Here is a 42,848-nt window from a genome sequence, read left to right as displayed (position 1 = left end):
AAATCATAATTGGCACTGGCTTTACAAGCACCCTGTTGAGTTCTCAAAGAACAACCACACACCGACCAGAAGCCCCACCACGTGGAACCCCAACCGGGGCTTTTCGTACCGCGTCCCCGCCGCTCTCGCGCCGGGCACTTTTACTACGTTACCTCACCGTCTTCGCCGTGTCAAACCGTGTGTCCCGGTCTGTCATGCTTCGTACGGGTCAGCGCCGGCGCACTCACGCAGCAGCGAACCGCTGCGTCAGGTCGTCGGATTCAGCAGACCGGCCGCTGCGGTTTCCCGCAGTCTCGCCCGGTTCCCTGCCGGTCGTGAACCTTACCCGGTCGGCTTCGCCGCACCAAATCCGCCTCTCGGCCGATCCGGCGAGCCCCGCCCGGACCGCGTCTCCCAGGAGCGAACCCCTGCTTGACCCGGTTGCCATCCCGTTTCGGTGCTCTAGGACCTTCGTCCCGTTTGCCCCGTTCCGCGCTGGCAGAGAGAAAGTTACGCGTCTGCGGGTTTGATCGTCAAATCCGTGGGTAGCGGCGCGCGTCACATTCGCTCGTCCGAACAGTTTCCCCAGGTCAGAACCGTTCGCCGGCAACGAGAGCGCGAAGACTGTCCACAGAAGGGGTACCTACCGGCCTGATCCGCAGCGGCGGCGTCGGCAATCAGGACGGCTGCCGCCGCCGGGTGGCGAGCCAGGCCCGGACGCCGAGGACGCCCGCCGTGGTGCCGATCGCCAGGGACGCGGCGATCAGCAGCGCGTGCACCCACAGGAAGCTGGTGGCCGCGCCGTCCGCCACAGTGCCGGACGCCCAGGACCGGGGGTCCTGCCAGATGGCCACCGCGAACCTCGGCCAGATCACCCAGGTCCAGACGCCGACTCCGACCAGGAAGAGACTCCACCCTCGCGACAGCACCATGGCAGCCGAGTATGCCAGCGCACCTGCTCACCGGGCCGGCGGCGCGGAATCGAACGCCCTGCCACACCTGGGCAGGAGCTTGTTTCCGGCGTCAGCGGGGTGGGCACTGCGAAGGGGGACAGCTGAGGACCGTCCCCTGGAGGTGCCCCATGCAACCCTCGATCTTCAACCCCTGGGCCTGGCGTGACCCATCCGCCCTGGCCGGTGGCTACACCCAGACCACCCCCTCGGTCACCCCTCCGGAGGGTCAGGAGGGTGGACACGACGGCCCGGATGCCCCCGGCCCCGGTACGCCCGTCGACCTGGTGGGTTATCAGGTGCAAGCGAGCGACGGGCGCATCGGCACCATCGACGAGACGAGCGATGAGGCGGACGCCGGGCACCTGGTGGTGGACCCCGGGCCGTGGATCTTCGGCCAGAAGGTGCTGCTGCCGGCCGGGACGGTCGACCGGGTGGATCACCAGGAACGCGTCGTGCACGTCGACCGGACCCGCCAGCAGATCAAGGACGCGCCACCGTTCGATCCGGTTGCGGCCGACCAGGAGTACCGGGAACGCGTCGGCGCCTACTACGCCGACAGCTACCTTCCCCCTCCGGGTGCCATCCCACGGGTAATCTGAGGCAGTGGTCCGGACGGGCAGCTGCGCATCCGAGGCGGTCGGCCTGGTCGACGGCCGCCTCCTCGGCGCCGTGCCCGAGATCCCGAGCAGCTCCGGCGATGGCCGTGAGCAACTTCTGAACCTCCTCCGTGCCGGTGGTCTGCGGTTTCGCGCCGGCGCGCGATGGCGGGCGACTCGCTGAGTCGATCCCGCTGACCGAGCAGGGCTGAGTCAGCCCTGCTCGCCGCGCGCCCACGCGTGACCCACCTTCTCCAGACGAGAGGCACCACCATGTCCGTCGCACGAATGCTCACCGGCGACCGGCCCACCGGCCGCCTGCACCTCGGCCACTACGTCGGCAGCATCGCCAACCGGGTACGGCTGCACCGCAGCTACGAGAGCTTCTTCATCATCGCCGACCTGCACATGCTCACCACCCGCAACCGCCGGGAGGACATCGACCAGGTCTCCGGCAACGCCTGCGAGATGGTGACCGACATTCTCGCCGCCGGGGTCGACCCGGACCGGGCCACCTTCTACCTCCAGTCGGCCATCCCCGAGGTCGGCGACCTCAACACCCTCCTCCAGAACCTGGTGACCGTCCCCCGGCTGGAACGGGTGCCCTCGCTCAAGGACATGGCCCGCGACGCCGGCAAGGAGGAGATGCCGTACGGGCTGCTGGGTTATCCGGTGCTCCAGGCCGCGGACATCCTCTGCGTCAAGGGGGAGGTGGTTCCGGTCGGCCGGGACAACGCCGCACACGTCGAGGTGACCAGGGAGATCGCCCGACGGTTCAACCACCTGTACGGCCCCGTCTTCCCGGTGCCCGAGTTGATCCCGGCGGACACACCGAGCCTGGTGGGGACCGACGGCGCCGCCAAGATGAGCAAGAGCCGGGGCAACTCGATAGCGCTCTCCGACGACGCGGCGACGGTGCGTCGCAAGGTGCTCGGCATGTACACCGATCCGAACCGGGTGCGGGCCGACGTGCCGGGCACTGTGGAAGGCAACCCGGTCTTCGCGTACCACGAGGTCTTCAATCCGGACCGCGGCGAGGTGGCCGACCTGGCCCGGCGGTACCGGGCCGGGCGGGTGGGTGACGTGGAGGTCAAGGAACGGCTGATCGTCGCGCTGGAGGGGTTCCTGGCGCCGATCCGGCAGCGCCGGGCCGAGATCGAAGCCGACCGGGGCCTGGTCGACCGGCTGATCGTCGAGGGTACGGAGCGGACCCGCCAGGAGGTACGGCAGACGGTGTCCGAGGTGCGCCGGGCGATGGGGCTGACCGGCGCGTACCAGCAGGTGCGGCGGCGGGCTGAGCGGAGCCGCCGCCGGACGGACGCGTCGGCCTGAGACCGGGCCGTCCGGCCGGCGGCGTGAGCGTGGCCCGTGGCCGGTCCGGCCAGCTCGACGTCACGATCGCCGGCACGGTGCGAGCGCTGCGGGACCTGATGTTCGGCGGCACACCGCCGGCCGAGATGCCGCAGAATGCGAGAATGGGGAGGATTTTTGGCATTCACCCGGTTCCGGCGGGGGTGACGCACCGGACCACGATGTTCGAGATCTTCTTCGATCTGGTCTTCGTCTTCGCACTCACCAGGGTCATCACGTTCATGGCGGGGTCGCCGAGCGCGGTCACCCTGGCGCAGGGGCTGCTCCTCCTGCTCCTCCTGCTCTACTCCTGGTCGCCGTACATCTGGGTCGGAAACCTGGTCCGGCCGGATGTCGGCCCGGTCCGCGCGGTCACCCTGGTCGCGATGGCGGCGATCTTCGTGGCCGCGCTGGTGTTGCCGGACGCCTGGCAGCAGAGCCCGGAGTTGTTCGATGCGCCGTTGACTCTCGCCCTGGCCTACGTGGTCGGCCGGGCCGTACAGCTCGTGATCTTGTTCTGGGCGAGCGCGACGAACCCTCCGCTGCGGTCGACGCTGCGGTTCTTCGCCGTGCCGGTGGTGTTGGGCTGGGTCCCGCTGATCATCGGTGCCCTGCTCGGCGGTGCAGCCCAGACGGCGCTCTGGACTGTGGCGTTTCTGCTGAACATCGGCGGCGCGCGGATCGCGTCGACCTTCCGGCCGTGGCAGTTACGCAGCGTGGACCACTTCAGCGAGCGGTTCGGCCTGGTGCTCATCATCGCGCTGGGTGAGTCCCTGATCTCTGCCGGCGCAGGTCCGAGGGCGATGGCACCTGTCGGCTCCGCCCTGGTGGCCGCACTGCTCGGCCTCACCTGCACGGTCTGCCTGTGGTGGCTCTACTTCGATCGGCTGGCGTCCGCCGCCCGGGAGGCGGTCAGCAACGTGCCGGGTGAGCGACGGGCCCGCGTGGCCGGCGACGCGTACGGCCTCGCGCACGCCACCCTGATCATCGGCGCCATCTACGTCGCGCTCGGCATCGAGGAGGTGATCGCCCAGCTCACCGAGGAGTCGGCGCACCCGGGTCGGCTGGGCTGGGAGGCCGCTACCGCGCTCTACGGCGGTGCCGCCCTCTACCTGCTCAGCAGGTTGGTCTTCCGCCGGCTGACGGTTGGCGCGGTGTACCCGACGCAGATCGTCGCCGGGCTGCTGCCGCTGGCGGTGCTGCCCATCGGCCGATCCGTTCCGCCACTGACTGCGCTCACAGTGCTGACCGCCCTCCTGGTCGGAGTGACCTGGTTCGAGCGACGGCTGGACGGACGCGCCGAACGACCCGACCCGGCGCAACCGCGGCTGTCCTGAGCACAGCCGACACGGCCCGGCCAAAAGATCTGCCGCGCCGTGTCGATATCACCGACCCGAGTTCGTCGTCATGCTGTACGGCGACCCGCCGCACCGAGAGGAGCCGAAACGTGAAGTACATGCTGCTGTTCATGAGCCCGATGGTTGACGGGGAGGTCGTCGACAACGGGTGCAGCTTCGAGGACTGGATCCGCTACGACCGGGAGATGAAGGACGCCGGGGTCTGGGTCTCCGGGCATCCCTTGCAGGACCTGACCACCTGCACCACCGTGCAGGTCAACCCGGACGGCGAGCGCACCATCACCGACGGGCCGTTCGCCGAGACCCGTGAGCTGCTCGGCGGGTACGACGTCATCGACGTGCCGGACCTCGACGCCGCGCTGGACTGGGCGGCCCGCAGTCCCGGAGCCGTCGGTACCGGATCGGTTCAGGTCCGTCCGATCTTCGAGATCGACGTGCAGGTCTGACGGTGCAGGGCGAGGGGGCAGCCGTCGGCTCGTCGGTGGAGGCGGTGTTCCGCGAGGAACGCGGCCGACTGCTCGCCTCGCTCGTGCGCCGCTTCGGCGACCTCGACCTGGCCGAGGAGGTCACCTCCGAGGCCATCGAGGCGGCGCTGACGCACTGGCCGACCGACGGCGTCCCGAGCCGGCCGGGCGCCTGGCTGCTCACCACGGCTCGGCGTCGGGCCGTGGACCGGCTGCGGCGGGACCGGGTGCTGGCGACCCGGCTCGCCGTACTGCGGGCGGAGGCCGAGCGGGCCGATCATGCGCCACCCGCCGACGCGGACCGCGACCTGCCCGATGACCGGTTGGCGCTCTTCTTCACCTGCGCGCACCCGGCGCTGGCCGCGCAGGATCGCGGCGCGCTCACCCTGCGGTTCCTGGCCGGCCTCACGACCACCGAGGTCGCGCGGGCCTTCCTGGTGCCGCCCGCCACCATGGCCCAACGACTCGTCCGCGCCAAACGGAGGATCCGCGACGCGCGTATCCCGTTCCGGGTGCCGGGACCCGACGAGCTGCCCGGTCGGCTGCCCACCGTGCTCCAGGCCGTCTACTCGGTCTTCACCGAGGGGTACGCGGCCAGCTCCGGCCCGGATCTGCAACGGATCGACCTGGCCGAGGAGGCCATCCGGCTGGGCCGGATCCTGCGCCGGCTGCTGCCGGCCGAGCGGGAGGTCGCCGGGCTGCTCGGTCTGATGCTGCTGGTCCACGCCCGACGGGACGCGCGTACCGGGCCGGACGGCGCCATGATCCTTCTCGACGACCAGGATCGGAACCGCTGGGACCGTCAGATGATCGAGGAGGGGCGCGGGCTGGTGGTGGTCGCGCTGACCGGCCGAGCGCCCGGCCCGTACGGCGTGCAGGCCGCCATCGCCGCGCTCCACGACGAGGCCGCCGACGTGGCCAGCACCGACTGGCCTCAGGTGGTGGCCCTCTACGACGTGCTGCTCGGTCTGGTGCCCTCACCGATCGTGGCGCTCAACCGGGCCGCCGCGGTCGCCATGCGGGACGAGCCGGCGGCGGGGCTCGCGCTCCTCGACGAGCTGGCCGACGAGCCCCGGCTGCGCGGCTACCACCCCTATCCGGCGGCGCGGGCCGACCTGCTGCGCCGGCTCGGCCGGTACGACGAGGCCGCCGCCGCGTACCGCAGCGCGTTGACGCTGGTCGGCACCGAACCGGAGCGCGCGTACCTGCTCAGCCAGCTGAGAGCCGTCACCGCCGAGTGAGCTGTACCCTTCCCGGGTGAGTCTGCCGCTGCCTCCCGGGCCGTTCGCCGCGTACCTGTTCGACTGCGACGGCACCATCGTCGACTCGATGCCGCTGCACTACCTGGCCTGGCAGCGGGCCCTGGCGGAGTGGGACTGCGAGTTCCCCGAGGACCTCTTCTACGCCTGGGGTGGACGGCCCACCGCCGACATCATCGTCGCGCTGAACGAGCAGCAGGGTCTTGCCATGCCGGTGGCGGCCGTCGTCGAGCGCCGGGAGAGCTACTACCAGGAGTTGCTGCCGCAGCTCGCCGCCGTGCCCGAGGTGCTGGCGCACATCCACGACGCGCACCGACGGGTCCCGTTCGCCGTCGTCTCGGGCAGCACCCGCGCGTCGGTCACCGCCTCCCTGGAGGCGCTCGGCCTGCTGGACCGGTTCGACGTGCTGGTCTGCGCCGACGACTACACCCGGGCCAAGCCCGACCCGCAGGCGTTCCTGCTCGCTGCGGAGCAGCTCGGCGTACCCCCGGAGTCCTGCCTGGTCTTCGAGGACACCGACCTGGGCATCCAGGCCGCGACGGCGGCCGGCATGGCCTCGGTACGCGTGCCGCAACAGCGCACGCCCTGACGTCTCAGGCGACAGTCAGCAGGAGCTTGCCGGAGTAGGACGTCTGTAGGCGCTGGTGCGCGTCCCGCACCTTGCCCAGTGGGAACTTCTCCGCGACGTGCACGACGAACGGCCCCGCCTCGATGAGTTCGTTGAGGCGCTGCAACTGTCGAGGGCTCGACTCGCCGTCGTACGCCCGGACCATGACGCCCGGCCGTTCCTGCGGCTCCGGCCGCACCCCGTGGGCGAACGCGACAACCCCTCCGTCGGCCAGCGCCTCGGTGAGCCGGTCCAGCGTCGCGCCGCCGGCCATCGCCAGGATGGCGTTCACCCCGCCCGGCGCGGCGTCCCGGATCCGGGTCAGCACGTCGGTCATGTCGCCGTGGCCGTCGAGGGACACGTCGGCGCCGAGCCGGGTCACCAGCGCGACGCCGTCCGCCCCGGACGCCACGGCGATCACGTTCAGCCCCTGCCGCTTCGCCAACTGCACGGCCAGGTGGCCCTGACCGCCGCTCGCTCCGAAGATCAGCAGCCAGTCGCCGGCCGACAGGCTGATCGCGTCGAGTCCGGCCAGCGCGGTCAGCGCATCGGTGGGCATGGCACCGGCGTGTTCGGGGGGCACGCCGTCGGGGACCTTCGCCGCGTACTCCGCCTTGACCGACGCGTACTCGGCGTAGAAGCCGCCCTTCGGGCGGGCGGTGGCGGAGACGTAGACCAGGTCACCCACCACCAGGCCGGTCACCTTGCTGCCGGCCGCGATGACCGTTCCGGCGCCGTCGGAGCCGGGCACGATCGGGAGCGCCGAGCCCTCCGGCACCAGCACACCCTCGCGTTCGTACGCGTCCCACACCCCGACGCCGGCGCTCAAGACCTTGATCAACACTTCGTCGTCGGCGACCTGCGGGATCGGCAGCTTCCGCAGGGTGATCACCTCCGGCCCGCCGAACTCGTCCAAGGCCGCGGCCTGCATCCGCTCTGGCACATCCCCGTCAACCATGTGGATTCCCTCTCCGTGCCGGCGTCACCGTCGCAGCATGCCGGCTCGGGAACGGGCGTGGCCCGGGGCCGAGCGCCGTTCACCCACAAGGACGAACGCCCGCGTCCGGCGGGCCTGGCCGGGCGTAACCGGGGCGGGCACGGGAATCTCCGGGTACCCGCCGGGCGCGAGCGCCAGCCGTTCGACGTTGAGGCCGGGCGCGTCGCGCTGGTCGCAGGACCGACGGAAGGGGCATCGTGCACGCTCCGTCGACGCGGGCCACGGCCTGGCTCCTGGTGGCACTCGCCACGGCCTCCGGCTGCCTCGACGTGATCTGTCTGACCAAGCTCAACGGCTACTTCGCCAGCGTGATCACCGGCAACCTCGTGCACTTCGGCCACGCGCTCGCCACCGCCGACACCAGGTCGCTCGCCGGGGCGGTGGTGGCGGTTGGCGGGTACGCGGCGGGCGTGGCCGCTGCCACCGTGCCGTTGCGCCACACTCCACCGGGTTGGAACCGCAGTACCGCTGTGGTGACGTCTGCCGAGGCGGTGCTGCTGCTCGGCTTCACTGTGGGCTGGTTCGCCTGCTCGGCACGTCCCGGGTACGGCTTCGGGCTCGTGCTGCTGGCGATGGCGGCCGTGTCGAGCGGCATCCAGAGCGTGATCACCGTGGCCGCCGGCGTACGGGGTGCGTCGACCACCTACCTGACCGGCTCGCTGACCGAGTTGGTCCGGCGTCGCGTCGTCGACCCGCACCGGTTCGCCGACGTGGGTGGCGTCGGCCGGCTGGCGGGGCTGGTGGTCGGCGCCGTGCTCGGCACCGTGGTGCTGCGTACGGCCCCGACCTGGGCATCCGTGCCGGCGGCGGTGCTGGTGATCGCCGTGATCGCGCTCGCGATCGGCCTGACCCAGCGGGCCGGAGCCGCCGCCGGCCGAAGCCAGCCGAGGTGACCGGAGCCGCGATCAGGAGGTCTGCGGCTCCGGGCCACGAAGCGCCTGCTCGACGGCGTCGCGTACGCGGGCGTCCTCACGCGCCTTGCTCTGCGCCCGGTCGCGGCGTCGGTACAGGTACCCCCCGACGAGCACGGCGATCAGCACGACGAGCACCAGCACCAGCATCCAGGGCAGCGCCCAGCCGTGCGCGGTGACCTCGACCGGCTTGAGCGAGGTGGTGGAGCCCGAGGCGTCGGTGAGCAGGGGTGTCACTGTCGCCGTCGCGGCCAGCGAGATGGTGGGAGCCACCTTGTGTACGGGCACCGTCACGTCCCAGCTCTCACCCGGAAGCAGTTCCGGCGGCGCGGCGACGTCCTCGGCCCGCACCCGCAGCAGGCCGAACGGGCCCGAGACGGTGACCGCCTGCTTGCCGGACAGAGCCGCGTTGCCGACGTTGTGGACCTTGTAGGTGATGGTGGCGTCACCCTTGCTGAACGGGTTGGTCGGCCCGGCGTACGTGACGTGGAGGTTCTCGATCGCGAGGTTGGGCTTCAGCTCGCCGCCCACCCGCAACTTGATCCGGATACCGAGGCGCCGGTCGACGTTGATCCCCTCAGCCTGGTCGGCCTGCGTCAGTGTGGTGAGGATGCCACCGACGTAATCCCCGGGCGTGGCGTTCTCCGGAACGTTGACGGCGAAGGGGACCTGGGCGGTCTTTCCGGGCTGGATCACCACACTGCCGGCGTTCGGCTTCACCCAGGCGCCGATCGCGATCGACTTCTTGTCCTTGGTGAGCAGGTCGAGCTGGCCGGCGTCGGTGGTGAAGCCGTCGGCCGCGTACACGGAGAGGGTCAGCGGCGCCGGGCCGCGGTTGGCCACCACCATGGCGTCCTCGACGGCAGCGCCCGGGTTGACGTTGTAGCTGTAGCTGGACCGGGCCTCGCCGTAGCCGTTGGAGGCCGTCCGGACCGTCCAGGCGACGTTACCGTCCGCCGCCGGAGCGGGACCGGCGCCGACGCCGACGGCCGCGACGACGGCGAGCAGGGACAGTGCGGTGGTACGAAGGGCTGTCTTCCAGCACGTTACGGACGGTTGCATCTCAAGTCCTTGTGGTGATCTTGGTAGTGGGTGAACCGGTGGCGGGGTAGGCCCCGAAGGTGCCTACCCCGCCGAATAGAACAGTCCGGTCAGCTGCTCAAGGCAGTGATCGTGAGGGTGGTGCGGTAGCTGCCCTTCGCGATGCTGTCCGGGATCTTCAGGTCCAGGTCAGCGCCGAGCTTGGCGCCACCACGCGGGTGACCCTGCGCGGCCGCGGCGAGCGCGCTGGAGACCGAGAGGCCCTTGCCCTGGTCGTCGAGGGACGACAGGACCGGGGCGCCGGCCTCGGCGCCCGCGCCGGCGTCGAGCACGTACGGGTTCCAACCGAGGTAGGAGCCGGAGAACTTCTTGTCGGCGTCGGAGAAGTCGCCGACGTTGGCCGAGATCGACCACGGGGCGAGCGACCGGCGGCTGTCCGACACGAGGATCGGGTTGATCTTGCCGTTGGCCTGGAAGTAGGTGCCGTTGCGCTCCTGCGCGGTACCCAGGTCGACAAGGCCGTTGTAGCCGTCGATCGTCCAGCCGAACTCGCCCGGAGCCGGGTTCGGCACGTTCACCTGGATGGCCTGGCCGTCACCGTGGAACGGGTGCACCGTCACGTTGTCGACGATCGAGCCGACCGGCTGGCCGTCAGGGGTGTTGACGCAGGAGAGGCCCTTCTCGACGGCCGCGTTCGGCGCCGCGCAGGTGCCGCTGCGAACGTTCGCGAGAACCAGCTTGTCACCGCGGACCTGCACCTTGACGTAGCTGCGCACGTGCTCCTGGTTCTGCACGGAGTTGTACCAGTACTTGTTCGGGTCCAGCGGGTCCGGACCGTTGCCACGGATGCCGGTGCCGGTGGTGTCCGGCTTCTTGATGTCGTAGTACTTCGAGCCGGAGGCCGAGTTGGCCGTCACGTAGATGACGCCGCCCGGGCCGGGGAAGACGTCGGCGGCACCCGGCTGCTCGGCCGGGTTCTCCTTCTGGCCGTTCTTGATGGAGTAGCTGCGGGTGTAGCTGTGGTCGTGGCCCTGCAGGACCATGTCGACGCCGAGGTTGGAGAACGCGGTGGTGAAGTCTTCCCGCCGCTGCTTGTTGTCGGTGTCGGTCGCGTGGCTGGCCGGCGAGTAGATGGAGTGGTGGTAGACCAGCACCTTCCACTTGGCCTCGGAGCCGTGCTTGTTGATGACGTCGGTGACGTACGCGACGTGCGCCGCGTCGCCGCCGGCCGAACCGTCCGCCGGGTTGACGTAGCTGTTGCTGTTCAGGTCGATGAACAGCACATCCTTGTGGATGAACCAGTAGTCGCCGCCGGACCGGGTCGCCTGGTCCCCGTTGTAGTACGCAGACGAACGGTCGGTGTTCGGGGTGAAGTGGTGCTGCTCGTAGGACTTGCCGCCGACGTCGTGGTTGCCGATGGTCGCGACGAGGGGAATCTGACGCAGCTGCTCGGGGGCCAGGAACGAGGTCCACTGACCCTCGTCGTTGGCGCTCTCGACGTGGTCGCCGGCGGAGACCAGCAGCTCGGCGTTCGGGTTGGCCGCGGTGGCGACCTTCAGGGTGTCCTCCCAGCCGGCCTGGTCCTTCAGCCGGTCCCCGGAGGAGCCGATCTGCGGGTCGCCGAAGAACAGGAAGTCGTAGTCGCCCTCGAAGTCCTGCGTCTTGAAGGCGTACGCCGGGGACCAGCTGCCCTCGGCGCCGACCCGGTACGAGTACGCCGTCTTCTCACGCAGGTTGCTGATCGTGGCGTGCCTGTTGAAGCCGGTGGTCGAGGTGTTCGCGGCACCGACGGCGTCGAAGCTGACCGCGCCGGCCGGGAACTCGCCGTTGACGATCTCGGCGGTCGGGGCGAGCTGGATCTTCTGCGCGGTGTCGGCGGAGGAGTACCAGCTCACGATGCGCTGGGTCTCGTTGGCACCGACGCCGAGGACCACACCGGTGATCGTGGTGGACTCGGCCGCGCTCGCGGTGGCCATCAGGCCACTGCCGAGGGCCGCGCCCAAACCGAGGAAACCGGCTGCGACCCCGGCGACCAGGCGCCGCCGCACGAGCGCGGAGGCCCGTGTCGAGGTGCTCAATGTCATCGACATTGTTCCCTTTTCAAATAGAGACATGGATTGTGCCTTCACCCGACGCTGGGGAAGCAGTTCCACGGTTTCGCCGCCCGATGAACCGATCATGAACGTGATCTTGCGAAAGACTGCACTTCACGAACTACTTAGCCCTGCTCATGATCCAGAAATGCGCTGCACAAACCAGATCATCCCCATAATGGACACGGCTGCGGAAACAGCCCCGGTCGCCCAGAGGCCGGCTTTCGGCGCATGACGGCGCAGCACGAACAGCAGCGGAAAGACCAGAGCGATAATCGTCAACTGAACGACCTCGATGCCGACGTTGAACACCAGCAAGGACCACAGCAGGGTCCACGACCACGCCTCGTCGATACCCAACGCGCCCGCGAATCCGAGGCCGTGCACGAGGCCGAAGCAGAACACCACGCCGAGGCGGATCCAGCCGGCCCGATCCAGGCCGAAGTGGCCGCGCCCGGCCGTCTCCAGGTCGGCCGCGTGCTCACCGCGCCGCCAGATCCCCCACAGGTGCCAACCGGCGACGACGGCGATCGACAACGCGATGATCGGCTCCACGATCACCCCCGGCACCTCGACCAGGCCGAGCGCGGCGAGCAGGAACGTCACCGAGTGCGCCAGTGTGAAGCTGGTGGCCGCGAGCACGATCTCCCGAAGCCGCCGAGACCCGGCGATGAGCGCCAACAGGAACAGGATGTGGTCGATCCCGGTCAGCAGATGCTCGGCACCCAGGAGGAAGAACTCGCCGAACCGCTGGTACCAGGCCTGTGCGGTCGAGAAGGACGGGTTGGCGGCGTCCAGCGCCGCACTGCCCGAACGGCCGTCGATCTCGTAGGTGACGATCGTCTTCGTGCCCTTGACGTAGCCCTCGCCATCAGGGAAGAGGCCACTGCGCACCACGTGCTCGTCGACCCGCTCCGGGCAGGTCCAGTCGAGCAGCAGGTTCGCGTACGGCACGCCCTCGCGCTCACCGATCGTCGCGTCACCCACCTGGCTCGGCAGGCAGGACGCACCCCGGGAACCCACCGCGAACCGGTCGGAGACGTACCGGAGAACCGCCGACGCGTGACCCTTCAGTGCGGCGGCCTGGGCGGCGGTGTCGCCCGCCTCGAACGCGGCGGTTCCCGCCCGGAAGAGCGGGTCGTCGTCGCCGGCATCCGCGGCGGATACGACGAGGAGGTCGTATTCGAGCTCCACGCCGGTCCGAATGTGACCCTCATCTCCCGCCGCAATTTTGGCGTACACAGTCGACGAGAAGCCGTGCGCGGAGGCCGGTGTGATGCCCAGAAACGGAACCACCGCTGCGGCGAACCCGACAGCGGCGACGATAACGGTACGGCGGATGCGGCCTGACATTCGACTCCCTCGGTTGGCCAGTGCACGTTGCATGTCGTGGGTGAACATCAACCCGCGCACCGACGAACCGCCGGAGAACAACTTCCCCGAACGACCGCCCACCGATTACCGGTGACCGGAATTGAGATAGGAATACGAAGAAGTACGCGCTCTTTCCGCCACCACCCGGAGGACGATCACCTTGCGCCCCCCGCTTCGGGCCGTTGCCATGCTGGCCGCGACCGCCGCGCTGGTCACCGCCTGCAACTCCAGCGACGACTGGTCCGAGCCACGTCCGGCGCCCAGCGCCATCGGCGCTCTCGGCAGCGGGTTCGTCGACCCCTCGACGAAGCCCGCGCCGGAGGCGACCATCACCCCGCAGCCCGGCTCGTGGGCCGACGTCCACCCGCCGAGGGACTACCGGGTCGTCCTGTTGACCAGCGGTGCGGACAACCCGACCAAGGCCCTCGTGACGGCGGTGAAGGAGTGGGCCGACGACGAGCACGTCGATCTGAGGACCATCGTCGTCGGCAATGCCCACGACGCCGTTCCCAGCATCGCCAAGGCGATGGAGATGGGCCCGGACCTCATCGTCAGCGCGGGCAACGACCTCATCGACGGGCTCGCACTGGTCACCCCGAACCACCTGGACGAGAAGTTCCTCGTGGTCGGCGCGGAACTCGCCGAGCCCACCCACAACGTCACAGCTGTCGACTGGGACGGCGCGTCGTTCCGTGGCGAGGGGCTCGGAATGTCCTCGACGTACGACCCGAACTCGTTCACAGCGGACCGGTGCGCGGCGGCCATCCGGGCGGGCGTCGCCGCGGTCCTCAACGATCTGACCGGGCTCGTGGTCTGGCTCTGACGCTCGGGCTCCGCCGCACGGCCGCGCGGCCCGGTGCGGAGGCTGCGCACCTCCGCACCGGGCCTGCGGGTCACCCTGTCGAACAGGTGGGAGTCATCCCCGCACCGGTGCCGTTGCCCTGGTAACCGAACTCGGTCGACTGCCCGGCCGCGATCGAGCCGTTGTAGTCGACATTGGTGAACTGAACGGTCCCGGTGCTGCCGCTCCGGTTGGCGCTCCAGATGCTGGTGATGCTGGCACCCGACGGCAGAGTCATGGTGACCGTCCAACCGTTCACCGGCGCGGTGCCGGCGCTCACCCGCACCGTGGCGACGAAACCGCCAGTCCACTGGTTGACCGACACCGTCGCCGCACAGCCACCACCGGTCGGCGGCGGCGTGGTCGGCGGCGGGGTGGTCGGTGGGGTGGTCGGCGGCGGGGTGGTCGGTGGGGTGGTCGGCGGCGGGGTGGTCGGGCCGTCCGCCAGGACCGGGGTCGACCAGTCCCGCCAGTCGGCCAACCGGCCGAGCGCCCTGCTGGAAATCCGGATCGCACCCGGCTCGTTGCCCGTCTTCAGCAGGAACTTGCGGATGTTGTTCTGCAACGGGGTACGCCACTCGGGGCGGTTGGCGCAGTGGCTGCCGTCCTGCACGTCGGACCAGTAGGTGATGTTGTCACCGGCGCCGAGCGCCTTGTAGACCTCGGCGCCGCCCAGGGCCGCGACACTCGCCGACCGGGGGCCGAGGTTGGCGATGTGCGGGTTGTCCATGATGAACAGTCCGCGCGGCGCCACCATGGCGACCATCTCGTGGGTGTCCACCGGGAGCCGGTTCGGACTGCCGGTGAAGGAGCCGAACGCGTCACCCAGCCAGGGTTGCTCCCCGTACGCGCTGCTCAGGCTCTGCGCGCCCTCACCCGGGATACCCCGGAAGATGGGGACGCCAGCGCTGCCCGACTCGATCGGCATGGTCAGGGCGATGCGCTGGTCGAACACACCGATAGCGAAGGCGCCCTTGCCGTAACGGGAGCACCCGGTGACGCCCATCGCGTCCGCCTTGAGGATTCTGCCGTCGGACTGCTCGATGACGTCGATGATCCGGCTCACGCCCCACCCCCAGGCGGCGAGCAGCCCGGTGCTGCTCGATGAGCCGTAGATGCTGTAGAACGCGCCCTGCTTGTTGTTCCGGGGAGTGCCCTCGCGGCCAACTGCCAGTGGGTCGTAGCTGATCACGGCAGCGCCGGCGGCCTTGATGGTGGCCGTGTCGGCACCGAACCCGCCGACCACCACGACGGCCGGGAACGGACCGGTGCCGCTCGGCAGCTCGACCCGCGCGGAGAAGCTGCTGCTCCTGCCGTTGTGTGCCACGTTGACCGTGACGGTGCTGTTGGACACCGTCCCGGTGACCGTCGCGGGTTTGGCGGGCTTCTCGCCGAAGACGAACTTCTCGGCAAGCTCCTTGATCTCCGCCCGCCGGCAGCGCCAGTCGGATCTGCTGGTGATGGTCGTCCCGTTCAGCTTCTTGAAGGGATCGGGAAGCTTGGCGTTGGTGGGCAGCGAGCCCAGGTCAGGCAGACCGGACACGGCGCAGTCGACGCCCTCGTCCTCCACCGCCGCGGCCAGCGGGCCTACTGCGGCCTGAGCATTTGTCGTTCGTGTCACTACCGATACCGATCCGGCGACAGTGAGCGCTGCCAGCGCCAGCACGACGACCAGGAACCGGTTTCTGGAACGGCCCCAGGGGATGGTCACTAGAGGTCTCCTTCCGAGGTGATGGTTACGGAAAGGGACGAAGCGAGATCGATGATCACGATTGCCAGCCACGTCAAGCCTGAATCGACTCATCGCCGGGTGTCAATGCTTTTCCGAAAGTTTCGGCTCGCTGCATCGAAACTTTTCGACGCCGGCATCCGGCTCGACGGCCGGCATCAGGTTCGCCGCGCACCGACGGCACCATCATGGCCCGCTGGCGGGGCCGCTCACCTCGGCCCGCGGTCCAGGAACTCGTACGTGGTGGTCAGGCCCTCGGGCAGGTCGGGGACCAGCGCGTTGGTGCCGTCGACCACCTGGACGTAACGCTTGCCCTGGAAGATCGAGTAACTGCCGTCCGGAACCTGATCGATCCGGAAGAGCTGCGTCGAGGCGGCGGCATCACACGCCCGGCCGCGCACGCTGCCCGGCGCGGCATCGTGCACGACTGTCATGCAGATCGCGTCGGCACTGGACGCCAGGAGGATCCGGTACCTGTCGCCCTCGGGGCGCAGCACCCACAGCGCCCGATCGTCGATGCCCTGTTCGGTGGTGGCCCGCACCTGATCGCCGTCGCTGTCGATCGCCAACGCTGCCCCACGCATGCCGGGCAGCACGATCTGGACCTGCCGCCGTCCGCCGAGGATCTCCTGCGGTCCCGCCGAAGCGGTCGCGGAAGGGACCACTGGCGGTGCGACCTGGGAGGCCGGACCACTACCAGGCGTCTCGACGGTGTCGCGCACCTGCACCACAGCGGTGCCGGCGGCGAGCGCCACCACGGCCAGTCCAACTGCACCGACGGCCGCCCGACGCCGCCGCCGCCTGTCGCTGCGGTGCCGCAACGCCTGTGCCCCCGGCAGCGTGGCGACTCGCCGGACCTCGTCCACGATCGCGGTGAGATCGTCGCGCGGATCAGCCATGGGAGGTCTCCTCCTGGTGCGCATCGGTCAGCAACCCGGCCATCGCTCTCCGACCACGGGCGAGGTACGTCTTCACGGTTCCTACGGGGGCCTGCATCTCGGCTGCCACCTCCGCGACGCTGAGGTCGTTGAGATGGTGCAGCACGACAGCCCGCCGCTCGTTGGCGCTCAGCCGTTGCAGCGCCTGCAACAGCGCGACGTGGTCCTCGTTCAGCCCGGGCACGCCCTGGTCGACCGCTGCCCGGCGGTGCGCGCGTACCCGGTTGAACGCCTTGCGCCAGCTGCTCACAGCGATCCGGGAGGCCACCCGACGGACCCACGCCTCCGGACTGTCCGTCTCCCGCACCGTCGCCCATCGCTGCCAGGCCCGCATGAACGCCTCGGCGACGGCGTCCTCCGCCTCGGCGCGGTTGCCCGTGAGCGCGTACACGTGACCCACGACCCGACCCGCACAGGCCGCGTAGAGGGCGTCGAACTCTTCGGCGTCACGCATCCGACCGGTGCCCTCCCATGCCTCGTCCCCTGGTCACCGCCGCATGGAACTCGCCAGGGTGGACCGGTCACGTCGGCGCGGGGCGCGATTGTGGCCTCTGTCACACCACTGTGATCAACCTGACGACCCGGTCGGGCGTCATCGTGCCGACCCGGGAGACGCCCGTGGCGGAGAGGACGATGTGCGACGACGGCAACGACGCGCCCTGACAGCCGGCGTACTCGCGACAGCGCTGGTTGCGGCGGGCCTGATCGCCCAACCGGCGAACGCGCAGGAAACGCCGACGCCCACGGCCCCTGGCACCCACGGAACATTCACCCTGATCACCGGTGACCGGGTTTCGCTCGACGCGGCGGGGCGACCACAGATCCAGCGCGGGCCGGGTCGGGCCGGCATGCGGTTCGTGAGCAGCCGGGAGGACGGTCACCAGTACGTCATCCCGGTGGACGCGATGCCGCTGGTGCGGGACGGACGGCTCGATCGACGCCTGTTCGACCTCAGCACGCTCGGCAAGTTCGGCTACGACGACCGGGCAGCCGAATTGCCGCTGCTGGTCGCGTACCCCGAGAACATGGCGGCGCGGGCACGGACCGCGACCACCGGGGGTGCCGGGCGGGTGCGGGCCGACCTCCCGGCCGCGCACGCGCTCGCGGTCCGGGCGGACCGGGACGACCGGGTGACCCTCTGGACGTCGCTCACCCGAGGTACGCCGTCCGCGCGCACCCTCACCGCGGGGGTAACCCACATCTGGCTGGACGGTAAGCGCACTGTCTCCCTCGATCGCAGCGTGCCGCAGATCGGTGCCCCGGCGGCGTGGCAGGCCGGTTTCGACGGCACCGGCGTCACCGTCGGAGTGCTGGACACCGGGATCGACGCCAGCCACCCCGACTTCGCCGGCCACCTCGCCGAGGTCCGGGACTTCACCGGCGGCAACGACCCCGCCGACTCGGTCGGCCACGGCACCCACGTGGCGTCGACGATCGTCGGCAGCGGCGCCGCCTCCGAAGGCAGGTATCGCGGGGTCGCGCCGGGGGCGAAGCTGCTCGTCGGCAAGGTCTGCGCCACCACCGAGTGCCAGGACTCGGACATCATCACCGGCATGCAGTGGCTCGCGCCACAGACCCGGGTTGTCAACCTGAGCGTGGGCGGCGACGACGCACCCGGCCTCGACCCGCTGGAGACCGCGGTCCAGCAGCTGAGCCACCGGTACGGCACCCTCTTCGTGGTCGCCGCCGGTAACGAGGGGAAGCCGAAGTCGGTCTCCTCGCCGGCCTCCGCCGACGACGCTCTCGCCGTCGCCGCCGTGGACGCCAACGACCAGCGGGCCTACTTCTCCAGCCGGGGTCCGCGCGTCGGCGACAACCACATCAAGCCCGAGATCAGCGCGCCGGGCGTCGACATCGTGGCCGCCGCCCCCGGCGGCGACTACGCCACCATGTCGGGTACGTCGATGGCGACCCCGCATGTGGCCGGCACCGCAGCGATTCTCGCCGGGCAGCATCCGGACTGGACCGGCCCGCAGCTCAAGGCCGCCCTGATGGACTCGGCAAAGCCGACCGGCGAGAACACCATCTACGAGCAGGGTGCCGGCCGGGTGGACATCGCCCGCGCTGTCGCCCAGCCGGTCGCCGCCGACGTCGCCGCCATCGACTTTCCAGTGCAGCGTTGGCCGCACGCCGACGACACCCCGATCACCCAGGTCGTCGGCTACCGCAACACGGGGACCGCGCCGGTCACACTGACGCTGGCCATCGCTCCGGCCCCGGCCGGCATGCTCACCGTCAGCCCGACCACGCTCGTGGTGCCGGCCGGCGGCCGCGCCGAGGCGACGATCACGGTGGACACCAGGGTGGACGCCCCGGACGGCGTCTACCAGGGCGCGCTGACCGCGACCGCCGCCGGCGACCTTCGGGTACGGACGCCATTCGTGCTGAACCGTGAGATCGAGAGCTACGACGTGCGGCTCAACCACACCGGACGCGACGGCAAGCCGGCCACCGAGTACACGACAGTGGCGGCGAACCTGACCACCGGCGAGTTCAGCACCCTCCCCACCACACCGGGCGGTGGCGTCCTGCGGCTGCCCAAGGGGCGGTACGCGTTGTACAGCACCATCCACGAGGGCGCCGTGTCGACCCTGCTCGCGCAGCCGGTCCTCGACGTACGCGGCCCGGTCACCGAGGCGGTCGACGCCCGCAACGCCAAGCCTGTCGCGGTGACAGTGCCGCAAAGCGACGCCGCGCCGACCTCGATCAACGTGAGCGCCAACTGGGACGACGGCATGCGCTACCCGGGCGTCCAGCTCAGCGGAGTCTCCTTCACCGACGTCTTCTTCGGCCGACTCGGGCCCGCCGTCACGGCACCCGAGTTCACCGCGACGCTGGGCGTCGGGCTCGCCCGACCGGGCAGGGACGGCACCTTCCGCAACAGCCCCTACACCTACGACCTGGCGTACGTCGCCAAGGGCGACATGTTCACCGGCCTGACCAGGAAGCTGTCGTCGAAGAACCTCGCCACGGTCAGGACGACCTACCGCAGCCAGTCCACGACGACGACGGGAACCCGGTTCCACCGCGCGTCGGCGCCCGGCGGCGCGGGCCCGATCGGGTCGAACACGCCTGTCGACCTGCCGTTCAGGGGCACCGAGTACTACAACACCGACGGCGGCATCGTCTGGACGTCCACGTTCGTCGAGGGGGACAACCTCACGACGCAGGATTCGACCTTCAGGTCGGGGCGTACGTACACCCAGACCTGGAACGCGGCGCCCTTCGGGCCCTCAGTGACCCAGGCGCCGACCCTGTCACCCCTGGGGTACGCGGGCCGCGACGGCGACACCATCTCGATCGCGTCGGTGCCCCTGTTCGGCGACGCGACCGGTCGCCCCGCGAGCCGCGACGACCAGCCGGTGCGGTTCCGGCTGCTGCGCGACGGTAAGGAGATCGGCACCTCGGACAGCCCGTGGGCCGAGTTCGCGGTGCCCGCCGGGAAGGCCACCTACCGGCTGGAGGCCACCGCCACCCGCGGTGCACCTGACACCCTGTCGACGTCGGTCTCGGTGGCCTGGACCTTCACCTCGGCGCACACCACGTCGCCGGAGCGGTTGCCGCTGAGCACGGCTCGCGCGACGCCAGTGCTCGACGACAGCAACACGGCACGGGCCGGCCGGGTCATGACGATCCCGGTGGCGCTGGACCGGCAGGCTGGCTCGAAGGCCGCACCCAACCGGATGCTCGCCGTGTCCGCGTCGTTCGACGACGGCCGGACGTGGGTCGCCTTGCCGGTGATCCGGAACGTCGCGCTGATCAGCCATCCGCGACGGGCCGGATTCGTCTCGCTGCGACTGACCGCCACCGACACCGCCGGCAACGCTGTCACGCAGACGATCCAGCAGGCCTACCGGATCGCCTGACGCATTGCCCGGTCCGGGGTGGCGGCTGCTGGAGCCGCCACCCCGGACCGAACCTCGGTGCCTCGACACCTCGGTGCCTCGACGCCTCAGGCGGTGAGCGCGCCGTCGACGGCGATGGACGCGCCGCTGATGAAGGTGGCCTCGTCGCTGAGCAGGAACGCGGTGAGCGCGGCGACCTCGTCGGAGGTGCCGGCTCGTCCGGTCGGCTGCGCCGACAGGTGGCGCTCGGCGATCTCCGGGGCCTGGCTGACCACGCCCTGCCAGAGTGGGGTGTCGATCAGGCCGGTGACCAGGGCGTTGACCCGCACACCGGAGCGCGCCACGTCCAGAGCCGCCGAGCGCGTCAGACCGATGACCCCGTGCTTCGCCGCGTTGTAGGCGGCCTGGGTCCCGTCGCCCCTCACGCCGGAGACCGAGGCGTTGTTGACGACCGCGCCACCGCCCGAGGCGATGATCGCCGGCAGCTCGTACTTGAGGCCGTAGAAGACGCTTGTCAGGTTGAGGGCGACCGACCGGTGCCAGTTGTCGCTGTCGGTCTCGCGCACGCTGGCCATCGGGCCCCCGCCGGCGTTGTTGAACGCGCCGTCCAGCCGCCCGTACTCCGTCACAGCGGAGTCGACGAGGCGCGCCATGTCCGCTTCGACAGTCACGTCGGTGGGCACGAAGAGGGCGCTGCCGCCCGCGTTCCTGATCCGCGCGACGACCTCCTCGCCCCGGTCCTTGTCCCGGGCGCCGATGACGACGCGGGCCCCTTCCGTGGTGGCCCGCTGGGCGAACGCCAGGCCCATGCCCTGCGTGCCACCGGTCACGATCAGCACCTTTGCTTCCAACCGTCCAGACATCTCGTCTCACATCCACTTCGACTGGTGAGCCGCCACAGGGGGCCCGTGGGGCTCTTCGTGAGACGGAACGCTAGCCTTTTCTGGAACGTTCGACAAAGTAACGGCACTCACATGCGATGCCTCTGCCGACCCTGTTTCCTCCCGATTTGTCGGCCCTCGGTGCCAAGCCCGGCCGCAAGGGCCGGTGGATCACCTCGTGACAGCCCTGTAATCGCCGGCACATTCTTTGGCGGTCGTTCCACAACGTGGTTAACGTTAGGCGAGTCGCTCGAATCACCCCAAACCTCTCTTAAGGATCACTCATGCCCACAGGTCGCACCGCCCCGGAGTCCCAGCGGTGGAAGGCTCTGTTGTTCATCTCCATCGCTCAACTGATGGTGGTGCTCGACGGGGCAGTCATGAACATCGCGCTCCCCTCGGCGCAACAGGCGCTGCACTTCACCGACGGGAGCAGGCAGTGGGTGGTGACCGCGTACGGTCTGGCCTTCGGCGGTCTGCTGCTTGTCGGTGGCCGGATCGGCGACATGGTCGGGCGCAAGCGCACCTTCCTGATCGCGCTGGCCGGCTTCGCGATCGCCTCGGCAATCGGCGGCCTGGCCGTCAACGCCGCGATGCTGCTGCTCGCCCGAGCACTCCAGGGTGTGTTCGCGGCTCTGCTCGCGCCGGCCGCGCTCTCGTTGCTGTCCCTGTCCTTCACCCAGCCGAGGGAACGCGCGAAGGCGTTCGGCGTGTTCAGCGCGGTCTCGATCGCCGGCGGCGCTGTCGGCCTGATCGTGGGAGGGCTGCTCACCCAGTACCTGAACTGGCGCTTCGCGATGTTCGTCCTCGTGCCGATCGCGGTCATCGGGATACTGGGCGCCAGTCGCACCGTCCACGACGACGGCGAGCGGCACCGCGCCCGACTCGACCTGCCCGGCGTGCTGCTGGCCAGCTCCGGACTCGTCGGCCTGGTCTACGGGTTCGGTGTCGCCGAGAGCCACGGATGGTCGGCCGGGGTGACCATCGGGTCGTTCACCGCCGGGGTGCTGCTGCTGGCGACCTTCGTCGTGGTGCAGGCGCGGGTCAAGTCCCCGCTGTTGCCACTGCGCGTCCTGACCGAACGCAACCGGGCCGCCGCGTACCTCTCGGTTGGACTTGCGATCGTCAGCATGTTCGGGATGTTCCTCCTGCTCAGCTACTACTTCCAGCAGGTCAAGGGATGGTCGCCGGTGCTGGCCGGTCTGGCGTTCATGCCGATGGCAGTGCCGCAGGCGATCGGGGCCACGCAGATCGGCGCTCGACTCGCGCACCGGATCGCCCCCCGGCCGATCATGGTCAGTGGGTATCTCGTCACAGCGGTGGGTCTGGTGCTGCTGGCAGTGCTCGACGCGGACAGCGGCTTCCTGGAGATCGCGTTCGCCGAAGCCGTGATCGGGCTCGGCATCGGCACCGCCTTCATGCCCGCGATGAGCATCTCCACCCACGGCGTCGAGCCCAAGGACGCCGGTGTCGCCTCCGCGATGATCAGCTCATCGCAGCAGGTCGGCGGGTCGATCGGCACCGCCCTGCTGAACACCATCGCGACCAGTTCGGCAGCCACCTACCTGGTTTCACACGGTGGCCCGGCGGCGCAGGCCCAGCAGCGGAACGAGGCGCTGATGCACGGCTACTCGGTCGCGTACTGGGTCGCCGTCGGCTTCGTGCTCGCGGCGGCCCTCGTCTCCGTGGCCATGGTGAACGCCGACGCCCCGAAGCACGTCCCGGCCCCGACGGACGCCCTCGGGGACGTCAGCCCGGTGCCCGTGCACTGACACCTGTCGCACGTGTCGATCCGGTCCGGTGACCGAGGACACGGTGCACTGACTCCGCCGACAGGGTGGAATCAGTGATGTGAGCAGAGAAGGCACCGGCGAGTGACGTCGTGAGGTCCACTCTTTCGACCCGCGATCCGGGTTCGTCCAGCGGTGACGCGACGCCGGCGGCGAACGAATCGATCCGGGTGACGCCCGCCCACCGGCAGCGCTGGGCGGTGCAGATTATGGCTGTCACGCCCGACGACCAGGTGCTGGAGATCGGCTGCGGTCGGGGAGCCGCCGTCTCCCTGGTCGCCGACCAACTCACCACCGGTCGGATCGTCGCCATCGACCGCGCCGCGACGATGGTGCGGCTCGCGACCGAACGGAACCTGAGCCACATCGACGCCGGCAGGGCCGAGATCCGGCGAGCAGGGTTCGAGTCGGCCGACCTGCCTACCGACCACTTCACCAAGATCTTCGCGGTGAACGTCAGCCTCTTCTGGTTGGGCGACGCGGCGCAGCAGATCGCTCGGGTGCGCAGCCTGCTGGCGCCGGGAGGACGGCTCTACGTCGTTGGCGAGCGCCCTACCGAAGCGCACGCCACCGCGAACCTCGCCGCGACCGAACTACTGCTCGAAAGCCACGGTTTCGCCACGTCCACGTCGAGCGCCACCCGTGGTCAGGGCCAGGTGCTGACCTGTGTCACCGGCACGCTGATCCGGTGAGCCTGGGCCTGTCGCAGCGTTGACATGAGCCGGGCGGGCTCGGCGTGACGCCGAGCCCGCCCGTTCCGGGTCAGTCGAGCTTGTTCAAATCGGTCAGCGTTGCAGGGTCAGCAGGCCCGGCCGGTACGGCAGCAGGCCGTAGTCGACGCCGTCGGAGCTGGGGGAACGACCCTGGTAGAGCAGTTGCAGGTTGCAGGCGTCGACGGTCATCGTCTGGTCGGCGTTGGTGCGCAGCAGCTCACCGTGGCTGATGTCGTTGGTCCAGGTCGCACCGCTGTTGACCTTGCCCGCGAACGGGTTGCTCTGGGACGCCGCCTGCGGCGTCCACGAACCGTTCAGGCTGGTCGCCGTGAACGAACGGAAGTAGCGGCCCGTCGAGCCGATCGCCTCGACGATCATGAGGTACTTGTTCAGACCCTGCAGCTTGTAGACCTGAACGGCCTCGAACAGGTTGTTGGTGGTGTCGCTCATGATGGTCGTGTAGCTACTGCCGAAGTTGCCCGGGAAGTTCCCGATCGGCATGCTCGCCCGGTAGATCTTGCCGTTGTCACCGGCGAAGAACAGGTACATGTTCGTACCGTCACCGATGATCGTCTGATCGATCGGACCGGTACCGGAGCCGGTGATGCTTCCGGTGAACAGCGGCTGCGCCGCGGACCAACCGTTCGCGTTGGTGGGGTTGGTCGAGGTCCGGTAGGAGAACGCCGTGCCACCCCACTGGTAGGTGAGCACCCAGATGTTCTTCGGCGCGAAGTAGAAGAGCGACGGCGCGACAGTTCCGGAGTTCATCGTGTTCTGGGTGGCCGAGGCCATCTGTGAGTAGTTCGAGAAGAGGCTGAAGTTCATCGAGCCCCAGCTACTACCGAAGTCGTGCGTGGTGGCGTAGACCAACTGCTGGCCGTTGTACGGGGCGACTGTGAAGTCCTTCAGCGACACCCAACCCGACTTCGGGTTCGCCAACACCCCGGTGGAGGACCACCGGTACGTCGACGGGAGGTCGCACGTGCCGCCCGGCGGCGGGGTCGTCGGCGGCGGCGTGGTGGGGTCGGTCCCACCGCCGACGCGGACGAACTGCCACTGCTGGTTGGCGCCGTTCCAGTCGTCGTACTGCACGATGTTGCCACCGTCGGCGGTCGAGGCGCCCTGCACCTCCATCACCTTGTTGCTGTTCCGGTTGATCAACCGGACGTAGCCGCTGTCCGAGTCGGCCAGCCGGAACTGCTGGTTGGTGCCGTTGAGATCACTCCACTGCACGATGCTGCCACCGTTGGCGGTCGAGAAGCCCGAGACGTCCAGCACCTTGCCGGACAGCCGCGACTTCACCCGGTAGTAGCCACCACCGGAGTCGACGAACTGCCACTGCTGCTGGTTGCCGTTGTTGCGGGCCCACTGGGTGATCCGGGCACCGTCATTCGTGGCCAGGTTGTAGACGTCCAGGGCCTTGCCGCTGTTGCGGTTGACCAACACGTACCACGCGTTCGTGTCGACCGTCGCCGCGGCGGCGGGTGACGACACCACAGTTACGGCGGCACCACCGACCATCAACGCCGCAGCGCTGGCGGCGAGGATGCGGGGCAACCACCACCGTCGCCGCCGTGACGGCGTTGCGATCGATGGAGACCTATCGAGGGCAGACATGATCCTCCTCCAGTGACCAAGAGCCGAACGGCCTGCCCGAGGATGGGCGTACCGCGACGCGTGGCCGAGCGCGCAGACGTCAGATAGTTAGCGTTAACAAGACGCCGGCGAGCTGTGGCGCACGCCTGATTCGAGATCGACGAAGCAGGGCTTGCCCGGAAAGCCGAGGTCTCGTCGTCCTTAGGCATCGACTGTGAGCGATAACATGCCGTTCGTCAAGACGTAATGCGCTGGGAACATCTGCTGCTGCCGGGCTGCGGACCTTGGGGTGAAACGACTTGAACCGCATTCCCGCAGGCATCGACCCAGATCCCCCGCATGGAGCACCGCCGAGCCCTTGAGGAGGCCCCACGAGCGCGTTAACATCGACGGCTGCCCATCGCCCGCGGCTTGCTGGCGGTGCCGATGAACGCAGCCTGACGGGTCGACCAGGAGCGCTGGCGCGGCGACGGTGAGAAAGCGATCACCTGCGAATCAGAGCCGGCCGGTGGCTGGTCGGGGTACGTCCGACTCAGACAGCGCCTCGATCCACAACCCTGAACGTGGTGTTCAGCGGCGCGTCGCCGAGAAACTCGACGACGATCTCTCTTGGCCGGGCTCCACTGCACCGGGCCGTACTCGTCGCTGATGATGGCGTGGGCGGGGGCCCGGAACTCCTCGTCTTGAGAGAGTTCGGCACGGACGACCTTGACCGCCACCCGCCGACCCTGCGGCGAACGGGCCAGGAAGACACTGCCCATGCCCCCGTCACCGAGCCGGTCGAGCACCTCGTACCCACCGAGGCGTGCCGGGTCACCGAGACGCGACCCGTCGCTCACGCCAGATGCCCGCAGAGCGCGACCACCGCGCGAGCCGTTCCGCCCATCACCCGCACCCCTCAGGTCACTCCGATGCCGGCCGCAGCCCATCGTCCGCCCACCGAACCCGGTCGATGCCGTCCGGAGAGTGGACAGGCAGGGGACGACGGTGGTCGGACCATCAGCGATCCGACCACCCGACGCCGCCGCAGAGGTTATCGGCGGCTCCACTGCTGGTTGGCCTGACCGGTGCAGGTCCAGAGGACGAGCTTCGTGCCGTTGCCGGTACCCACGTTGTACGGGTCCAGGCAGAGGCCGGACTGCACCCCTGTGATCGTGCCGTTGGCGTTGACGTTCCACTGCTGGTTCGTTCCGCCGTGGCAGTCGTAGATGGTGACCAGGGTGCCCGGCGAGGTGCCGTAGCCGGCCGCATCGAGGCACTTGTTGCCGTACACGGTCAGCGTCTTGCTGCTCGTGTACGTCCACTGCTGGTTGGTGCGGCCGTGACAGTCCCACAACTGCACCTGGGTGCCGTTGGTGGTCGAAGAGCCGGGGACGTCGACGCAGCGACCGGACAAGGTACCCACGATCGCGGTGGTCTGCCCGGTGCCGCTGCCCGGGTTGCCGATGCTGCCGGGCACCGACTGCAACGCGCTGTACCAGCGGGCGGCCATCTTGTCGTAACCGCCGGAGGTGGGGTGGACGCCGTCGATCAGATCGGCGGTGGTGAGTGCGCTGTGCATGTCGACCAGGCGTACCTTCTTGCCGGCGTTCACCTTGCTCTGCACGATGCCGGGGATCGCCGCGTTGAACGTGCGTGCGGCCGCGTCCTGGTTGCTGTTGGAGAGCGGGATGATCTGCGCGACGAACACCTCTGCGGTGGGAGCCGTTGTGGTGATCCGGTCGATCAGGGTGGAGAGCCGGTTCGGCGCGGTGCTCACGTTGTAGTTCTGCAGGATGTCGTTGGTGCCGATGTGCAGCAGAACGGTCTGCGGCCGCTGGGTGTTCAGCCAGCTGACGATGTTCGCGTCGATCTGGTCGATGCGCCAGCCGGGATGTCCCTGGTGGTCGTGGTCACCCAGGCTGGCAGGCCCGTTGAACTGCGACCCGACGAAGTCCACCGTGTACCGACCGTTGACGAGCCGCTGCCAGAGCCCGATGCGGTACCCGCCCGGCACCTGGGTGCCCTCGGTGATGGAGTCGCCGAGGGGCATCACCCGCACCCCGCCGTTGGATTCCGCGTTGGCCGGTCCGGTCGAGGTCAGCACCCCGGCGAGGACAACACCGAGTGCGGCAGTCGCCGCGAGCCATCTTGCCCTCGTTCGCATAGATTTCTCCCCTGCAGTGGTAGTGCTGACCGAGGAATCAGGCCGTCGCGACCGTCGCGACATCGGCATGACGATGCCGTCGCAGCACTGGGACGGATTGTTAACGCTAACAGCGATTCCTGTAAATTCTTGTCGCTGACCTCGCCCACGTCAAGCGGGCCAGCAACCCGGGTCGCGACGCGGACCCAGCTCGATGCCCGCCGTGCTGGTCCGAGCGACTGATCCACTCCGTTTCGCGACGTCGGGCGTGTCCCGACGCCAGGGACGCCCCGGCTTCACGAAAGAGGAGTGGATCACGCACCTGTTGGAGGCGGTGATGCGCGCCGAGCGCGCCGGCCTCGACGCCGGTGGGGCAGGTGAAAGCGCGTGGGGCCATCGGATCGCCTGTGGCGGTTACGTCGAATGTAGGTCTTTTTCGCATAAGACCGATTGATGTGAGCTTCGCTCGACTACCTTCGCCTTGGTGGCGATAACCGATTTGTCGCCTTCTGCACCGACTGCGACGTGCGGAAAACATGGTGTACGGAGAAGGGCTGGGTAGCTCGATGTCCAACTATCTACACCCGAAGATGAGCGAAGTGGCGGCCGACCAGGCCCCGCTGCCGAAAAGGCGGCGGGCGCGTTGGCTCGTCGCCGGGGCGGCCGGGTTGACCGGGGTGCTCGGTCTGGCCGCCTTCACCTCGGCGGGAGTGAGCGGGGCAGCCGGGAAGGACGACGGCAGCCCGTCGAACGCCGGAGCGCAGGTCCTCGCCGACGGCAGCCGGGGCAGCGGCGACGACCACGGAGGCCAGGACCCGGGTGGCCGCGACGGCAGGGACCACAAGAAAGAGGACGACCATCGCGACGACTTCCGGTCCGTACCCTGCAACGCCGACGAGCTGATCGCGGCGATCGTCCGCGCGAACGCCGACTCCGGGGCGAAGCTCCGCCTCGCCGAGAAGTGCACCTACACGCTCAACAGGTCAGCACCCCAGCCACCGGTGCCCTTCGGCGCGGTCGGCCTGCCGATCATCACCCAGCACGTCGTGATCGACGGAAACGGATCCACAATCGTCCGCGCGGCCAACGCCACCCCGTTCCGGATCCTCGAAGTCGGAACCGGCGGCGACCTGACACTGCGCGACGCCACCATCAAGGGCGGCCTGGCCGAGGGCGGGATCGGCCAGGGCGGCGGTGGCATCCGGATCGACATCGGCGGCAGGGCCGTCATCGAGAACACCGAGGTGGTCTACAACCACACCAACGGCCCGGGTGGCGGCATCGCCAACTACGGCGTCACGAAGATCCTCGGCGGAGACGACCACGGCAACAGCAAGGACTGGGACAGCAAGGACAAGGACCGCGCCAGCACCATCAGCAACAACAGCGCCGTGTTCGACGGGGGCGGCATCTACAACAACGGCAACCTCACCGTGCAGAACACTCGACTGAGCTACAACAACACGATCGGCACCTTCAACATCGTGCCGATCGGCGGCGCCGGCGGCGGGTTGTCGAACAGCCAGGTCGCCGTGCTCGACAACGTCCGCCTGGACAACAACACCGCGGGCTTCCGCGGCGGTGGCATCCGCGGCGGCCTCGACTCCACCACCGAGGCCAGGAACGTCGAGATCAACGACAACCGAGCCGGCAGCGAGGGCGGCGGAATCTTCACCGACGGCGACTTCCGCCTCAAGCACGGCAACGTCCACCACAACGAAGCCGGCCAACGCGGCGGCGGCGTGTTCAACCAGATCAACCAGTTCGTGGCCGAAGAGAGCCAGATCAGCGAGAACGTCGCCAGCACGAACAGCACCATCGAACACGGCGGTGGCGTCTACAACGGCAGCGGCACCGTCGTACTGCGCCGCACCCACGTCGACCGGAACAGGGCCATCGGCTCCAGCTCGCAGGGCGGCGGCATCTACAACAACGCCACGCTCACCCTCACCGAAAGCAAGGTCACCGACAACATCTCCACCCTGGCACCCGGCGGGATCTTCAACGACGGCGGCCAGGTCACGGTGGACCAGCAGACGGCCATCACCGGCAACCGGCCCACCAACTGCACGCCCAGCTCACCGCCGGTGCCCAACTGCTTCGGCTGATCACCCGCTCGCCCCGACACCCGGGTAGCAGGAGATAGGCATCCGGTCCCGCACTGGTTCGGTCACGCAGATCGGACCCGTTGCGGGACCTGATGCCTTCCAGCGGACACCGTGCGACGACGCGCTGCTACTCCACCGCCAGCCGCAGTCCCAGCGCGATCAGGATGCCGCCGGTACCGGTGTCGACCCAACGGCGCACGGTACGACGGCGTCTCAGCCAACCTCCGACCCGACCGGCGAAGACGCCCACCCCACCGTCGATCAGGAACTCCAGGCAGATCAGGATGGCGCCGAGCACGGCGAACTGGATCCACACCGATCCCAGCGACGGATCGACGAACTGGGGAAGAAACGCGACCGAGAAGATGATCATCTTCGGGTTGGACAGATTCGTGAGGAAGCCCGTGAGGTAGGCACGGCGAGCCGAGATGGGCGCGCCGTCACCGGTGGACACCACCAGGTCACCGGACTGCCGGATCATCTGGATGCCCAGGTAGGCCAGGTAGACGGCACCAGCGAGGCGCAACGCGGTGAACGCCTCGGGCACCGCCGTGAACAGTGCGCTGAGCCCGGCGGCCGCCGCGATGACGTGGATGGCCTCGCCGGTCGCGATGCCGGCCGTGGCGAGCAGCCCGGTACGCGGGCCACCACGCATCCCGGAACCGAGGACGAACAGCATGTCCGGACCCGGCGCCAGCGTAGCGACGACAGTGGCGAGCGTGAACGCGGCGAGCAGCCGCGGATCCAGTGGCACCCAGTCAGGTTGGCATACCGCCCACACTCGGGACAATGGATGCCCGTACCGACAAATCCGCGCCACCGTCCGGGCCGGCGCCCGGCCCCCCGCCGTTCGGTAGCTGATGCGACGCGCCACCCGGGCCCTGTCCGGGAAGACGATCTGACCGCAGGACACGGCCGAGCAGGCCCCTGTCGATCTTGCCGTTGGCGGTGAGCGGCAGGGCCTCGAAGCGGGTGAGCCGGCGGGGCACCATGAACGGAGCAAGCGTGGCCCGCAACATGGCCAGCAGTTGCTCCTCGTCGACCACCGGCCCCTCGTAGGCCAGGTGCAACTCCACACCGCCGGTCGGCACGGCGAGGGCCAGGGCGACAGCCTGCGCCACCTCCGGGTGTCGCCGGGCGACCGCCTCGATCTCGCCGAGCTCGACGCGGTATCCGGAAACCTTCACCTGGTGGTCCAACCGGCCGAGGTGGATCAACCGGCCGTTCTCCTGGCGGACCCGGTCTCCGGTCCGGTACCAGTCCGATCCGGACGGCGTGCCATGGCGGAGCCGGTAACTGCCGGAGGCGCCGGTGACGAACCTGTCGATGTCGTCCGCCGGATCGAGATAACCCGGGAACCGCTGCGGGCCCCGGACGCACAGCTCTCCCTCGGCTGCGGGGCGCAGGTCCTCGTCGAGCAACAGCCAGTCGACCGCCGGGTAGGGCTCCCCGATGGGCACGGTGCCGTTCGTGGTGGCCGGCCAGTCGGCGGGCGATGCCGGCAGGCGGTAGCCGGTGCAGGTGACTGTGAGTTCGGTGGGTCCGTACATGTTCTCGATGACGCTGTTCGGCGCGGCAGCCCGCCAGGCGGCCGCAGCGTCGACGGACAGCGGCTCGCCGCAGAACATGCTCCATCGCAACGTCGGCATGCGGTCCGGGCCCAACTGCCGTAGCCGCCGCGCGATGGCGATCACCGACGGCACCGAACTCCAATGGGTGATCTCGCGTTGCCTGACGAACCGGACCGCCGCCATCAGGTCGGCCGGTTGCGGCACCACCACCGTCGCTCCAGCGCCCCAGGTGGCGAACAGGTCGAAGATCGACGGGTCGAAGGTGAGGTCGAACATCTGGGACACCCGGGCGTCGCTGGTCAGCTCCGCGCGTGCGGCCACGGCCCGCAGGAAGGCGAGCACGTTGGCATGGGTCACCGGCACACCTTTCGGCGTACCGGTCGACCCGGAGGTGAACATGAGGTACGCCGGGCGGGCCGCGTCCGCCCGGCGTGCCGGCACCCCGTTGGCAGGTGGGAGCGTGGCGAGAGCACCGTCGTCGACAGGTAACACCGGCACCGCACCGGCGCTGCCACCGGCGTCGGCGAGGACCAGGTCCAGCTCGGCCGCCGTGGCGACGGCCGCGGTCCGCGCGGGCGGATACGCCGGATTGAGCGGCACGACCGTGGCGCCCAGCCGGTACGCGGCGAGATATCCGGCGTACGCACCGGCGCTGCGAGCCGCGAGCAGCCCCAGCCGGCGCGGGGGCTGGCCGAGCCGGCGCACCACCGCGGCGGCGACCCGGCCGGCGAGATCGTCGAGTTCCCCGTACCGGAGCCGGTTGGCTCCCAGGTCCAGCGCGATCCGATCCCGATGCCGGGCGGCGGACTCGGCGAACCAGTCGTACAGCGTGTTCACGCGGTCGTCCCCTCGGTGATGATCCGGTCGAACGCGGCACTGACCACACCCGGTCGGGGCCGCCCACGGTCGGCCGACTCCACGGCGAACCGCAGGGCCCGCGGGAGTTCCTCCCACGCGGAGACAGCCGCAGCGGCGACCGTCGGATCGGTCAGCCCGGCGGCCGACCGGACCCGGTGGCGGAACAACTGGTGCCGGCTGGCCGCCCACAGGTCGTCGGCCAGAGCCGCGAGCCTTGCCCGATCCTCGACCACCGCGGCGAGATGCGTCACCGCGTCCGAGCCGGTGAGCCATCCCGGCTCCACGGGAGTACGCACCGCAGCGGTCCGGGCCAGCCAGCGGTACTGCGATGGCGGTGGCACCTCGACGGGCTCGCCGAGGGCGTGCCGATCGCGGTTGGCGACCGCACCGGACGCCGTGGTGACCGGCGTGAGCAGCACCTTCAGCTCGTCCTCGGTGACCTGCCCGTGGTACGGCCGATGATCGCCGTGCGGGGTCGTCGCGGCGAAGTGGTCCTCCACCTGCCAGCAACCTCCGGGCCGGCCGGTCAGCAGCACCCAGTGCGGCGTCGCGCGGCGCTGGTACTCGGGAGACCAGGGCAGCTGTTCGGTGTTCGCGACCGCCAGGACCTTGCCGTGGGTCTCCAGCTCAGCGGCGATCCCGGCCGTGGCCTCCGCCCACCGGGCCGTCCCGACATATCCCAGGCTGCCACCGTCGATACGGCTGTGGTGCGACAGTGCCGTCGTCGCGGGGAGGACCGCGAGACGAACCGCGTCGGCCAGTTCGGAGCGCAGGTGCGGCCGCCCGGGTGCCAGGTAGGCGGCCAGGTTGCTGGTGTAGCAGCTCAGATCCGCCCAGTTCGTCATCGTTCCCCCTTCCCGGACCACCGTCACCATGCGAGATCGTGCAGGAGGTCGTCGGCCCGGTCGGCGAGCAGCTCACGGGCCACCTCGCCGACACCGCCACCGATGCCGAACACCGCCGCCTCCGTGCGCAGCCGCTGGACGCCGTCGTCGACGAACCCGTCCGCGCCGTGCAGGCGGGCGCATTCACCGAGCACGTGGTCGACGGTGTCGGCGGTGGCGATCTTCACTCGGGCCGCGGCTGCGGGATCGTGGCGCGTGGCGACCAGCGGGCCGGCGGTCACGCACACCGCGCGGAGTTCGTGGACGCGGGCAAGGCATCCGGCCACGTGTCGCCGTACGCCCGGGTCCTGCCAGAGAGAGGTGCCGCCGTCGTCGGGCCGGCGCAGGCGTTCCACGGTGTCGGCCAGCACACGCCGGCACAGGGCGACCGCCCACAGACCACCGGCCAGCCGTTCGGTGGCGATGTGCCGGGCGAACAGTGCCATCCCCCGGCCACGGCCGCCGACCACGGCGGTGGCGGGGAGCTGTACGCCGGTGAACGTCACGTCGCCGAGCCCTGCCCCGTCGAACAGCTCGGTGCGGGCCGGGGTCACCGTTACACCGGGAGCGCCGGCCGGGACCAGCACGAAGCTGAAGCTGGTGAAGTGCCTGCCCTCCTCGTGCCGGGCCAGCACGAGGAACGCGTCGGCGGTACGCGCGTTGGTGATCCACCGTTTCGCCCCGGTCAGTGTGAGCCGGTCGCCGTCGATCCGGTAGCCGCTGCCCAGCGAGCTCAGCTGCGAACCACGGCCGCTGTCGGTGGCGGCAAGCGCCAGCACCGCCCGCCCGGCGGTCACCTCGGCGGTCAGCGGATGATCAGGCAGTGCTGTACGCAGCAGCGGAAGTGCCGCCGCGACCTGCACACAGACGCCCAGTGTGACCCCGATCGGCTGGGACGCGTCCACCGCGGCCAGCAGTCGGCCGAGCCGTTCCGGACTGACCCGTCCGTCCGGCTCGTAGAGGGACGCGATGACGCCGGACGCCCCCAGAGCGGGCCACACCGGACGGTCACCGGTGAGGGCCCGGGCCAGCGCGTCGCCGGACCCTGTCGTCCGCTCACCCACCAACATGGGTGACCTTCCGGTCGAGCAGCACCTGCCGTCCGTCGGCGAGGTCGAGCCGGTCGTTGTGGTAGTTGAGCGACGCCGACCGCAGATCCCGCAGGACCCGTTCGAGGTAGGTGTCCGAGTCCTTGAAGTAGCCGTGCCGCAACCCGACCGCGTCGACGAGTTCCTCGACGGCCTGCCGGCACGACTCCGCCGCGGTCACCTTCAGGCCGTTGAGCAACATCTGCACCGGCGCGGTCGACAGGTCAACGTCGTCCTCGACGATGCGCTGGGCGTGCCGCAGCAGCGCGTGGACGGCGTCGATCCGATGGCGGGCCCGACCCAGACGGGTCAGGAGCAGCTCGGACTGATGGTCGAATCGACGCCGGCCGTCGGGGCTGCGCAGCAGGGTCGCCACCCGGGACAGCGCCCCGGCGGCGGCCCCCAGCCAGCAGGCGGCCCAGCCGAGGTGGGCCAGCGGCGAGAAGAGGGCCAGCGAGATCTCCCGGAACCCGTGCTCTGCGCCGATCAACTGGTGACGGGGGACCGTACCGGTGAGCCGTAGCGCCACACTGTGGCTGGCCCGCATGCCCATCGGTTGCCACTGACCCGACTCGGTGATCTCCAACTGCTCGCGCTCGGCATAGACGAGGCAGACCTGCCCGGGTACGTCGGCGCCGGGGCTGCCCATGGTGATGAGAAAGCCGTCGGCGTAGGCGCCGCCGGTGACGATCGGCGCGAACCGCTCGATCAGCAGTCCCTCCCCGGTGTCCCGCAGCGGCGCGCTCGCGGACAACAGGTGACCGCCGGTGCCCGCGGCGGTGGTCACCGACGCCAGATAACGTTCGCCAGCGGCGATGCGCGGCAGAAGAGTGGCCCGCAGCTCATCGTCGCCATACCTGGCGACGGTGGCGACCTGCTGGCAGTGCATCGCGAAGATCAGAGCCACCGACAGATCGGCGCGGGCCAGCGACTCGGCGCAGTCGATCAGTTCTGTCGGGCCGCCGCCCAGCCCGCCGTACGCGGCCGGCACGACCAGCGCCAGCAGCCCGGATGCGCGCAGTTCGGCCAGCGCCTCGGTGGGGAAGACCGCCTCGTCATCGGTACGCCGGGCATGTTCCCGGGCCACCGCCGCGACCCGTTCCACCCGGCCGGCCAGGTCGACGGCCGTAGCCGCCACCGCCGTCATGAGGCGTCACCGCGAGCGTTGCACACGGCCGCCCAGAGGCTTCCGGCAGTGGCGAACGTGCTCTCGGTCAACGCCTCGTCGGGAAGGCTGACGCCACAGTCGTCCTCGATGGCGAAGAGCAGTTCGATCGACTGCATCGAGTCCAGGCCCAGATCGTGCAGTGAGGCGTCGGCGGTGATCTGGTCGGGGGTGGCGTACTTGAGGAAACGCGACAGCAGCGCGACGAACTCCGGATTCACAGCGGCTCTCCCAGGGAGATCGGGGTACGGACCAGGTCCATCCGGGACACGTGCCAGGTGGCCGGTTCCGGGGCGGTGGAGTCGAGAACCACCTCGGCCGGCAGCGGGTGGCCCAGGAAGGCGAGCAGGCTCGCGTCCAGGCCGTAGGCGCCGACGTTGGGTACAGCCAGCAGGTCGCCGGGTTCGAGCCGGGGCAGTTCGACGCCCCGCGCCCATACGTCCAGCGGAGTGCACAGCGGGCCGCACACGGTGGTCGGCACCGTGTCCGCTGTGGGTGCCGCAGCGTCGACCGGGATCAGGCTCGGCACCAACGGTGGGAGGCGGCGCAGCCCCGACAGGCCGCCGAGGTGGTTGATGCCCGACTCGAGGACGACCAGGTAGCTGCCGTGCGACGATTTCGCGTCGAGGACCCGGGTGAGCAGGGTGCCGGCGGTACCGACGAGATAGCGGCCCGATTCAAAGGCGATCCGGGGTCGGCCGACCCGCCAGTCCGGTACCTCCGCGTCCAGCAGGGCGGTGAGCGGCTCACGCAGCCCGGACAGGTCGAGGCGACCGCCGGCCCGGGCGAACGGCGCACCGAACCCGCCGCCGAGGTCGAGCACGTCCAGGCGTACCCCTTGGGCACGCAGCACCTCGCGCAGGTCGGCGGCGGTTCGCAGGCTGCTGGTGAACTGGGCGAGCAGATCGCCAACGGTGGTCAGGTTGGTGCCCATGTAGAGGTGCAGCCCGGTCACTGTCACGTGCGGCCGGTGCCCGAACCGCTCCGGGGCGGTCGCCACCCAGCGGGCGTCGGCACCGAACGGCGACGACACCCCGGTCATGGTCAGGCCGGGCCGGGACGCGGGCGCGTCGGCGTTGATCCGCAGCAGGCACCACACCGGCACGCCGGCCGCTTCCGCACACCGGTTCAGCTGGTCCAGGGCGTTCGGCGAGTCCACCGAGAAGTGCCGCACGCCCCCGGCAAGCGCGGCGCGCAGATCGAGGTCGCGTTTGCCGGGACCGGCGTACAGGATGGTGCCGGGATCCCAGCCGGCCGCCAGGGCGGCGCTGAGTTCGCCCGGCGAGCAGACCTCCGCACGACTGCCGGCGTCGCGCAGCGCCCGCAGCAGTTCCGGGTGCCGGTTGGCCTTCACCGAGTAGTACGTGTCGGTCCCCTCGGGCAGGGCGATGCGCAGGGCGGCGAGGTTGTCCCGGGCGGCTGCCAGGTCGTACACGTAAGCCGGGGTTCCGGCGGTGGCCGCGACCTGGCGGGCCAGCTCGTCGTCAAGCATTCTCGGCCACCAGGGTGGTCAGAGCCTTGCGGTCGATCTTGCCGTTGTGGGTCAGCGGCAGACCGTCGACCACCACGCACCGTTGCGGGATCTTGAACACCTCGAGGTGGTCACGCAGCCGGTCCAGCACCGTCTCCGCCGCCAGCTCCGTGACGGCGACCAGCACCGACCGCACGCCGTCGCGCGGTGGCAGGACCGCGACGGACGTGACCCGCGGTATCCGGCGAGCGGCGGCCTCCACCTCGGTGGCGCTCACCCGGTATCCGCGTTCCTTGTAGACGTCGTCGGTACGACCGTCGACGTAGACCCAACCCCCGGTCTCCACCCGGCCCTGGTCGCCGGTGCGCAGCTGGGTGGTGAGGCCCTCCTCCACCCGGAACCGGTCGGCGGTCAGCTTCGGACGCCGCCAATAGCCGGACATCACATGCGGGCCGCGGACCACCAGCTCGCCGACGGCACCGTCGGGCAGACGACGTCCCTTACTGTCGATGGCGAACACTTCCGTCCCGGTCAGCGGCCGGCCGCTCGACCCGGGCCGCTCCCGATCACCGTCCGGGGGCATGATGGCGACCCGCTTGCATTCGGTCAGGCCGTACATCACCTGGGTCCGCAGGGTCGGCATCCGGGCCCGCAGCGTCTGCAGCAGGTCCGCGGGCATCGCCGCGCCGGTGGTGGTGAGCAGCCGCAGCTCCGGCGGGTCACCGCCACGGCCCAGCAGCCGGGCCAGCATCTCGGCCGTCGACGGGACTGCCGCGAGCACTGTCGCGCCGGTCGCGGTGAGCGCCGCCGTCAGGCCGGGGCCGGTGACAGTCAGTCCGGCCAGGTGTATCCGAGCGCCGCTGAGCGCACCGAGGAAGAGCTGGTACAGCCCGTAGTCGAAGGAGACCGGTGACGGGCAGAACACCACGTCGTCGCGGCGATAGCCGATGGCGTCCTGGATGGCCGCGACAGCGAACAGCATCTGCTGGTGGGTGGAGACCACCGCATTGGGTCGAGCCGTGGAACCGGAGGTGTAGACGAGACACACCGGGTCCACCGTCAGCGGCTCACCTCCCGGCGGCAGCCCGTCCAGCGGTGCCCGCGCCACCAGTCCGCTGAGGTCGCCCGCCGCGGACCCGGACTCGGCCGCCAGGACTCTGACCTCCGCGTCATCGCTGAGGACCAGGGCCGGCTCACAGTCATCGAGCACATGTCGCAGCGGATCGCCGCGGAGTTGTTCGTGCAGGACGACGAAGATGACGCCGACACGGGCCGCGGCGTACAGGACGGCGGGCAGGACCACCGACGGCGGTGACACGATCACCAGCCGGTCACCGCGGCGCAGCCCGGCCCCGAGCAGCCCGGCCGCGATCCGGCGACCCGATCTCACCACCTCGGCGAAGGTGGTCCGGTCCGGGCCCGCGGTGACGGCCACGTCGTCGGGGGCACGCCGGGCCGCCGTGTCGAAGAGCTCGTGCAGCAGGGTCATCGGGCGCCGGCCCCGGCGCGGGCGACGATCCGGCACAGGCCGTCGAGGTCCTGCAGGTTCTCCGGCACGAGATCGTCGGCGGACAGCTCCACACCAACCACCCGTTCCACCAGTTCGACGATCTCGACGATCCGCAACGAGCCGTACTCGGGGGACGTGTCGAACCGGGCGCCACCCAGCACTACTGGCACGGGCAGGCGGAGGACGGACGCGGCGGCCTCGGCGACGTGCTGCCGCCACTGCTGCCCGCCGGCCGCCGGTACGGCGAAGAGCACCTGGTCCCGGTGCAGCAGCTCACCGAGTCGCCGCAGCGGGGCCTCCGACGCCGGCCGGCCGCGCTGCGCCATCCGCCACGCGACGTAGGTCTGCTGAACCAGCCCCTGCCAGGCCCCGAGATGTTCCTGGAGTTCCATTCCGCGGCTGGCGGCGTGCAGCAGCCGGGACCGGGCGAGCAGCCAGGTCTGCAGGGTCAGGCGGGCGAGCGCGGCAGCCGGGTCCGCGGCGTCGGCGTACGCGGCCAGGTATTCGGTCGGGTCGTCGAGCTGGACCGTCGGCCTCGGGTCGGGCAGCGCCGCCGTGCCGAAGCTGATCACGTCGGCGGTGTCGCCGAGTGCCGTGATCAGGTCCTTCACGTTCAGGTCCCAGTGGCCCGGTACTGCCGGCCCCCATCGGGTGTCGTTGCGGTAGGCGTCCCAGACACGTACGCCGTCATCGTGGGAGTGCACGAGGAAGCTGTGCCGCATGTGCTCCTGCCCGGCGTAGGGAAGCCACGGCAGGTGGTAGGCGTCGGCGACGACGTAGAGCGGCTCGGGCCCGCCGATCAACTCGGGCACCCGGTCCGCCGGGCAGGCGTCCCAGCGCTCGTCGACCGCGAGTCCGAGGAGCCCGGCCGAGTGATCCACCTGGTCGGCAAGAACGGGTTCGACTGTCCACCAAGCGTCGTCGAGCCGGGGCCGGAAGGCGAGCCGCGCGCCGAGCCGCAGATGGGTGCCGGGTCCGTGCCGCACGTCGGCCAGCAGCGCCAGATTGACCTGCACGCAGTCGAACAGGTCGGCGGGCAGCGCATCGAGGGCCGCGCCGAACTCGGCGGCGGCGCCGCTCATCGGGCGGCCCGCTGCACGAGGTCGACCAGGTCGCCCACGGTACGCGGCAGGGGGGCGGAGAACAGATCGTCGGGCAGCGTGACACCGAGCTCCTCTTCGATCTTGAGCAGTACGGCGAGCAGGCCCAGCGAGGTCACGTCCAGCAGCGGCCCGGCGAGCGGCTCTGTCTCGGTGATCCGACCGGCGCTGATCGTCAGCTGGGACTGTGCGATGACGACCCGCTTGACGGTGTCCGCAACTGCGGCGCGGTCGGCGGTTCCGGTGGGCACTCTGTCGCTCCTTCCCGAGTGGACGGCGGTGCCGGATCAGGCCAGCGGGCACCCCCGTACCTCACCGCGGCGTCGTGCTGTGCCGCGGCGAGGCGAAGACGTGTTGATCAGTTGCCGTAGAGGCCGGCGAGTTCCAGCGAGCGCAGCCGGTCGTAGTCGGCGATGACCTGCTGCCGGTCGGGGGCGCACAGGTAGAGCGTGCCCGGGCAGGTGGCCATGTCGGTGGTGGGCGACAGGAGGGTGCCCTCCGGGATGTTGAGCACCAGGCTGTCGAAGGACGGGAGCGCCCGGACCGCCGCCCAGGCGTCGGCACCCGGCATGACGCCGTCGCGCTCGGTGATCAGGTTGACGCAGCGCAAATTGGCGTCGAGCCGATAACCGCTGGTCCCCTGACGCGTGAATACCTCAGGGTCGGCGATCGCCAGGGCGAGGCTGTCGACCTGGTTGGTGCCGGTGCACCGGGTCAACAGCTCAGGCATCTGGCCGCCGCCGAGGCGGGCGCCGCACTCGACCAGAACCGGTCCGGACGCGGTCAGCATGACCTCCGTGTGCCCCGCGCCGGTACGGATCTCGAGCGCGTCCAGCACCGCCAGGGTGTAGTCGGCGATCTGCCGGGCGGCCGGGTCATCCCAGGCCAGCAGGTCCTCGTAGTCGTAGATGGTCCGACCGCCGGTGGAGCGCTTGTGATAGCGCCAAACCTCCACGATCCGGTGCACACCGGCCCGGCTGACCGAGTTGACGTAGTACTCGGTGCCGGCCAGGAACTGTTGCACCAGAACGAGGCGATTCTGGCGGCCGTACCGGTCGATGTTGCCGGTGATCCGCGCGTACGCGTCCCTGATCTCGTCAGGGGAGTGGCACACGTAGACGTTGTCCCCGCCCGCACTGGACGGCGGCTTGAGAACCACCGGCCATTGCCCCCGGTCACCCGCCCAGCCGAGGATCTCGTCGACCGACTCGGACCGGAAGCCGTCGGCGGCGGCCAGGCCGGCGTCCCGGATCGCCTCGTGCATGGCGAACTTGTCGCGCCGCGCCATCGGATTCCGCATGCCGTTGCCCGATGTGCCCAGGGCGGCCGACATCTGGTCGGCCAGCAACACCCCGGACTCGGCGCCGGCCACGACGATGCCGACATCGTGCTCCCGGAGCCGGGCGACTGTGGCGTCGAGGTCCCCCTCGTGCTTCAGGTCGACTGTGAATTCCTCGGGCCGGTAGCTGAGCCGCCAGTCGGGAGCGTCAGAGCGGATGTGGATGAATTCAATGCCGCGACGCCGCAGCGCGGCCGGCAGGTGCCGGCCCGCGCCGTACGCGTCGACGATGGCGCATTTCATGGAGGACTCCTTCATCGGCGGACTCCGTCGGTGTCGTACGCCGACGGCACGGTCGCAGTTACCAATCGGCCGTCGTGGCGGGCCCGGGCCAGGGTCCCGGCGGTAGCGAGTGCCACGATGCCCACGATTCCCACGATGGTCAGTGGCGAGGGTTGCAGCCGGCCGTCCAGGAACTGCATGAAGTAGGCGAAGATCGGTGACAGCGAGACGATCAGTGCCGTGGTGATGGGCTCGGTGTGCCTGATCCCGATCTGCAGTACGTAGATCGGGAGCCCGATGCCGATGACGGCCACCACCGCGCCGGGCACGAGCGCGGCCCTCACCTCGTCCAGCGAACTCGTCGCGGTCATCGCCCACCCGATCGCGATCATCAGGAAGAACCGCACCGCCAGCACCTCCTGGGGGCTGCGACCGCGATCGCTGAGCCGCTTCATGTAGGTGATGTTGGCCGCCGATCCGATCGCGCACACCACCGAGAAGAAGAGTCCCCAGGCGGCGGTGCTCTCACCGATGTCCCCGACGGCGGTCTCACCGGTGAAGGAGCCCCACACCAGGACACTGAGGAACACGCAGATCCCCAATGCGACCACGACCTCCGCAGCGATGACGGACGCCCCCCGGCGCAGGATCGCGCCGGTCACGAGGATGAACACCGGACCGAGGGCCAGGCCGACCACGTTCACCACCGCGGGCTCCAGGTTGCGGAGGGCGTAGAAGGTGGCGAGCCACGTCACGGCGGTGGTGATGTTGATGGCGACGACGTCGTGACGTGAGTCACGCAGCATGGTCAGGAACGCTGTGCCGTTGCGCACGACCTCCAGGACGAGGAAGAAGACCGCGGTCAGCGTGAAGGAGACCGCGGTGAGGCTTTCCGGGCTGACCACCTGCAGTCGGTTGCTGCCGTACACGTCCATCGCGGCGGTCAATGCGGCGAAGATCAGCAGCGGCACAATGCCGCGCCGAATCGTCGCCGATTGCCCGGTCTCCGACTGCTGCGCCATGTCCTGGCCTCCCCGTAACTGGCTGTGAACCGCGCCAGACCGTCCGAAGTGTACTTACTCCGGAACACCATGAGGCGATCGAATTCCAACCATGTGCCAGATCATCGGCCTATGGCAGATATTCCTGGCAGGCGACGCCGTTGGCGGACAGGAAGTCCAACCAGCTGTCGATCGACCCGGGGTCGGAGGTCGCCTGGTGCAGACCGGGAGACAACCGTCCGGCCAGCAACTCGGCGAGCCCACCGGCGAGGGCCACGGAGACCAGGCGAGGTGTGGCGTTCTCGGTGGCGTCCCCCTGGACGTCCATCGTGTACTCGCCGGCCCAGCGCGCTCCGTCGCCGGTAACCGCCTCCAGCCGCACGAACATGACCACCCGGTCATGGTCCTCGCTGGTGGCCGGGTACTGCTCGGCCAGCCGCGCCGCCAGGGCGGTGATCTCGTCGGCGGTGCCGTTCTCCAGCTGAGCGAAGACCGGCTGCCAGGCGTCGGTCCATCCGTCGAGCCGGACCGTGCCGCGAACGAAGGTGTCAACCTCCCAGGACTTAGGGAACTGATATGTGGTGATGTAGGGAACACTATCCCGGTTCGGGTAGACCTCGAACGGTTCGCCACCCAGGACAAGCTTCGCCGCGGCACGGTACGGCCGGTCGACGGTCAGCTCGCGCCCGCCCTCCACGAAGCGGGCGGGAGTGCCGAGTGCGGTCAGGACACCGCGCGGCGCCCAGCTGAACCGGTAGCGGAAGTCGTTCGGCACCGCGGGGAAGCTCCCGCAGTACGACGTGAACGACACAGTCGCCGGAGTGTCGCCGAGGGCCTTCTCTGCGGCCTGAACGAGCCGATGAGCCAGCAGATGATCGATGCCCGGGTCGAGCCCCGCGTCGGTCAGCACCACGAGCCCGGCCCGTCGTGCATCGGCGGCCAGCTCGGCGACCTCCGCCGAGACGTAACTGGAACTGGCGAAGTGCGCCGACTGGCGCAGGCAGAGCCGCAGCACCGTCGGGTGCTCGGCGGCCGGCAGCATGGAGACCACGAGATCACCAGGGCGTACGGCGTCGGCGAGGGCTTCCCAG

At 69.8% G+C, this 42,848-nt stretch carries 39 protein-coding genes (1 of these 39 only partly in view); 13 read left to right on the top strand and 26 right to left on the bottom strand.

The window, feature by feature from the left end; all coding sequences use genetic code 11:
- Positions 1–656: 656 nt before the first annotated feature.
- Complete coding sequence (locus tag AB0B94_RS05115; RefSeq protein ID WP_196920212.1) at positions 657–911, bottom strand: SCO4848 family membrane protein; 255 nt, start codon at positions 909–911, stop codon at positions 657–659.
- A gap of 149 nt (positions 912–1,060) precedes the next feature.
- Between AB0B94_RS05115 and AB0B94_RS05110 the strand changes: the two genes are divergently transcribed.
- From AB0B94_RS05110 to AB0B94_RS05085, 6 genes are all read left to right on the top strand, one after another.
- A complete protein-coding gene (locus tag AB0B94_RS05110; RefSeq protein ID WP_357268355.1) occupies positions 1,061–1,531 on the top strand; it encodes a PRC-barrel domain-containing protein in 471 nt (156 codons plus the stop codon).
- Between the two features lie 270 nt (positions 1,532–1,801).
- Complete coding sequence (trpS, locus tag AB0B94_RS05105) at positions 1,802–2,860, top strand: tryptophan--tRNA ligase (protein ID WP_357268353.1); 1,059 nt, start codon at positions 1,802–1,804, stop codon at positions 2,858–2,860.
- A 23-nt stretch (positions 2,861–2,883) separates the two neighbouring features.
- On the top strand, positions 2,884–4,215 hold the full coding sequence (locus AB0B94_RS05100) for a low temperature requirement protein A (RefSeq protein WP_357268351.1): 1,332 nt from the start codon (positions 2,884–2,886) through the stop codon (positions 4,213–4,215).
- A 119-nt stretch (positions 4,216–4,334) separates the two neighbouring features.
- Complete coding sequence (locus AB0B94_RS05095; RefSeq protein WP_357268448.1) at positions 4,335–4,682, top strand: YciI family protein; 348 nt, start codon at positions 4,335–4,337, stop codon at positions 4,680–4,682.
- Positions 4,683–4,684: 2 nt separating this feature from the next.
- Positions 4,685–5,941: a sigma-70 family RNA polymerase sigma factor gene (locus AB0B94_RS05090; protein ID WP_357268348.1), complete on the top strand. Its 1,257-nt coding sequence runs from the start codon at positions 4,685–4,687 to the stop codon at positions 5,939–5,941.
- A 16-nt stretch (positions 5,942–5,957) separates the two neighbouring features.
- Positions 5,958–6,548: an HAD family phosphatase gene (locus AB0B94_RS05085; RefSeq protein ID WP_357268346.1), complete on the top strand. Its 591-nt coding sequence runs from the start codon at positions 5,958–5,960 to the stop codon at positions 6,546–6,548.
- Between the two features lie 4 nt (positions 6,549–6,552).
- Here the strand turns inward: AB0B94_RS05085 and AB0B94_RS05080 are convergent, their stop codons facing one another.
- Positions 6,553–7,524, bottom strand: a complete 972-nt coding sequence (locus AB0B94_RS05080; protein ID WP_357268344.1) for an NADP-dependent oxidoreductase — start codon at positions 7,522–7,524, stop codon at positions 6,553–6,555.
- Between the two features lie 236 nt (positions 7,525–7,760).
- Here AB0B94_RS05080 and AB0B94_RS05075 point away from each other — a divergent pair, with 236 nt between their 5' ends.
- Positions 7,761–8,456 carry a YoaK family protein gene (locus tag AB0B94_RS05075; protein ID WP_357268342.1) on the top strand — a complete coding sequence of 232 codons (696 nt, stop codon included), beginning with the start codon at positions 7,761–7,763 and terminating at the stop codon, positions 8,454–8,456.
- Positions 8,457–8,468: 12 nt separating this feature from the next.
- On the opposite strand, the gene AB0B94_RS05070 is transcribed toward AB0B94_RS05075, so the two are convergent.
- The 3 genes from AB0B94_RS05070 to AB0B94_RS05060 form a co-directional block, all read right to left on the bottom strand.
- Complete coding sequence (locus tag AB0B94_RS05070) at positions 8,469–9,536, bottom strand: DUF916 domain-containing protein (RefSeq protein ID WP_357268340.1); 1,068 nt, start codon at positions 9,534–9,536, stop codon at positions 8,469–8,471.
- Positions 9,537–9,625: 89 nt separating this feature from the next.
- The gene (locus tag AB0B94_RS05065; protein ID WP_357268338.1) at positions 9,626–11,599 is read right to left on the bottom strand and encodes a metallophosphoesterase family protein; all 1,974 of its coding nucleotides are present in this window, start codon (positions 11,597–11,599) and stop codon (positions 9,626–9,628) included.
- Positions 11,600–11,743: 144 nt separating this feature from the next.
- On the bottom strand, positions 11,744–12,961 hold the full coding sequence (locus AB0B94_RS05060) for a HupE/UreJ family protein (RefSeq protein ID WP_357268336.1): 1,218 nt from the start codon (positions 12,959–12,961) through the stop codon (positions 11,744–11,746).
- 181 nt (positions 12,962–13,142) lie between these two features.
- Here AB0B94_RS05060 and AB0B94_RS05055 point away from each other — a divergent pair, with 181 nt between their 5' ends.
- The gene (locus tag AB0B94_RS05055) at positions 13,143–13,805 is read left to right on the top strand and encodes a hypothetical protein (RefSeq protein WP_357268334.1); all 663 of its coding nucleotides are present in this window, start codon (positions 13,143–13,145) and stop codon (positions 13,803–13,805) included.
- A gap of 70 nt (positions 13,806–13,875) precedes the next feature.
- Here the strand turns inward: AB0B94_RS05055 and AB0B94_RS05050 are convergent, their stop codons facing one another.
- The 4 genes from AB0B94_RS05050 to AB0B94_RS05035 form a co-directional block, all read right to left on the bottom strand.
- Entirely contained in the window at positions 13,876–15,534 is a 1,659-nt protein-coding gene (locus AB0B94_RS05050) for a cellulose binding domain-containing protein (RefSeq protein WP_357268332.1), read from the bottom strand.
- Positions 15,535–15,761: 227 nt separating this feature from the next.
- Positions 15,762–16,451, bottom strand: coding sequence for a hypothetical protein (locus AB0B94_RS05045; RefSeq protein ID WP_357268330.1), 690 nt, complete (start codon positions 16,449–16,451; stop codon positions 15,762–15,764).
- Positions 16,444–16,944: a sigma-70 family RNA polymerase sigma factor gene (locus tag AB0B94_RS05040; RefSeq protein ID WP_091396991.1), complete on the bottom strand. Its 501-nt coding sequence runs from the start codon at positions 16,942–16,944 to the stop codon at positions 16,444–16,446. The genes AB0B94_RS05045 and AB0B94_RS05040 overlap by 8 nt, the downstream gene beginning before the upstream one ends.
- Positions 16,945–17,044: 100 nt before the next feature.
- The gene (locus AB0B94_RS05035; RefSeq protein ID WP_357268328.1) at positions 17,045–17,251 is read right to left on the bottom strand and encodes a hypothetical protein; all 207 of its coding nucleotides are present in this window, start codon (positions 17,249–17,251) and stop codon (positions 17,045–17,047) included.
- An 87-nt stretch (positions 17,252–17,338) separates the two neighbouring features.
- Between AB0B94_RS05035 and AB0B94_RS05030 the strand changes: the two genes are divergently transcribed.
- Positions 17,339–20,356, top strand: coding sequence for a S8 family serine peptidase (locus tag AB0B94_RS05030; RefSeq protein WP_357268326.1), 3,018 nt, complete (start codon positions 17,339–17,341; stop codon positions 20,354–20,356).
- Between the two features lie 86 nt (positions 20,357–20,442).
- Here the strand turns inward: AB0B94_RS05030 and AB0B94_RS05025 are convergent, their stop codons facing one another.
- On the bottom strand, positions 20,443–21,198 hold the full coding sequence (locus AB0B94_RS05025) for an SDR family oxidoreductase (protein ID WP_357268323.1): 756 nt from the start codon (positions 21,196–21,198) through the stop codon (positions 20,443–20,445).
- Positions 21,199–21,500: 302 nt separating this feature from the next.
- Between AB0B94_RS05025 and AB0B94_RS05020 the strand changes: the two genes are divergently transcribed.
- Both AB0B94_RS05020 and AB0B94_RS05015 read left to right on the top strand, forming a co-directional pair.
- Entirely contained in the window at positions 21,501–22,988 is a 1,488-nt protein-coding gene (locus tag AB0B94_RS05020) for an MFS transporter (protein WP_357268321.1), read from the top strand.
- A gap of 110 nt (positions 22,989–23,098) precedes the next feature.
- Positions 23,099–23,698 carry a class I SAM-dependent methyltransferase gene (locus AB0B94_RS05015; protein WP_357268319.1) on the top strand — a complete coding sequence of 200 codons (600 nt, stop codon included), beginning with the start codon at positions 23,099–23,101 and terminating at the stop codon, positions 23,696–23,698.
- A 93-nt stretch (positions 23,699–23,791) separates the two neighbouring features.
- Here AB0B94_RS05015 and AB0B94_RS05010 read toward each other — a convergent pair whose 3' ends face one another.
- The 3 genes from AB0B94_RS05010 to AB0B94_RS05000 all read right to left on the bottom strand — a co-directional run bounded on the left by AB0B94_RS05010 (position 23,792) and on the right by AB0B94_RS05000 (position 27,461).
- On the bottom strand, positions 23,792–25,336 hold the full coding sequence (locus tag AB0B94_RS05010) for a non-reducing end alpha-L-arabinofuranosidase family hydrolase (protein ID WP_238668946.1): 1,545 nt from the start codon (positions 25,334–25,336) through the stop codon (positions 23,792–23,794).
- 359 nt (positions 25,337–25,695) lie between these two features.
- Positions 25,696–26,154, bottom strand: coding sequence for a hypothetical protein (locus AB0B94_RS05005; protein ID WP_357268316.1), 459 nt, complete (start codon positions 26,152–26,154; stop codon positions 25,696–25,698).
- 194 nt (positions 26,155–26,348) lie between these two features.
- On the bottom strand, positions 26,349–27,461 hold the full coding sequence (locus AB0B94_RS05000) for a ricin-type beta-trefoil lectin domain protein (RefSeq protein ID WP_357268313.1): 1,113 nt from the start codon (positions 27,459–27,461) through the stop codon (positions 26,349–26,351).
- Positions 27,462–27,654: 193 nt separating this feature from the next.
- Here AB0B94_RS05000 and AB0B94_RS04995 point away from each other — a divergent pair, with 193 nt between their 5' ends.
- Both AB0B94_RS04995 and AB0B94_RS04990 read left to right on the top strand, forming a co-directional pair.
- Complete coding sequence (locus AB0B94_RS04995) at positions 27,655–27,894, top strand: hypothetical protein (protein WP_357268311.1); 240 nt, start codon at positions 27,655–27,657, stop codon at positions 27,892–27,894.
- 112 nt (positions 27,895–28,006) lie between these two features.
- Positions 28,007–29,548, top strand: coding sequence for a hypothetical protein (locus tag AB0B94_RS04990; protein ID WP_357268309.1), 1,542 nt, complete (start codon positions 28,007–28,009; stop codon positions 29,546–29,548).
- Positions 29,549–29,675: 127 nt separating this feature from the next.
- Here AB0B94_RS04990 and AB0B94_RS04985 read toward each other — a convergent pair whose 3' ends face one another.
- The 13 genes from AB0B94_RS04985 to AB0B94_RS04925 form a co-directional block, all read right to left on the bottom strand.
- Entirely contained in the window at positions 29,676–30,302 is a 627-nt protein-coding gene (locus AB0B94_RS04985; RefSeq protein WP_238668942.1) for a LysE family translocator, read from the bottom strand.
- Between the two features lie 4 nt (positions 30,303–30,306).
- The gene (locus AB0B94_RS04980) at positions 30,307–31,956 is read right to left on the bottom strand and encodes an amino acid adenylation domain-containing protein (protein WP_357268307.1); all 1,650 of its coding nucleotides are present in this window, start codon (positions 31,954–31,956) and stop codon (positions 30,307–30,309) included.
- Entirely contained in the window at positions 31,953–32,822 is an 870-nt protein-coding gene (locus AB0B94_RS04975) for a hypothetical protein (RefSeq protein WP_357268305.1), read from the bottom strand. Before AB0B94_RS04975 ends, AB0B94_RS04980 begins: the two co-directional genes overlap by 4 nt.
- 23 nt (positions 32,823–32,845) lie before the next feature.
- The gene (locus AB0B94_RS04970; RefSeq protein WP_357268303.1) at positions 32,846–33,931 is read right to left on the bottom strand and encodes an acyl-CoA dehydrogenase; all 1,086 of its coding nucleotides are present in this window, start codon (positions 33,929–33,931) and stop codon (positions 32,846–32,848) included.
- Positions 33,918–35,096, bottom strand: coding sequence for an acyl-CoA dehydrogenase family protein (locus AB0B94_RS04965; RefSeq protein WP_357268301.1), 1,179 nt, complete (start codon positions 35,094–35,096; stop codon positions 33,918–33,920). Before AB0B94_RS04965 ends, AB0B94_RS04970 begins: the two co-directional genes overlap by 14 nt.
- Entirely contained in the window at positions 35,093–35,335 is a 243-nt protein-coding gene (locus tag AB0B94_RS04960) for a phosphopantetheine-binding protein (RefSeq protein ID WP_357268298.1), read from the bottom strand. The genes AB0B94_RS04965 and AB0B94_RS04960 overlap by 4 nt, the downstream gene beginning before the upstream one ends.
- On the bottom strand, positions 35,332–36,606 hold the full coding sequence (locus tag AB0B94_RS04955) for an alanine racemase (protein ID WP_357268296.1): 1,275 nt from the start codon (positions 36,604–36,606) through the stop codon (positions 35,332–35,334). The genes AB0B94_RS04960 and AB0B94_RS04955 overlap by 4 nt, the downstream gene beginning before the upstream one ends.
- Positions 36,599–38,074 (bottom strand): class I adenylate-forming enzyme family protein, encoded by a 1,476-nt coding sequence (locus AB0B94_RS04950; protein ID WP_357268294.1) that lies wholly within the window; start codon positions 38,072–38,074, stop codon positions 36,599–36,601. The genes AB0B94_RS04955 and AB0B94_RS04950 overlap by 8 nt, the downstream gene beginning before the upstream one ends.
- Positions 38,071–39,177, bottom strand: a complete 1,107-nt coding sequence (locus tag AB0B94_RS04945) for a hypothetical protein (protein ID WP_357268291.1) — start codon at positions 39,175–39,177, stop codon at positions 38,071–38,073. The genes AB0B94_RS04950 and AB0B94_RS04945 overlap by 4 nt, the downstream gene beginning before the upstream one ends.
- Positions 39,174–39,446, bottom strand: coding sequence for an acyl carrier protein (locus tag AB0B94_RS04940; RefSeq protein WP_357268289.1), 273 nt, complete (start codon positions 39,444–39,446; stop codon positions 39,174–39,176). Before AB0B94_RS04940 ends, AB0B94_RS04945 begins: the two co-directional genes overlap by 4 nt.
- A 107-nt stretch (positions 39,447–39,553) precedes the next feature.
- Complete coding sequence (locus AB0B94_RS04935; protein ID WP_357268287.1) at positions 39,554–40,777, bottom strand: ATP-grasp domain-containing protein; 1,224 nt, start codon at positions 40,775–40,777, stop codon at positions 39,554–39,556.
- A gap of 11 nt (positions 40,778–40,788) precedes the next feature.
- Positions 40,789–41,778 (bottom strand): DMT family transporter, encoded by a 990-nt coding sequence (locus AB0B94_RS04930; protein ID WP_357268285.1) that lies wholly within the window; start codon positions 41,776–41,778, stop codon positions 40,789–40,791.
- 109 nt (positions 41,779–41,887) lie between these two features.
- Positions 41,888–42,848, bottom strand: the 3' portion of a protein-coding gene (locus AB0B94_RS04925; protein WP_357268283.1) for a saccharopine dehydrogenase family protein. It continues 191 nt past the right edge of the window; 961 of the gene's 1,152 nt are visible here — the last part of the coding sequence; its start codon lies off the right edge, out of view; its stop codon occupies positions 41,888–41,890.

The sequence above is a fragment of the Micromonospora sp. NPDC048986 genome (assembly GCF_040649335.1).
In the GTDB taxonomy this organism is placed as follows: domain Bacteria; phylum Actinomycetota; class Actinomycetes; order Mycobacteriales; family Micromonosporaceae; genus Micromonospora; species Micromonospora alfalfae.
This window is presented reverse-complemented; position numbering and strand designations above follow the sequence as displayed.

What these genes read in the sequence shown, in the direction of transcription:
- AB0B94_RS05115 (WP_196920212.1), bottom strand. Translation starts at nt 911, where the DNA reads ATGGTGCTGTCGCGAGGGTGGAGTCTCTTCCTGGTCGGAGTCGGCGTC.
- AB0B94_RS05110 (WP_357268355.1), top strand. Translation starts at nt 1,061, where the DNA reads ATGCAACCCTCGATCTTCAACCCCTGGGCCTGGCGTGACCCATCCGCC.
- trpS (WP_357268353.1), top strand. Translation starts at nt 1,802, where the DNA reads ATGTCCGTCGCACGAATGCTCACCGGCGACCGGCCCACCGGCCGCCTG.
- AB0B94_RS05095 (WP_357268448.1), top strand. Translation starts at nt 4,335, where the DNA reads ATGCTGCTGTTCATGAGCCCGATGGTTGACGGGGAGGTCGTCGACAAC.
- AB0B94_RS05080 (WP_357268344.1), bottom strand. Translation starts at nt 7,524, where the DNA reads ATGGTTGACGGGGATGTGCCAGAGCGGATGCAGGCCGCGGCCTTGGAC.
- AB0B94_RS05070 (WP_357268340.1), bottom strand. Translation starts at nt 9,536, where the DNA reads ATGCAACCGTCCGTAACGTGCTGGAAGACAGCCCTTCGTACCACCGCA.
- AB0B94_RS05065 (WP_357268338.1), bottom strand. Translation starts at nt 11,599, where the DNA reads ATGACATTGAGCACCTCGACACGGGCCTCCGCGCTCGTGCGGCGGCGC.
- AB0B94_RS05060 (WP_357268336.1), bottom strand. Translation starts at nt 12,961, where the DNA reads ATGTCAGGCCGCATCCGCCGTACCGTTATCGTCGCCGCTGTCGGGTTC.
- AB0B94_RS05045 (WP_357268330.1), bottom strand. Translation starts at nt 16,451, where the DNA reads ATGGCTGATCCGCGCGACGATCTCACCGCGATCGTGGACGAGGTCCGG.
- AB0B94_RS05040 (WP_091396991.1), bottom strand. Translation starts at nt 16,944, where the DNA reads ATGCGTGACGCCGAAGAGTTCGACGCCCTCTACGCGGCCTGTGCGGGT.
- AB0B94_RS05030 (WP_357268326.1), top strand. Translation starts at nt 17,339, where the DNA reads ATGCGGTTCGTGAGCAGCCGGGAGGACGGTCACCAGTACGTCATCCCG.
- AB0B94_RS05025 (WP_357268323.1), bottom strand. Translation starts at nt 21,198, where the DNA reads ATGTCTGGACGGTTGGAAGCAAAGGTGCTGATCGTGACCGGTGGCACG.
- AB0B94_RS05020 (WP_357268321.1), top strand. Translation starts at nt 21,501, where the DNA reads ATGCCCACAGGTCGCACCGCCCCGGAGTCCCAGCGGTGGAAGGCTCTG.
- AB0B94_RS05010 (WP_238668946.1), bottom strand. Translation starts at nt 25,336, where the DNA reads ATGTCTGCCCTCGATAGGTCTCCATCGATCGCAACGCCGTCACGGCGG.
- AB0B94_RS05000 (WP_357268313.1), bottom strand. Translation starts at nt 27,461, where the DNA reads ATGCGAACGAGGGCAAGATGGCTCGCGGCGACTGCCGCACTCGGTGTT.
- AB0B94_RS04995 (WP_357268311.1), top strand. Translation starts at nt 27,655, where the DNA reads ATGCCCGCCGTGCTGGTCCGAGCGACTGATCCACTCCGTTTCGCGACG.
- AB0B94_RS04990 (WP_357268309.1), top strand. Translation starts at nt 28,007, where the DNA reads ATGTCCAACTATCTACACCCGAAGATGAGCGAAGTGGCGGCCGACCAG.
- AB0B94_RS04975 (WP_357268305.1), bottom strand. Translation starts at nt 32,822, where the DNA reads ATGACGAACTGGGCGGATCTGAGCTGCTACACCAGCAACCTGGCCGCC.
- AB0B94_RS04970 (WP_357268303.1), bottom strand. Translation starts at nt 33,931, where the DNA reads ATGTTGGTGGGTGAGCGGACGACAGGGTCCGGCGACGCGCTGGCCCGG.
- AB0B94_RS04965 (WP_357268301.1), bottom strand. Translation starts at nt 35,096, where the DNA reads ATGACGGCGGTGGCGGCTACGGCCGTCGACCTGGCCGGCCGGGTGGAA.
- AB0B94_RS04955 (WP_357268296.1), bottom strand. Translation starts at nt 36,606, where the DNA reads ATGCTTGACGACGAGCTGGCCCGCCAGGTCGCGGCCACCGCCGGAACC.
- AB0B94_RS04950 (WP_357268294.1), bottom strand. Translation starts at nt 38,074, where the DNA reads ATGACCCTGCTGCACGAGCTCTTCGACACGGCGGCCCGGCGTGCCCCC.
- AB0B94_RS04945 (WP_357268291.1), bottom strand. Translation starts at nt 39,177, where the DNA reads ATGAGCGGCGCCGCCGCCGAGTTCGGCGCGGCCCTCGATGCGCTGCCC.
- AB0B94_RS04935 (WP_357268287.1), bottom strand. Translation starts at nt 40,777, where the DNA reads ATGAAATGCGCCATCGTCGACGCGTACGGCGCGGGCCGGCACCTGCCG.
- AB0B94_RS04930 (WP_357268285.1), bottom strand. Translation starts at nt 41,778, where the DNA reads ATGGCGCAGCAGTCGGAGACCGGGCAATCGGCGACGATTCGGCGCGGC.